The organism is Streptococcus sp. k-402 (assembly GCF_013277515.1).
In the GTDB taxonomy this organism is placed as follows: domain Bacteria; phylum Bacillota; class Bacilli; order Lactobacillales; family Streptococcaceae; genus Streptococcus.
Genome location: NZ_VMNB01000004.1, coordinates 203,741 through 260,668 on the forward strand (window position 1 = coordinate 203,741; position 56,928 = coordinate 260,668).

Below are 56,928 nucleotides of genomic sequence, written 5' to 3' on the forward strand. Positions count from 1 at the left end.
TGACCCAACCAGTTGCCATCGCACCAGTAGAACTCAAGTAGTACCATTTATCCGCTTCCTGATGCCAGCCTTTCACCACTTCACCAGCAGATGTATAAAAATACCACGCACCATTTTCTTGCTTCCAACCAGTCGTTATTGGAACTTTAGTCTCAGTTTTAATAACATCTCCTACATAAGATTGGAGGTAACGAGGAGCAAAAGAAGTAAGAGGAGAGTTTGCTACCATTCTATCTGAAGACCCCAAAGATAATTTATCCTTCTCTGACTTCCTTTCTGTCATCTCCTCAGATACATTTTCTCTTACTGTATTCATGGTCTCGACAGGATTTTCTTTCGCATCTTCAGGAATTCTACTGCCAGCTAGTGTAACTGGTAAATCATGCATACTGTCAATTCTACCGGCCAGTAGACCTGTAATTTCTTGACCTGCATCTTCTTTATTAAAGGTGAAAAGTAGAGTTTTTTGATCTGCTTGGGTCAAGAAGGTAGCTTTGTGTCCATTCGCTAAAGTCAAAGTCGGAATAGAATTTACTAGTACCTCAGAATCAAATTGCATAGCTAAGATACCTTGTTCTGCATCCTCTTCTTCTGTTTCCAATTTACGAACGTCCCTGATAGTTACACTCGTTGGATATACCGGATCTTTTGTTAAAAATTCCCAGTTAAATTTTCTAAATGATAGGGTATAGGCATTCTGTCCTTTTTCAGTATGTTCATACAAGATACCATACTCCCCATTTCCTAATTCTTGGAGCGAATTATAGGCAAACTCTCCTTTTTGAATTGGTCTATGATGTAACCAAGTCAAGTCTCCGTTGTCCTCTACACGAGCCAAATGAGCCATTCCATTCGTCCGTTTAGGTCCCCCTGAATTGGTTAAAATGATGTATTCTTTTCCTTCGTGCATGGTGTGAATAGCAGCCATTTGGACATAAACATCTTTAACCTGATTGTATCTCTTGATTTCCTTGTCCCAAGTTTGCCCACCATCTTTACTTGTGGCAACCTGTAAATCACCCGTTAATCCTCTCATAAAGAGTTTCACATCACCATTATTTAACTGTACAGCAACTGACTCAGTATTTTGGGCAGGACTATTATTCATAGTTGAGGAATGAATTTTCCTTCTGCCTACCGTCCTATCATCATTAACAGCAGCTCCAGCCTGCCATGTTTCTCCATGGTCATCTGAATAAATCAAACGAGAAGACTGGGATCCGCTTAGATGGGAGATAGCATTGGTGGTATAAGTAGGAACTAAGATACGACCCTTGTGCTCTCCTGTTCTAAGCACAATTCCTGTACCTGGACCTGTTCCTAAAAATTTCATCCAATCTTGGCGAATTGATGGTGTAATATCTCTTGGTTGCGACCAAGTTTTCCCATCATCATCACTATAGGAAAGCCATAAATAACTAGTGTAGGCTACACGAAATGGATTTTTAGCAGACTGAGCAAAGTAAATATTCCCAAGAAGCTCTTCTCCTTTATAGAGGTCGCCCTTATCTCTGTAGGCTTCTTCTTTTGGATCCACTACAACGCGATAATCTGTTTTTTGATTATTTGCATCATATACTTCTCCGTTTTCTCGAACAGTATATGCTTGATTTTCCCCTTGTTTATATAGTAATTGATAGTGCTTGTCTCCAACTTGTTGATAAGCTTTTTGAGGTTTGTTTGGCATTCCAAAGACAGCTCGACCCTCTGGAAACATATCGTAGATTGAAAAAATTCTCTTTGTGGTAGGATCTTGAACCAAGACCATATCAATATTAAGTGGAGATGGTGCCTGCGGATCTTTTGCTTCTGGATTGTCTCGCAGGTTGGTCAAGGTTAAGGTTGGCTGCCAAGTAGTTCCCCCATTCTCACTTCTCCTAACGACCATAGCAATATCTCCCCAGTCAGAATGGTGGAGACGACGCTGGTCTGCTCCTGCCAGTAATGTTCCTTTATCCGTACGTAGCAAAGCTGGAATCCGATAACTCTTAATTCCTTCACTATTTGGCTTATCATTGACACCACTCATAAACAACTCTTGCTTTTCTGTCAAGACTGCCCCTTCAGCAAGTGACGGCTCAATATCTGTCACATCAAATAACTGGCTACGTTTTTTGACTTCCTCTGGAGTTAGAGCACGATTGTATACAGTCAGATTACGAATAGAAAGATCTGAGCCCCACTTCAGTTCTCCTGCCCTATTAGTTGCACCTAACTGGAGTTTATCTACGTCCGGCATGTCTGCCAGGAATTTCCCTGACTTTTTATTCGTACGAGATAATACACCATTCACATAAAGACGAACCTGACCATTTGGACTATCCTTTCTTGGTCTTTCAACAGTAAAAGTAACCGAATTATACTTGCCTGGTCTAATCTTCAAAGGCGCATCTGTATAACTTCCATAAAATTGACTACCATCAGCTCCACGTCCCTCTATCAAAGCTGTCCCATTATTGATTGCCATTGTAAAGTACTCATTTACTTTAGTTGTACTGGAAGCAGAAAAGAGATTGTAAAAACTAGGACCATCAGCAGCCGGTTTGAACTCCACATGAACAGTTGCATTTTGGAGTCCCTTTACTTTCTCTAATTCATCAGACAAGTCTACTCTTTTTTCGTTTGAATCATTCGTCTCTAAGTCATCTTTTTCTATCACTGTTTCGACATTTTCTAAATCTCGTGCATAGTAATCTCTTGGAATTTTTTCTTCTTGCTTGTCTTCATGTTCTTGCTCATTACCAGAAAGTTCAGTCTCTGAAACAGACTCTACATGCTCTGCAGGAAGAGTTATATTTTCTCCTTCCTCAGAAGGCTGACTCTTTTCTGTATCAGTTAGGGTTGAGCTCCCCCCCCCCCCGAAAGTTGAGTTTCATTTGCCAGAGGTTGCTCACTTGCCCCTTCTTGAGCTAAAACAGGAGACGTTCCAAATACCACTGCTCCTACAATCATAGAAACCGCTCCTACCGATAGTTTCCTAATGCTATAACGACACTTACGTTCTTGAACACTCCGATTCATACTGATCCTCTCTATATCTATATCCCGATTTCTGAAATAAGACATTTACTCCAGAAAATACACTTAGTTTGTCTTTTCTTAACTTTCTTTTACTACAGTTCATTTAAATGACAAAAATGAACTAAACAAACTATCTCAAATCGGTGTCAATTTTCCCCTCTCCTTTCTCCAATCAGACTCCTGCCAATCTAGTTTATCTACCAGGACACCGCTGCAATTAAACTAAAATATCTCTTTATAAGCAAATTATTGGACATCAGCCTATGCTATTTACACCATACTTTCTGCTCAATCCTTATCGAACACTTTTTCAAATAGCTTTTCGTAGGCATAAATACTTATAGAAATAATGGGAAATATAATCAAGCTTACAATCAGAATCTTATCCAACTTAAAGGGGACAATCCCAAATAAGTGAAGAAATAAATCAATCAGAAAACTGTCGAAAAAAACTGTCAAAAGTAGTTCAACTTGTCTTTTTCTCTGCTTTTTTGTCTTGAATGCCTTAAATATCATATTATTCCCCTTTTCTAAGCTTCAATCCCTTCTCTCTATCTGTCATTTCGCATAGCTGCTACTATTTTTACAGCAATCTATCTTTAAATATACATAAAGATAAGATTCTATCACTTTTTATAAGTGTTAGCAAATTTATTATACCTCATTTTTAAAACGCTTTCAATATAGTGTGATATAATAGATTTTAGTTTCAAGAAACTCTTTTATATAATAATGTCCTTGAAAGTAGTTTCAGCTGAACATTTATAGTCCATAAAAAGAAAACAGAGACTCATCTGTTTTTATACTCAATGAAAATCAAAGACCAAACTAAGAAGCTAGCCGCATGATGCTCAAGACACTGTTTTGAGGTTACAGATGAAAGCTGACGTGGTTTGAAGAGATTTTTGGAAAGTATTAACACCTACAGACAAGCCTGACGATAGCAAGAACTACTCTACTCGATAGGTATCGGCTTTTGCTTTCTGAAAAAAATTATTTTAAGCAATTTGACAAAGCTAGCAACAAAAAATTCTATAAATATTTCCATGATAAAACGCATAGTATCAAGCTTGTTCAATACCTGATACTATGCGTGTTTGTGATTTTTAAGATTTTGTGCTTAGAGTCGACTCCTTATTTTAGATATTTAAAAGGAATCTCACTCCCACAGAGCCAGTTATAAACCTGGTCATTGACAAAAACATTCATGGCTTCGTGGGCATACTCAGGCATGATACGATAGGTTTTATCGCAGGTCAGACGATTATAAATCGCAAACTGGGTAATGGGATAGCAAACATCGTCGTCCAAGCCTGTAATCATCTTAACTTCACCCTTGATACGATGAGCAAGATTTTTCACATCGATATAGGCAAGAGTCGCCATGATTTCCTCCTCTGTTTCATGGAAGGGGTCGTGAAACTTGAAATAACGGAAAAGTTCGTCATAGGCCTCACTGGTATTCCCAATCTCAAGGACTCGTCTGAAGTCTGACAAGAAAGGATAGATCGCAACAGTTTTCTCAATTCTAGGATTGAGCGCTGCTGCAACCAGAGCTAAAGCCCCTCCTTGAGAGGCACCATAGCTGGAAAGTCGCTTCTCATCCACCTGAGGCAGACTAGCAATAATTTCAACCAACTGGTAAATGTCCAGATAAACATCCTTATAAAAGAGATGATCCCGACCTTCCACAGCACCACGGATGATATGCCCCTTAACGGTATTCCCTAGAGGAGAACGCAAGCCGTCTTGCGAGTAACCTGACTGGCCTCGAACGTCCATGGAAACAACACCGTAACCAGCTACTGTGAAGGCCAGCATGTCGGTCCAATCCCAACCACGTCCCATATAACCATGAAAATGGAAGATTAGAGGAACCTTCTCCTCACTCTTTGGAAGAACGACGCATGCATAGATCTTGCCTTCATTGCTTCCTTCAAAAGTTAACTCATAGCACTTGACTTGAGGGATGTGAAAATCTCTTTCCTCCAACTGGTAGGCTGGAAGCGTGGAAACTTTTTTCACTTCCCCATCCCAGAAAACATCAAAGTCTTCTGGGACCCCATCTCTTCCTAGATAGGTCTTCATTTCTTCTAATAAAGCCGGATTTTTCATAGCATGCTCCTTTTATTTTGTAATCACTATCACAACTGTAGCATATCTATGTAATCAATGCAAGAAAGAAGGGTAAATAGAAAGTGAATTTAGATTCTTTACTTTTAGGATGATGGGCTGAAAGTAGTTTTAGAAACGAAAAAAGAGCATTTCGCTCTCTCTTCTGTTTATACTAGTTTTTTGCTTCCTTCTTTTGGAAAGTAGTTTGGTAATTTACTTTAATCGTTACTGTCATGTGAGAGTCCTCGTTTCTTTTTGATGACTCTAGTATAAGAGCCAAACCTGAAAGCTAGCTTAAGTTTTCCTTAGAGAAAGCTTAAGCCAGATGTTCTTTCTTTTCCAGATGAAGGGCAATCATGCACCACTCTGGATCCTCTTGCCAAATTTCTGTGTAACGAAAAAAGAGCATTTCGCTCTCTCTTCTGTTTATACTAGTTTTTTGCTTCTTTCTTCTGGAAAGTGGTTTGGTAATTTACTTTAATCGTTACTGTCATGTGAGAGTCCTCGTTTCTTTTTGATGACTCTAGTATAAGGGTCAAACCTGAAAGCTAGCTTAAGTTTTCCTTAGAGAAAGCTTAATCCAGATGTTCTTTCTTTTCCAAATGAAGGGCAATCATGCGCCATTCCGGATCCTCTTGCCAAGCTTCTATCGAACTAATATAGCTAGCCACTTTTCTGGCTTCTTCTAAAATCGGAAAATCTTCGATAATATCAGCCACTTGAAACTCTGGCAGTCCTGACTGTCTGGTTCCAAAAATCTCACCTGAACCCCGCATTTTCAAATCTTCTTCGGCCAGAACAAATCCATTAGTGGTTTCCGTCATGATGCGCATGCGGTCTTTCCCAGAATCAGTCTTGGGATTGGCAACGAGAACAGCATAAGACTGCTTGTCTCCCCGACCGACACGACCTCTGAGCTGGTGAAGCTGGCTGAGACCGAACCGATCGGCATCCATGATGATCATGACAGTCGCATTTGGAACATTGACCCCGACCTCGATAACTGTCGTAGAAACCAGAATATCCGTCTTTCTCTCCTTGAAATCCTGCATAATCTGGTCTTTTTCGTCACTCTTCATCTTACCATGTAGAAGAGCCACATTTGCCTTACCTGCAAAATGAGCTGTCAATTCCTCTGATAAGGCAATGGCATTTTTCAAATCCAGAGCTTCTGATTCTTCAATCAAGGGAGAGATGACATAGGCTTGAGAACCTTTTTGGATTTCCCCCTCTAACCAAGTCAAGACCTGAGGTAGTTGCTCATGCTTGATCCAGCGTGTCACAATAGGCTTCCGTCCTGCTGGCATCTGGTCAATAATGGAAACATCCATATCGCCAAAGGCTGTAATAGCAAGCGTCCGTGGAATCGGTGTCGCCGTCATCATGAGAACGTCTGGATTGTCGCCTTTTTCCCGTAAAATACTCCTTTGCCTCACACCAAAACGGTGCTGCTCATCGATAATGATCAAGCCAAGACGAGCATAATCTACTCCATCCTGAATCAGAGCGTGGGTTCCGATAATCAAATCAGCCTCACCCTTGGCAATGGTCTCCAAGACTTCTCTCTTTTCTGCAGCTTTCAAGGAACCTGTCAAGAGAGCCAGTTTCAAATTAGGAAAAAGGTTCTGTAAACTCTCAAAGTGTTGCTCTGCGAGGATTTCTGTTGGTACCATGAGGGCTGATTGGTAGCCAGCCGTCACTGCCGCAAACATGGCCAAGCCAGCGACGACTGTTTTTCCACTCCCCACATCTCCTTGCAAGAGACGATTCATGTGATGGTCGGACTTCATGTCTGTCAAAATTTCCTGCAAACTCTTTTCCTGAGCTAGAGTCAGAGAAAAAGGTAGATTTTCTTTAACTGCTGTCACTTTTTTCTGAGACCAATCCAGAACCAGACCACTTCCCTGAACTCTATTTTCAAACTTGAGCGTCTGCAATTGCATTTGAAAGTAAAAGAGTTCCTCAAACTTGATACGGCGAAGAGCCTGCTTGTATTCTGCCAAATCCTTGGGAAAATGCATAGCACGAACTGCCTGACAACGGGACATGAGTTTGTATTTGTCCAGTAAAGACTGGGGAAGATTTTCCTCAATCAAGAGGTCCAGTCCCTGATCAAAAGCCGTCTTGATGACCTTAACCAGACTGGCCTGACTGATTCCCTGAGCCAAGCGATAGACAGGTTGGAGGTCATCTTCCACCTGAGCCAGGACCTTCATTCCAGTCAAACTAGCCTTGGCACGATCCCATTTTCCAAAGACAGCAAGAGTTGCTCCCAACTCTATCTTATCTGCTAGATAGGGCTGGTTAAAGAAATTCACCGCAAAAACAACTTCTCCCTGCTTGAGGCTAAAACGCAGGCGATTGCGCTTGAAACCATAATACTGGACACTAGCAGGAGTCACGACTTGACCAGAAAGAACCGCCTTTTCACCGTCTTCTAGTTCCAATACTTGCTTGGTCTTGAAATCTTCATAACGGAAAGGAAAGTAGAGCAAGAGGTCTTGCAAATTTTCAATTCCTAGTTTGGCGTATTTTTCTGCTGACTTTGGTCCCACACCAGGCAAGACATGCAAGGGTTGATGTAGATTCATGCTCCACTCCTTTCTTTTCTAATCATATTCTCTCGGAATACGGTCGCTGAGGAGGCAAACCACCTCATAGTTAATGGTTTCGCGGTAGGTCGCTACCTGAGTTGCAGTGATTTCCTTGTCACCGTTTGTGCCAATCATGGTTACTTTTGTTCCCAGCGGATAAATCTTAGGCAAACGAATGGTGATTTGGTCCATCGAAACCCTGCCGACGATTGGGCAGGCTTGCCCATCTACCAAGACAGAGAAATTCTGCATGTCACGTGTCCAACCATCCGCATAGCCGATTGGCACGGTCGCGATGACTTGCTCGCTATCCGCCTGATAGGTCGCTCCATAGCCCATGCAAGCTCCAGCTGGAACTGTCTTGACATGAACCAGAGCAGATTCCAAGGTCAAGGCTGGTTTCAAGTCATAGGGCAAGTCCAAGACCTCTCCGCTAGGGTTAAGACCATACATAGCATCTCCCATACGAACCGCATTGAAAATAGTCTCTGCATGCCAAAGGGTCGTTGCAGAGTTACTAGCATGAACTAGCTCTGGCACTTCCTTCATACTAGCCAAAATAGTTTTAAATCTCTCTAACTGGGCATTAAAGTAGGCATCTGATTCCTCATCTGCAGTAGCAAAGTGGGTAAAAATCCCTTCAACACCAGCACCATGTTGTTGGAGCAAGTCTTGAACCTGCTCGGCTTCACTAGCCTCTCGAAAACCAATCCGTCCCATTCCTGAATCAATCTTGAGGTGGACTGTCAAACCAGCTAAATCAGCTTCCTTAACTAAGAGTGCTTGAACCCACTCCAGTCCAGCCACAGTCAAGGTGATGTCGTATTCTTTAGCAATAGCAACTGCTTCGATTTCAGAAACTCCTAAAATGAGGATTCGTTTGCTGAGTCCAGCTTGTCTGAGTTCAATGGCTTCATCGATATTGGAAACGCAAAAGCCATCAACATCATCTTGAATAGCCGTCGCAACGGCAACAGATCCATGACCATAGGCATTGGCCTTGACCACAGCCCACTTGAGCGTTCCTTTAGGGATATGAGCTCCCATTTGCTGAATATTTTGTCGAATAGCTCCCAGATGAATCAGAGCCTTGGTTGGTCTATGTGGACTAGCTTTCATGATTTTCCTCCAAAATGACACTGGCTGTCACAAACTGATCTGTATGGCTGATAGACAGCCAAATCTTTCCTGAAAATGGTGCCTGACTAAAATAAGGTGCTCCGCGTTCATTGTTTAAGACTTCCAAATCCTGAAAACCGAGCTTACCAATACCCGTTCCCATGGCCTTGGAAAATGCCTCCTTAGCCGACCAGCGACCAGCCAAATATTCGATTTGTCTGCGCCCTTTAAGACTGGTGAAGCGTTCCATTTCCTTAGCGGTCAGCACGCGCTTAGCAAATCCTTCATGTCGTGTAACTGCGCTTTCTATCGAAGCTAATTCTTCGATGTCAATTCCGTGTCCAACTATCATTCTCATCAAAAGGAGTTGAGATTCCCCAACTCCATCCTTTTCACTTATTTTGTCAAGGTAGCATAAATCTCTTCTACCAAAGCCTCTGTATTTTCCCAACCTAGGCAAGGGTCAGTAATAGAGCAACCAAAGACCTCTGGTTGGTTTTGACGACCATCTGCTAGGTAAGATTCAATCATAAAGCCTCGAACCGTCTTTTTGATTTTCTCATTCCAATCACGATTTTGCAAGGTCTGGCGAACAATTCGAATCTGCTCCATATATTGCTTGCCGGAGTTATCATGGTTGGTGTCGATGAGGATAAAAGGATTTTCAAGTCCCATGGTCTCATAACGTTCAATGGCTTGGAGTAGATTTTCATAGTAGTAATTCGGCATATAATTGCCATACTCGTTAACTGCCCCACGGAGGATGACATGGGACAAAGGATTACCTGAAGTCTCAACTTCCTGACCATGATAAAGGAAGGTTTGCTTGTTTTGAGCAGCATAGATGGCGTTAAACATAACACCCAAATTTCCAGAGGTTGGATTTTTCATCCCTACTGGTGCATCAATCCCAGAAGCCACAAAGCGGTGCTCTTGGTCTTCCACAGAACGAGCACCAACGGCATGGTAGCTGACCAAGTCATCCACCAAGATCAGATTTGACGGATAAAGCATCTCATCTGCCGTCGTCAAGCCAGTCTCTGTAATCACGCGGTAGTGCAGCTGGCGCACAGCCTGCAAACCGTTAATCAGGCTTGGAGCCTTAGAAGTATCTGGCTGGTGAACCAAACCTTTATAGCCGTCTCCGTTGGTACGAGGTTTAGCTGTATAAACACGCATAACCATGAAAATCTTGTCCGCTACCCTCTTTTGCAAGGCGGATAAACGGCGAGCATATTCCAAGACAGCCTCTTCATTATCAGAAGAGCAAGGACCAATCACCAAGAGAATACGGTCATCTTCCCCTGAAATAATATCTGCCAATTCCCTGTCACGGCTTTCCTTGAGTCTCAAGGCTTCCGCAGACAATTGGGTTTCAGCCTTGATGACTTCCATATCGATTTCTTGACCTTTTTCAATAAATGCCATCTTATTCTCCTAACGTTTTGTAAATTTCTCTGACAAGAGCTTCTGTGTTATCCCAGCCCAGGCAAGGGTCTGTGATAGACTTACCAAATACTTCTGGCTCATTTTGTCGACCATCTTCCAGATAAGACTCAATCATAAAACCACGAACGTACTGCTTGATCTTTTCATTCCAATCACGGTTAATCAAGGTCTGGCGGACAATTCGGATCTGTTCCATATACTGCTTACCAGAATTGTCATGATTGGTATCAATGATGATAAAAGGATTTTCCAAGCCCATTTTCTCATACTGGGCAATGGTATCAATTAAATTGTCATAATAGTAGTTGGGAATATTTTTTCCATATTCATTAAGAGCACCACGAAGAATGGCGTGCGAAAGCGGGTTCCCAGTTGTTTCCACTTCTTTTCCTAGGAAAAGGAAACTTTGTTTGTTTTGAGCAGCATAAATCCCATTAAACATAACATTGAGATTTCCAGAGGTTGGATTTTTAAAACCAGTAGAAAATCCTGCCCCACTTGCCACAAAGCGGTGTTGCTGGTCTTCAACTGAACGGGCACCAACAGCCATGTAAGAAATCAAATCATCTACAAGCGGCAGATTTTCAGGATAAAGCATTTCATCAGCTGTTGTCATACCAGTTTCCGTGATGACACGATAGTGAAGATGGCGAACTGCTTTGATTCCATTGATAAGACTAGGCGCTTCTGTCGCATTAGGCTGGTGAATCAAGCCCTTATAGCCATCTCCGTTGGTACGAGGTTTGGCTGTATAAACACGCATAACCATAAAGATACGGTCTGCCACTTCTTCTTGTAAGACTGCCAAACGCTTAGCGTACTCAAGAACAGCTTCTTCATTGTCAGATGAGCATGGCCCGATTACCAAGAGAATTCGTTGGTCTTCTCCACATATAATGGCTTCTAGCTCTTGATCACGCTGTGATTTTCTCTCCAAAGCCCGACCTTCTAATTTTGACAAGGCACGAACTTCTTCAATATTGATTTTAGGACTTTTTGCTGTAAATACCATAACTCATCTCCTTATAAAGCAAACGGATACCAAGTAAAAATTTACTTTTCACAAGGTATCCGCCTCTAAACTATCTCATTTTATTGTCTTTTACCGTGACAGTTTTTAAACTTCTTACCAGAACCACATGGGCAAAGTTCATTGCGTCCAATCTGGCTCAAATCCAAATCTTCTGGCATACTTGCTTGGTGGGCAGCGATATTGCGAGTCGCTGTTGTACTGATATGGCGTTCTGCCTGTGGTCTTTCTTGTTCGTGAATTTGTGCTTTCATCATCAAACGTGTCACATCAAACTCAATCGAACCAATCATATCATTAAACATACGGAAACCTTCTGCCTGATACTCAACAACAGGGTTGTTCTGAGCATAGCCACGAAGTCCAACCGCGTTACGCAATTGATCAAGGGCATCGATATGATCTGTCCACTTGTTATCCACCACTCGTAGAATCAAAACTTTTTGGAATTCTTTAACTGCTTCTTCATCACGTAGTTTTGAAACCTGACTATCGTAAACTTGCAAGGCACGTTGGAAAAGCTCTTCCTTAATAGCCTTATCAGACAAACCTGACAAGTCTTCCATCGTAATAGAATCTTCTGGAAGCAAGTTGTACTTAGCAAAGTTCAAAATCGCTTCTAGTTTTTCATCTTGTTTGGCACGCGCATGACCATCAACGACACGTTCAATCGTGCGTTTGATCATAGACTGAATTTCAGGTGCCAAGTCACGGTCTGCAGTAATGACATCGTAACGTTGAGCATAGATAATCTCACGTTGTTCACGCATGACGTCATCGTATTGAAGGACTTGTTTACGGGTATCGTAGTTATTTCCTTCGACACGTTTTTGCGCTGCTTCAACCTGACGCGTCAACATACGAGACTCAATCGCCTCTTCAGACATGTTGAGACGTTCAAAGATTCCCTTCAAGCGTTCAGAACCAAAACGTTTCATCAAGTCATCTTCAAGAGAGAGGTAGAATTGTGACTCACCTGGGTCTCCTTGACGACCTGAACGTCCACGAAGCTGGTTATCGATACGACGACTTTCATGACGTTCTGTACCAATCACACAAAGTCCACCTAATTCGCGAACCCCTTCACCAAGCTTGATGTCGGTACCACGACCGGCCATGTTGGTTGCGATAGTAACAGCACCACGTTGACCAGCATTCATGATGATTTGGGCTTCTCTATAGTGGTTTTTGGCATTCAAGACTTCGTGAGGAACGCCAGCTGCGACTAATTTCTTAGAAATGTAGTCACTAGTTTCAACCGCTACTGTACCAACCAAGACAGGCTGACCTTTTTGGTAACGAGCCTTAACGTCTTCGACAACCGCCTTAAACTTAGCCTCGATACTTGCATAAAGAAGGTCTGAGTGGTCAATACGTTGAACAGGGCGGTTTGTTGGGATTGGAATCACACGAATGTTGTAGATTTCACGGAATTCTTCTTCCTCAGTCTTACCTGTACCCGTCATACCTGACAATTTCTTGTACATACGGAAAAGGTTTTGGTAAGTGATTGAGGCAGATGTCTTGGTTTCATCCTGGATTGGCACACCTTCTTTAGCTTCAATAGCTTGGTGCAATCCATCAGAATAACGACGACCTTCCATGGTACGACCTGTAAATTGGTCGACAATCAAGATTTCTTGCTCTTCGCTCACCACATAGTCAATATCGAGAAGCATGATGTAGTTAGCACGAAGGGCATTATCGATAAAGTGAGTCAGAGCTACGTTTTCGATGTCATAGAGGTTTTCAAGCTTGAAGTAGCTTTCAGCCTTGTCAATCCCTGAATCAGACAAACCAATAGTCTTAGACTGCACATCGATGATGTAGTCGTCTTTGTCCAAAGATTTTACATAGTGGTCTGCCATATGGTAGAGCTGACTAGTTTCAACTGCGTTAGCACCTGATACAATCAATGGTGTACGAGCCTCGTCAATCAAGATAGAGTCAACCTCATCGACCAAGGCATAGTTGAGCGGACGTTGTACCATGTTTTCAGCGCGAACGACCATGTTGTCACGAAGGTAGTCAAATCCGATTTCTGAGTTGGTTGAGTAAGTAATATCACACTCATAGGCTTCTTTTTTCTCCATTGGAGATTTGGCAGCCAAGTTAATCCCTACTGACAAACCAAGCCATGAGTACAATTCACCCATCTCAGTCGCATCACGTTCTGACAAGTATTCATTGACCGTAACTACGTGAACCCCTTTACCTGAAAGGGCATTGAGGTATACGGGCATAGTCGCAGTCAAGGTTTTCCCTTCCCCTGTACGCATTTCTGGCACGTCACCATGGTGAAGAACGATTCCCCCCATGACCTGAACCTTATATGGGAAGAGACCTAGGACACGTTTGGCACCCTCACGGACAACCGCAAATGCTTCATAAAGCAATGAATCCAGCGATTCTCCATTTTGATAACGTTCTTTAAATTCAACTGTTTTTGCTTTTAGTTGGTCATCTGTCAAAGCAGCCATTTGGTCTTCGTATTTGAAAACCTTGTCAGCCATCTTTTCCAGACGACGGATTTCTCCTTTATCATTTTCGATAATTGTTTTTAAAATATTAGCCATGTTTTTCCTTACTTTAAATTCCGAATATTTTAGAATGTTCTTTTAATTTTAGCACAATTACTGATTATTTTCAAGGAAGAATCCCCATTTTGAAAAGGAAAAAGAGGCTAGTTTCCAAGCTAACCTCTCTGACTTTTATGATGCTTTAATTGCCAACAAAAATCGGCAAAATCGCAAATAGGATAAATAGATTTATCCAAAGAGAAAAACAGCAGATCAATCCAAAAACAAAGAGACTGACTTTCTTGGACAGCAAGGCCATCAAAATCGACAGAATTCCAAAAACTAGCAAGACTTTCTGTATGCTGAAGAGGTCAATCTTCCCCCCCAGAATCGGACTGCCCCAAGGAAGAAAGAAGAAAGCAATCCAGATCAACAGAACTAAACCAATATAGACCTTAGAATAGCGTGTAATAAATGATTTTAGATGTGCCATAAGCTACCTCCTAGGATTGTATATCCTTTATATATTGTATATGTCCGTTTTCGACAACTAATACATCTGTACAAAGATCTGAAATATCTTCCGATATGTGTGACGTCAGGATAACCAGACTATTTTCTTTTTTCAGGTAAGATAAAATGACCTGTTTGGTTAACCTCACACTCTTCTCATCTAAAGCATTCATAGGTTCATCGAGAAAGAGTATAGATGGTTCGGCAATAAAGGCTTGAATCAAGGCCATTTTTTGTTTCGTTCCTAAGGATAAATGACGGTACTCAACGTCTTCAAATTCCTGTAAATCATAATATTGGATCCAATCGGCAATTCTTTTTTCCGTAACTTTAGATGAAAAACACCTTAACAATTCCAAATTTTCTCTAAGGGATAAATGAGATAAAAACTCGACTTTTTCAATTAAAACCCCTGCATCCTGAATATAATGATTTTTTATCCCATAGACTTCCCCATCTTGAAGAACTTTTCCTTTATCAAGCTTAATATAACCAGCAAGTATCTTTAAAAGAACTGTCTTACCAGATCCATTATCACCTTTAAGACCATAAATATTTCCTGATTGAAAGACCAGATTCAACTCATTTAAAATAGGTCTTTTCCCATAAATTTTCTGTCCATTTATAATTTCAAGTCTCATCGTTTATCCTTTCTTAAATTTCTCTTCCAAGCGACTAACAATCAACATAACTAATAAACTTAAGAGTACTAAATACACTGTTACAATATGATCCATCATCCATTCTTGTCCCACAAATGCTAAAAAATAGAGAAAAAAGGAAAAACCAGCGCCCGCACTAATAAGTGCTATCAGATAAGACAGTAGTAAGTACAAGATCATTAACTGAGCAAGTAAAAAGAAAAGTGCGACTGTTTTGAAATGAATTCCTAGAGGAAGTAAACCAAGGAACCAGACAAATAAATCTTGAATAAAAAATTTAGAGATGACAACCAATCGTTTCCTTGTATAATCGAAAAAGGAGGTTGATTGATAGCGGATCAAGTGATGGTAATGGTCTGCCAAATCAGTTTCAAGTAAAATGACAGAGAGCCATCCTACCATGAAAAGCGAAAGATTTAACAAGAGTTTGGGGATTTCTAAATTCGCTTCAGAATAGTCATTATAGGAAAAGATTGAAATCAATTCCCTCTTGAAAAAGAGAAAAACATCCTGCTTTTGAACCGCTATTGACAATAGATAGTTAATCAAAATCATCATCAGAACTATACGAAGTAGTAAAACGATCTTTCTCTTTAGCCAAATATTGTTAAAGTTCTTAAACATTATCTTCATATTTTTTAAGTACCATATAGGGGACAATATAAAGGATATAAGGAGTAAAGAGTCTCATCAAACTTACATCCCCATAGCTAGCTTGCATCAAACTCGTCATAGGAACCATATAGTATGGCAAGATACTATAGAGCATCATAGAACCAAGCCAAAGAAACATCAAATAGGCAATTGCCGAACGAGTCACATTCCCTAAATAATCAACTATTTTAAAAAAATAGACTGCATTGATGAAAATACCGATTAGTAGGACACAAGTAAAGAACAAATAGCTTGTTATCTCTCCATCTAGGAGCCTTTGTAAACTACTCCCATCAGAAAATAGAGAATTCCATTCAAGAGGAGAAAAAGTCCCAAAGAAATAAGTTAAAATTGCAATTATCAGCACAGTCACTAAATATATCACACAAGGGATACTTGCAACTTGAAAAGTCAACTTTCTTTTTAACCCTTGATAACTCACTTCTCTTCCAATACTCAATCGTAAAACTTTATTTTTCAGCTCAATATATTGAAAACCTAGCAAAACAATGATGATTGGAATAATAAATGATTGATAAAAACCTAGATTGAACTGGAGAATACGAAAATCTAATGCTGATTTTAATAAGTCATTTTTAATTGCTTGTCCATCGAATTTAGCTAGATCGGGCGCATGAATATCAAAAAAGAAATAAGTCATCAAAACATCACGATAAACCAAAGCAAGAAAAAGCAAAGTAAGCAAGACATAAACAAATTTATGCCTTGCCAAAGTTAAGAGAGGAATCTTCATAAATTATACCTACTTTACGAATTAATTTGGTGACCAACTACCTGAAATGGCAGCTGATAAATCCCACCAATTTTGTCTTGCCATATCTGCTGCATAAACATAGCCAACCGTTGCCCAATTACCATGAGTTGAACGAGTACCACAGGTTGTTAACGATTCTCCACTACGAGCTTCTCCATTAGAATTTACTATACGATGCTTAACAGTCATGGGATGTAAATTTCTACAAGGATTTAAGTTCATGATATATTCCGCACCTTCATTTTCTTTGGTCAAATAACCTGTTCTCTTATAACTGGTAGTAATAACAAAATTACTAAAAGCACCTATCTGATTTGCTTCTACGAAAGTAGTTCCAACAGCACTTATCATTAAAACAGGAATAACCATTTTCAATAATTTTTTAGTTTTCATTTTTTCTGTTTCCTTTCATTTTTTATTCAAGAAGATTCCTTATAACTTCTATTTTAAATATAGACTTATTCTAAACGATGGTATATCATACAAATTCCTCCTTTACTTAATTATGTATGGACTCTAATTTCTTTATCCCCAAAACCACGTTTCAAACCAGATAAGTTGAATCCAACTCCAAATCAAAGATATAATAAATCCAGAGTTTTTCGGTAAATTCTTCAAATATTTTTTAAAGCCCATGACTTTTTCCCTCCTTTTTGATATAATAATACCACCTTTTTCTACGTTTTTTATAAATGTAGAAAATATTCACATTTACCTAGGAGGAACAATATGAGATGGGATTATGGACAAATTTTTAAAGAAATTCGAAAGTCAAAAGGATTGACCCAACAAGATGTATGTGGACAAGTCATACATCGAACAACTCTAACAAATATTGAACACGGTAAAGTTATTCCCAGTTTTGAAAACATGGTATTTCTTCTTGAACAAATTGATATGAGCTTAGCAGAATTCAAGTATATATGCAACGAATACCATCCTAGTGAAAGGCGAGATATTATTGTAGAGAGCCAAAATCCGTCTACTTTTCAAGATACTAGAAAAATGGTTGAACTCACTGAGAAGTGTCAAAAATATCTTAAGACACATCACGATGTTCCTATTCAAAATATCTATCGTCATACAAAAATTGTCACAGAGTTACGAACTAAAGGATTCAAAAACAACCACGTCTTGAAAGATTTGTATGAAGAAATTTGGGACTATCTTGAACCTATGGATACATGGTACATTAGTGATTTGAAATTACTTGGAACCATTCTCTTTTTCTTTCCTTCTGAAAATCTTCCCCTTCTTATTGATAGAATTATGAAAACCATCGAGAAATATAAATACTTCCGAGAAACAAAAGTATTTTTATCATCTTTTTTAGCCAATCTCTCCACTGTATATTTTCAACATCATTTATTCAAAGAATGTGAAACAATCACCCTACAACTTTTGGTATTAGCAGAAGAATTAAAAATATACGATATTCTTGGATTTTCTCAAGTACGCTTGGGAATACTACAACATAACTCCGATTTGATTGATAAAGGAATAACCTTATTACGACTAACCAAAGAAGAGTCATTAGTTAAAATACTCGAAAAAGAAATTAATGATTTTTCAAACCTATAATTTATAATAATTCTTATCGTTTTATTGTAGTAGATTGGAATAGAATGTGAACGAATCAATCAGGGGATCTAAAGCATTTTATACCAATGTTTTATAAGTTGTATTGTATTATTCCATATTCAATCCACTATACAAGACGAACACTTCTCTCAGGTTTCACGATTAAAATAAAAACGACTGTATCTATAGCTCCATAAACAAATCATAGATACAGTCATTTTTTAGTTCCTACACCTTCCTTTATTCACGCCTTTAGACTTCCCTAGTTCTCGTCTCAAGCGAAGCATTTTTTTGAAACAGAAATAAGTTAACCTATTCAGACCAATAGCTAGCAGAATAAAAAGAAACCAAATGCCCCATAACTTGATATCTGTCAAATTTCTCAAGACGATATTGAAAAACAGAACTGAAACAACTGCCCAAGCAAGGCTAAAAAGAGCATAGAGGGGAATGTAAAACCAGTAAAAATAGTAAAAAATTGGGAAAAATTTACTTTCTCTATTATCCTTTTCAATCCAGCTGAAAAAGTAAAACCAGGGAAATAAGATTATAAATTTAAACAAATGTTTCATCGACACCTCCTTTTTGATAGCGTTTTCTATTATTTTATTATATCAAAAAAATCTGGAAATGTCATTCCAGATTCTACTTTTTTATTTACGCTTTCTTGCGATGAGATGGATTGGAGTTCCCTCAAAGACAAAGGCCTTGCGGATTTGATTTTCCAAGAAACGCAGGTAAGAAAAGTGCATAAGCTCTTCTTCGTTGACAAAGATAACAAAGGTTGGTGGTTTGGTTGCCACTTGGGTCGCGTAGAAAATCTTAAGACGTTTTCCTTTGTCTGTCGGTGTTGGGTTGATGGCAATGGCATCCATGATGACATCGTTCAAGACAGCTGATGGAATACGTGTGTTTTGACTTTCACTGATTTGCTTGATCATCTCAGGAAGTTTGTGGAGGCGTTGCTTGGTCAAAGCGGATACAAAGATAATCGGGGCGTAAGGCAAGTATTGGAACTGCTCACGGATATCTTCTTCCCAGTTTTTCATGGTGTGGTTGTCTTTTTCAAGTGTATCCCACTTGTTGACCACGATAATCATCCCTTTACCAGCTTCATGGGCAAAACCTGCGATACGCTTATCGTATTCACGGATGCCTTCTTCCGCATTGATGACCATCAAGACCACATCAGAGCGGTCAATAGCTCGCATGGCACGCATGACAGAGTATTTCTCAGTATTTTCATAAACCTTACCAGACTTACGCATACCAGCCGTATCAATCATAGTAAATTCTTGGCCATCTGTATCTGTAAAGTGGGTATCAATGGCATCACGTGTTGTTCCAGCAACAGGACTAGCAATAACACGGTCTTCTCCCAAGATAGCATTGATCAAGCTTGATTTTCCGACGTTAGGACGACCAATCAAACTAAACTTAATGACATCTGGGTTTTCTTCTTCATATTCATTTGGAAGATTTTCTACAATAGCATCTAGCACATCCCCTGTACCGATACCATGGACAGATGAGATAGGCAATGGTTCACCCAAACCGAGGGCATAGAAATCATAGATATCATTTCGCATCTCAGGGTTGTCCACCTTGTTAACCGCGAGGATAACTGGTTTGTGGGTCTTATAAAGCTTACGGGCTACGTATTCGTCCGCATCGGTAATTCCTTCCTTACCAGACACCACAAAGACGATAACATCAGCTTCTTCCATGGCAATTTCTGCCTGGTGCTTGATTTGTTCCATAAAAGGAGCATCGACATCATCGATTCCTCCTGTATCAATCATGCTAAAGGAACGATTGAGCCACTCACCCGTTGCATAAATACGGTCACGTGTCACTCCTTCGACATCTTCTACAATGGAGATTCGCTCACCAGCGATCCGATTAAATAGGGTTGATTTCCCAACATTGGGACGTCCTACAATGGCAATAGTTGGTAGGGCCATAATTTCTCACTTTCTACAATAACTTCTTCTGTTCAAGATTTTTTCTAGTTGAGCTTGGTTCAGCTTGACCAAACTGTTCTGCTAGGCGCTGACTCCAGCTTGTGGTCGCACGCGCCCCAGCATAGTCCGCCTGTACACGGTCATAAGCCTCAATCACATCAACTGTTTGTTCCTGATATTCTTCCTCAAATACCACTTGAGTCAATGGCAAGCGAGGTTTGACTTCATGTTCTTCATTTGGCACACCTAGTGCCATCCCAAAGACAGGATAGGTGTAGTCAGGCAGGTTAAAGAGCTCTGCCACTTCTTCTGACTTGTATCGAACCAAACCGATAATCACACCACCATAGCCCAAGCTTTCAGCTGCCAACAAGGCGTTTTGTCCAGCAAGAGCTGCATCGACCGAACTAATCAAGAGACCTTCCACACCTTGGGGTTGGAAGGTGTCGGTATGAAGTCGGGCTCCCTTTTCTGCTCGGTTCAAATCTCCGACAAAGAGAAGGAAAACAGCAGACTGGCGAATGGCTTCTTGAGGTACCAATTCATACAAGGCATCTTTCTTCTCTTGACTTCGTACCACAATCACAGAGTAGGATTGGAAATTCTTCCAAGATGATGCCATCTGGGCTGCTGTCAGGATTTTAGTCAAATCTTCCTGAGGAAGGGCTTGCTCCTTAAATCTGCGCACTGAAGTGTGAGCCTTCATCAATTTGATTGTTTCTGTCATCGACGGTTCACTCCTTCTAAACGAGTCTCCTCGGCCAAATAACGAATGCGTTCCATGACCCGTCTGGCTTCCCAGGTTTCGTCATTTCCATGTTTCCCTTTAGCGAAATGCAACTCCAAATCTTCAAAGTTGAAGTTGGAGGTGAAAAAGGTCGGTAAATCTTCCTGCATCCGATATTGGAGAATAACCTGCAGGATTTCATCACGTACCCAAGCTGTTGATTGCTCAGCACCAATATCATCTAAAATCAGGACTTCAGACAGTTTAATCTCATCCACCAAGGTCTTAACATTGCCATCACCGATAGCATTTTTGACATCAATGACAAAGCTAGGATAGTGGAGGAGAGTGGAGGAAACACCACGTTTTTCTGATAAATCATGGGCTAAGGCAGCCACCATAAAACTTTTACCCACACCAAAGTCTCCATATAAGTAAAGACCTTTTCGAATAGTTGGATATTGTTCCACGAAGGCTAATAGCTTTTCAAAAACTGGCAAGCGTCCCAAATCATCCAAGTCAACTTGAGCCAAACTAGCGTTCTTGAGACTGGCTGGCAGATTGATTAACTTGAGGCGGTTCTTAATCGCCGCTTCTTTTTCAGCCGCGATTAGTTCAGGAGTTTCTTCGTAAGAAACGTCCGCATAGCCATGATTCATAACCAAAATCGGCTTGTAGCCTTTGGCAATATAATCTGTATCACCACGGAGAAACTTGTCACGCTCGGTGATGTACTGATTAAACTTGGAGATACTGCGATTTAATTCCTCTGGAGTCAAGGATTCTTGCTGGATAAAGGCCGCAACATCAGAGTCCTTCATGATTTTCTGGACCAAATCTTGATAATGAAAACGGCTAGGCTGACGTTTGAGTACGTCTCCGACACTTTCCATCTAATCTCCTCCTTTTTCTAATCGAGCTAATAGTTCTTGTTTCTTACGTTCTAGTTCCAGACGAGTTTCCTCGCTGGTTTCATTCTTATAATCTGGATTGCTCCACTTGGGTACATTGGACTTGGTAGGACTCGGTTTACTGCCTTTTTGAGCCTGACTCTTCTGCCCTCGCTCACGGATCCGAAGAACTGCCTCTTCTGCCGAATGAATCTTTTGATAGGCATAATCATTAGCCACCTTCATGGCATATTTCTCATTGATATTTGCCGAATCTACCTTATTAAAGGTCAATAAGAGAATAATATTGATGACTTCATCCAGCAAGCCCAAGCCAGCCATCTGTTGCAAGAGTTCTCTTTCTGTTTGGGTAATGGTCCCCTTGCGTGTTTGCTTGATTTCTGCCAAGAACTGCAGGGCAGTCTTACTTTTGGCTTCCTTGATAATGGTTGCTTCCTTAGGACTAAAGTCAGAGGAAATCGGTTTTTGAGCGATTTTTTCCCGCATGCGTTTGGTTGAAATAACCTGGGAAACAGCTGTTGACTTGGCCAATTGATAAGTTTCAAACCAAGTCCATTTCTTCTCCTCAGCAATGGCAAAGAGGTTCAAAACATCGGACTGCTCATCCGCAAAGCGAAGCCCATCTCGAGCCATCAGCTGACGAAAATGGTCTAAGTCAAAATCGTTGGCCACTTTCTTCTTGAGACCAAGGTCTTCTTGACTTCCTAGTTCTGCCAAGTCTGGAAAGACTTGGTTGAGTGAGACAGGTATTTCTTCACCATCAGCACTTTCAACTCCCAAATCCTCCACAGCTGCATCGCCAATCTTTTTCTCCAAAAGTCTGCGATAAACAGGATGTTCCAAGAAGTCCTGACTAGATAGAGGAGCATGGAGGGCTAGCTGATAAACATCCCCCTTTTGATAGAGGGTCAAGAGATTGAAAGCAGATAGGATTTTCAAGGATTTTAAAAGTCTATCCATCCCAAAGTTGAGATGGTTAAGAATGCTTGAAAAGAGGTATTCCTTTCTACCATTATCCCAAAAACTAATCGTATAAAGATAAAGGCTCAGTGCCTCCTGACCGATAATCGGGAGGTAGCACTGTACCAGAGATGAGGTATCTTGCGACACCCGATTATTCTTTAGATAAGAAAAACGGTCAATTGGCTTCATTTATCTTTCCTTTTTCTTTTTAGAGGACTGGGTGATTTGTTGGAGCAAGCTCTCTAACTCACTAACATCCTTAAAACTACGATAGACACTAGCAAAACGTACATAGGTAATCTCATCTAACTCAGCCAACTCCTCCATGACGAGTGAACCAATGTCCTCACTTTGAATTTCATTTTCATTTCGACCACGGAGTTTCTGTTCGATACGATTGACTACCATGTTGATTTCATCACTTGACACAGGACGTTTCTGGGCTGAGCGGATAATCCCATTAAAGATTTTATCTCTGGAGAATTGTTCCCGTGTGCCATCTTTTTTAACAACCACTAAGGTTCTTTCTTCTACCCGTTCGTAGGTTGTAAAACGGTGTTGGCATTCGTCGCACTCACGTCTTCTACGAATGGTGTTCCCTTCTTCTGCTTGGCGACTATCGATAACACTTGACTTGGTAGCCCCACATTTTGGACAACGCATCCTTTCCCTCCTTATCGTTTTCTTTTCATTATACCATTTTTTAAACGATTCCCAAAACAATTCTTCTTTTTGCTTGACAAGTTTTTTGTTTTGTTGTATTATTTAATTAAGACAAAAAGATAAAAGAAAGGAGACCAAGATGTCCTGGACATTTGACAACAAAAAACCCATCTATTTACAGATTATGGAGAAAATCAAGCTTCAGATTGTTTCCCATACACTGGAAGCCAATCAACAACTTCCAACCGTGAGAGAGCTAGCAAGCGAGGCCGGTGTCAATCCAAACACCATCCAAAGAGCCTTGTCAGACCTTGAACGAGAAGGATTTGTCTACAGCAAGCGCACAACTGGACGATTTGTGACTGAAGATAAAGAGCTGATCGCCCAATCGCGCAAACAACTATCCGAAGAAGAATTGGAACACTTCGTTTCCTCCATGACCCATTTTGGCTATGAAAAAGAAGAACTACCAAGCGTAGTCGGCGATTATATTAAAGGAGTTTAAGCCTATGTCATTACTAGCATTTGAAAATGTATCCAAATCATATGGAGCAACACCAGCCCTTGAAAATGTTTCCCTTGAGATCCCAGCTGGAAAAATTGTTGGTCTCCTTGGCCCAAACGGCTCAGGAAAAACAACCCTGATTAAACTAATCAATGGCCTCTTGCAACCAGATCAAGGACGTGTCCTGATCAACGACATGGATCCAAGCCCAGCAACCAAGGCTATCGTAGCTTATTTGCCAGATACGACCTATCTCAATGAGCAAATGAAGGTCAAAGAAGCCCTAACCTACTTCAAGACCTTCTATAAAGATTTCAATCTTGAACGCGCCCATCATCTACTTGCAGACCTGGGCATTGATGAAAATAGTCGTCTCAAGAAACTATCAAAAGGAAACAAGGAAAAGGTTCAACTGATTTTGGTTATGAGCCGTGATGCTCGTCTCTACGTTTTGGACGAACCCATTGGTGGGGTGGATCCAGCAGCCCGTGATTATATCCTCAATACCATTATCAACAACTACTCCCCAACTTCTACCGTTTTGATTTCTACCCACTTGATTTCTGATATCGAGCCAATCTTGGATGAAATTGTCTTCCTCAAAGACGGAAAAGTCGTCCGTCAAGGAAATGTAGATGACATTCGCTATGAGTCAGGTGAATCCATTGACCAACTCTTCCGTCAGGAATTTAAGGCTTAAGCAAAGGAGATTATTTATGTTTTGGAATTTAATTCGCTACGAATTTAAAAATGTTAACAAGTGGTATTTAGCCCTCTACGCAGCCGTGCTAGTCCTTTCTGCCCTTATCGGGATACAAGCACAGACCTATAACAATCTGCCTGTCAAAGAAAGCCAACCTGTTTTACTTACTTTTCTAGCCCTCGTCTTTGGTGGCTTGATGATTACACTTGGAATTTCAACTCTTTTCTTAATCATTAAACGCTTTAAAGGCAGTGTCTATGACCGACAAGGCTATCTGACTTTGACCTTGCCAGTTTCTGAACACCATATCATCACAACCAAACTAGTCGGTGCCTTTATCTGGTCGTTGATTAGCACTGCTGTCCTAGCTCTAAGTGCTGTTATTATTGTGACCATAACGGTTCCAGAATGGATCCCTCTTTCTTATGTGATTACATTTGTAGAAACACATATCCCTCAGATCTTTCTTACAGGTATATCCTTCCTACTAAATACCATTTCCAGCATCCTCTGCATCTACTTGGCTATTTCCATTGGACAGCTTTTCAATGAATACCGTACAGCACTCGCTGTTGCAGCCTACATTGGTATCCAAATCGTCATTGGATTTATTGAACTTTTCTTCAATCTTAGTTCTAATTTCTATGTCAATTCACTTGTAGGACTTAATGACCATTTCTATATGGGAGCAAGTATAAGCATTGTTGAAGAACTCATATTCATAGCTATCTTTTACCTCGGAACCTACTACATCTTGAGAAATAAGGTTAATTTGCAATAAAAAATGCCCAGCTAAAAAGCTGGGTTTTGATTTAACTCAATATCAAACCGGCTACAATAGGGCTGACAAAGACATAGAGAATACCGGTGACACCGATAGCCAAACCACCCATGGCTCCTGCTACAGAGCCGTATCGGAAGGCTGTGCCTGTTCCGACTGCGTGGCCTGTTCCTCCAAGGGAAAGACCAACAGCTACTGGGTCGTCAATTTTCAACCACTTCAAAAGGGTTGGGCCGATGACACTGGTTAAAATTCCAGTCGCCACTACAACCACCAAGGTCACAGTCGTCAGACCTTGCAATTTTTCTGTGATTCCCACTGCCATAGCAGTTGTTACTGACTTGGGAAAGAGAGAAATGGCTAGGAAAAAGTCCATGCCAAAAATTTTCGCCACAAGTGCTGTGAAAGAGGTATTGACCACTACCGCTAACAGACTACCAAAGAGAATACTGCGAGCATGGTGCTTCATCAGATGAAAACTCTTATAAAGCGGAATCCCCAGAGCCACGGTCGACGGAACAATCAAGTTGTTCAGATAAACCCCACCTTGGTAGTAATCTTGGTAAGAAATACCCGTCACTTTTAGAAAGATGATAATGAAAACAGCTGACAAAAGCAAGGGCGTTGTCAATGGATGGGGAAAACGTCTGTAAATCAGCATTCCCACTAGATAAGCTAGGATTGACAGGGCAAGCCCAAACAGGGGATTGGAAACAAATTCACTCATTTGGCATCTCCTTTCTCATAATCTCCCTCAAACCGTCTCTTGATAAACTGAACCACCAAAGCAATGAGGATAATATTGATAACAGCTGCAAAAAAGACAATCAAAACAATGGGCAAAAGATAGGGAGCAATCACATCAAACTTTTCCATGATTCCCACTGCTGGCGGCAAAAAGAGAATGGTCATATTGGCCAGCAAGAAATTCCCCACCATGTTGACATGTCTGGTTCTCAGCCACTTGAATTGTAGGGCTAGAAAGAGAATAATCAAACCGATAATACTGCCTGGGATAGGCAAATGAAAGAAACTGGAAATCCCCTCTCCGATTAGAGAAATCACAAAGAGAATCATTAATTGAACATATAATTTCATCCTAAACTCCACGAAATAGACTTCTTGCATACCAGTTTACTCTTTTTTCAGAAAATTTCAAGGAAATGCACAAGAGTCATTAAAAATTAGAGAGGAAAGGGGATACAAACAATTCTTGACTTGTGAAAACAGTGTAATTTAGGATAAAATATTCCAGCGTCCTTCTTGCCAGTATCCTTGAAAAGTAGTATAATTATTGCATGCGCAATCATCTTGTGATGCAGAGACTGTCCGTGAATGGACTTTCCTCTATTTACAACTCTAAAAAGAAAGGAGATACTATGACCTATTTGGAAAAATGGTTTGACTTCAATCGGCGTCAGAAAGAAATCGAGACTCGCTTGGAAGAGACCATTGCCCAGCAGAGCGAGCAAAGTCTGACCTTGAAAGAGTTCTACCTACTCTACTATCTGGACTTGGCTGAAGAAAAATCTCTACGCCAGATTGACCTGCCAGATAAGCTTCATCTGAGCCCGAGCGCTGTTTCTCGGATGGTGGCTCGCTTGGAAGCTAAAAATTGCGGTCTGCTCAGTCGTATGTGTTGCCATCAAGATCGACGCTCTAGCTTTATCTGCCTGACAAGTGATGGACAAAAGACACTGGCCTCGCTACAAAAGGCTGTCGAAGAAAGCTTGGAAACTGGTTTGGATCTCTTGATTTGAGATGATTTTAGAAAAAAGTTGCGTGCGCAATCATTTTTCTTGACATTCTCTTTTACAAGGAGTAAAATAAAGTCATCATTAAACAAAGGAGTTTTTAAAATGATTGAAATTACCTATCTAGATGCCAGCAAGAACGAAAGAACTGTGACTTTCGAATCTTATGAAGACTTTGATCGTTCGCAACAAGCTTGCCTTATCGGCGTCGCAGACTACTACCCTGTCCAAAAATTAACCTACAATGGTCATGATTTGGACTACCATGGGACTTATGGAGATGTCTTCTTCTATCTCATGAAACAAGATTTAAGCCAATATAACTAAAAAAGGAGAAATACAATGGCAAAAGCAATTACAGATGCAACATTCGAACAAGAAACAAAAGACGGTTTGGTCTTGGTAGACTTCTGGGCAACTTGGTGTGGTCCATGTCGTATGCAAGGTCCAATCTTGGATAAATTGTCTGAAGAACTTTCAGAAGATGTTTTGAAAATCGTTAAAATGGACGTTGATGAAAATCCAAACACAGCTCGTGCCTTTGGAATCATGTCTATCCCAACTCTTCTCTTCAAAAAAGACGGCCAAGTTGTCAAACAAGTTGCAGGTGTTCATACTGCAGAACAAATCAAGGCCATCGTTGCTGAATTGAGCTAATCACATTAGAGACCAAGTACTTTCTTTGGTCTCTTTTTTCTTGCCCTTTGCCATTTTTCAAAAAATATGCTAGACTGTAAGTAGAATATTACGATGTTTGGGACATGCCATCGCTAAAAAAAACCTCTACTTGGTATTTTTTAGCTCCCTAATGGGAGCTTTTTGCGTGCTCTGAACATTTCCCATTTTGGAAGGAGTACTATGAAACGTCAATCAGCCTTGGTCGTCTTTAGTGGCGGTCAAGATTCTACAACCTGCCTCTTTTGGGCTAAAGAACACTATGAAACGGTCGAAGCTGTTACCTTTGCCTACGGCCAACGCCATCATCTCGAAATTCAAGTCGCTAGAGAAATTGCTAAGGAACAGGGGATTCGCCATCACATCCTAGATATGTCTCTACTGGGACAAATCACTGAAAATGCCTTGACCTCTGATATGGAGATTGAGCAAAAAGAGGGAGAGGTTCCCAATACCTTCGTTGATGGTCGCAACCACCTCTTTCTATCCTTTGCGGCAGTTCTTGCTAAGCAACGGGGCATTACAGACATCGTGACAGGTGTCTGCGAGACAGATTTTTCAGGCTACCCTGATTGTCGAGATGTCTTTGTCAAATCCCTCAATGTCACCCTCAACCTTGCCATGGATTACGACTTCGTTATCCAAACACCTCTCATGTGGCTAGACAAGGCTGAAACTTGGGAATTAGCTGACAAACTCGGTGCCTTTGACTATGTTCGTGAAAAGACCTTAACCTGCTACAACGGGATTATCGGAAGTGGCTGTGGAGATTGTCCAGCCTGCCACCTACGTCAGCATGGTCTAGATGTTTATCTCTCACAGAAAGGAGAGGACTAATGTTTTTTGCACCCAAAGAAATCAAACAGGAAACTGGGGAGTCTCTTGTCTACAATCCTCACAGAACCTTGGTATCAAAAGAATTTACCTTCGATGCTGCCCACCACCTCTTTCACTATGAGGGAAAATGCAAATCCCTGCATGGTCATACCTATCATCTGCAGATTGCTGTCAGTGGATTTTTAGATGAACGTGGCATGACCTACGATTTCGGAGACATCAAAGCGATCTACAAGAACTACTTAGAGCCCCACTTGGATCATCGCTATCTAAACGAAACTCTTCCCTATATGAACACGACTGCTGAAAATATGGTTTACTGGATTTTCCAAACCATGAACCAAGAGTTGCCAGACGAGCGCGGTCTCCGTTTGGAATACGTTCGCCTCTATGAGACTCCGACTGCCTTTGCGGAGTTTAGACGGGAGTGGTTAGATGACTAGGGAACGTGTTCTCAAACTACCAGTTCTGGAAATTTTTGGCCCAACCTTTCAAGGCGAAGGTCGTGCTATCGGGCAGAAAACCATGTTTGTCCGCACTGCTGGTTGCGACTACCACTGCGACTGGTGCGATTCTGCCTTTACTTGGGATGGCTCTGAAAAACCAACTCGTATGACAGCTGACGAAGTCATTGCTGCCTTGGATAAATTGGGGAGCTACGACTATGTAACCCTGTCTGGGGGAAATCCTGCTATCCTAGCAGCCAACATGGCTGAACTCGTCACTAAACTCAAGGAACGTGGTGTCACTCTAGCTGTTGAGACCCAAGGCTCCCGCTGGCAAACTTGGTTGAAAGACATCGACCAAGTTACTCTCAGTCCCAAACCTCCTTCATCCAAGATGGAAGTCAACTTTGAGACCTTGGACTTTATCGTTTCCCAACTGGATCCAGACAAGGTCACCTTTAAAATCCCTGTCTTTGACGATGCCGATTTAGCCTTTGCGAAAGGCATTCAAGAACGTTACCAACCAGATGTCCTCTTCTTATCGGCTGGAAATCCTGAGCCCAAGGCCACAGGCAATATTGTCCAAGACCAACTGGACCGCCTCAAAGAACTCTGGGAACGCATCGCTGCCGACGATAGCTGGGGCAATGTCCGCGTCCTTCCTCAACTCCATACACTCCTCTACGATAACCAACGTGGTGTTTAAAATTAGAAAGAAAAAATCATGTCACAACAAGAAGAAATGAAAAACCTAAGCCTCCTCGGCAACAAAGAAACCAACTACATTTTCGAATATCAACCAGAAGTCCTCGAATCCTTTGACAATCGTCATGTGGAAAATGACTATTTTATCAAATTTAACTGCCCTGAATTTACCTCACTTTGCCCAATTACTGCTCAACCAGACTTTGCGACGATTTATATTTCCTACATCCCTGACAAGCTCTGTGTTGAGTCAAAATCCCTCAAACTCTACCTCTTTAGTTACCGAAACCACGGAGATTTCCACGAAAACTGTATCAACACCATCGGGAAAGACTTGGTCAACTTGCTAGACCCTCGCTATTTAGAAGTCTGGGGAAAATTCACTCCGCGCGGTGGCATCTCAATTGACCCCTACTACAATTACGGTAAGCCAGGAACTAAGTATGAAGGCTTGGCAGAACAACGCCTCTTCCAACACGACCTTTATCCAGAGAAAATTGATAACCGCTAATACTCTTCGAAAATCTCTTCAAACCGCGTCAACATCGCCTTGCCGTATGTATGGTTATTGACTTTGTCAGTTTCATCTACAACCTCAAAACAGTGCTTTGAGCAACCTGCGGTTAGTTTCCTAGTTTGCTCTTTGATTTTCATTGAGTATAAACAGATACGAAAAAGCCCTGTTCCTCAAAATGAGGAGCAAGGCTTTTTGAGTTTCAATTATTCTTCTGTTCCAAGGAAGTTTTTTGCAACAAGGGCTGCAAGAACCCCACCAACGATTGGCGCAAGGATGAAAATCCAAACTTGTTGAAGAGCTGCGCCACCTACCAAGACAGCTGGTGCCAAGCTACGAGCTGGGTTTACTGAAAGCCCAGTAATGTTCAATCCCACAAGAATCATCGCCATCAAGGACAAACCGATTACCAAACCAGCAATCGCGCCATTTCCCTTGCTTTCTGAAGTCACAGTCATGATAACCAAGACAAACAAGAAAGTTGCGATAACTTCAAACAAGAAACCACCAAAGACAGTAACACCGTTTGCCAAGGCATTTTCACCAAGACTTGCAGTTGACATACCTGAATTAGACAAGAGGAAGAAGACCGCAGCTGACGCAAGGAAAGCTCCAACTACTTGTCCAAAGATGTAGTTGACAAGCTCCGAAGATGACAAACGTTTATTGACAAACATAGCAATCGAAACAGCTGGGTTCAAGTGGGCACCTGAAACAGTTCCGATTGAGTAGGCTGCAACTACGATTGCCAGACCAAAGGCAAAGGCAATCCCTAGGTGACCAAGGCCATCAAGACCATTTCCAAAAACAACAGCTCCCGTCCCAACGAACACAAGCATGAACGTACCGATTAACTCAGCAACAATTTTTTTCATTTTCTTTCTCCTTTTTTCAAAAACTAGATATTAGTCTATCAAAAGAAAGAAAGGGTTTCAAGAAAATTGATTGGAAATTTTCAGGATAGAATTCTATAAAAACGGTAGCATTTATTTGAAACATTTTTTCCAAAGTTATATAATGTCAATATAGTTCTAATTAGTTATTCATTCCCTAATTTGAACTAATTTTTACAACTTTGCTGTTCTTTTATGAACGTTTGAATGGTATCGTGGATACCAAGGAGGAAGCATATGTCTAAAGTTGCTATTGTCACAGGTGCAGGTCAAGGAATCGGTTTTGCAATCGCAAAACGATTGGTTCAAGATGGCTTTAAGGTAGGAGTCTTAGACTACAATCCCGAAACAGCTGAAAAAGCTGTTGCCGAATTATCAGCTGAAAATGCCTTTGCTGTCGTGGCCGATGTTTCGAAACAGGCCGAAGTTGCACAAGCATTTCAAAAGGTTGTTGACCATTTTGGTGATTTGAATGTTGTCGTAAATAACGCTGGTGTTGCTCCAACTACTCCTCTTGATACAATTACTGAGGAACAATTTACACGCACTTTCGGTATCAACGTTGGTGGTGTCATTTGGGGTTCACAAGCTGCACAAGCGCAATTTAAAGCACTTGGCCACGGAGGTAAAATTATCAACGCAACCTCTCAAGCTGGTGTAGTCGGCAATCCAAATCTAACTGTTTATGGTGGGACAAAATTTGCTGTTCGTGGAATTACGCAAACATTAGCACGTGATTTAGCAGACTCAGGCATCACTGTTAACGCCTACGCACCAGGTATTGTGAAAACACCAATGATGTACGACATCGCTCATGAAGTTGGTAAAAATGCAGGAAAAGATGACGAGTGGGGTATGCAGACATTTGCAAAAGATATTACCCTAAAACGTCTATCTGAACCAGAAGATGTGGCTGCTGCTGTCAGCTTCCTTGCAGGACCGGATTCAAACTACATTACAGGACAAACCATTATCGTTGATGGTGGTATGCAATTCCATTAAGATACAGGAAAAGAGGTTGGAAAATGATTCAACCTCTTTTATTAGTTTTCATTATTAGTTAGGAAGATACAATAGAAACCCTTTCAATAAATAATATTAGCTTATCCCTAGTATTGAAAAGACTGGATAGCTTCTTTCAAGTCATCTTGTAAACTATTTCTCTGGTCAAGTTGGACATAGACTTCCAACAGACAAGATCTAAAGTTGGAAAATTTGTAAAAATCCTCCCTTTCTTCTATCGGAAAGTCAACAGTTTTTATCCAAGAAGCTACTTGCTCTTGCGCTAACTTCCCTTGTAAAATCGGTTCATAGATCACTCTTGCTAAACGCCAATCTTCATCATCTGTAAAGCGAATCGAAATTCTTTTAAATAGTTGGCCAAGTATATCAAATACTTCATGAACTCTGTTTTTAGGAAAGTCTGGATGACAAACCACCTCTGTCAGTAAATCGGCTCCATGTGCAAAAGCATGAACCCAACCATACTGACTTGAAAAACCCCTTGTATCCTTTTCTTTTGAAAGATAATACAAACCCTGATTTAAAAGGACATTACGAATTACTGCATTTAATTCCTGATAAAAAATCGATTGCTGGTTGGCATCTGCCGACAAGAGATTTGCATAAATAAGCGCCCTAAAAGAACGTTCAAGTGTTGGCAGGCCTACCTTATCAATCTCTTTATCGAGTCCTCCATCAGATAAAATTTCCTCAGCAATGAAATGAAATTGTTCCTGTGTAAATAGCTCTTCCTGAATCCCTCTAGCAAAGCTTGTAAAAACAAGATCATCGCGAATTTCTGGAGAAGGATCTCCCAAATGGTCAAGCAACCACTGGATTTCTTCATCATGATAACTTGGTTTTTCTTCTGCCATTTTTATAAGTAACTCTTGATACATGGGCAATACCTCTACATTTCTAGCAACTTGATATAATCTAGACCCCATTTCTCGACAGCATCTAAAACAACTCTGAATTCCTGCCCCATTTCGGTTAAGCTGTACTCAACTCGTGGTGGAACTTCGGCATAGACCTTTCGTTGAACAATCTTATCCTTTTCTAATTGACGGAGATGACGGGTCAAAATAGTTTGAGTAATCCCAGGCAATAATCTCTGCAATTCTTTAAATCGTTTGGTACCCGTACTCAACTGGTAAATGATTACCAGTGCCCATTTCCCCGTTAAAACCCTCTGCGTTGTCGCAAATGGACAAATCCCATACTCACTCACTTTATTTGTCATAAAATATCTTCTTTCTATTTTTTAAAAAATTTATCTTTTAGTATCAATAAAAGTACTACTTTTGATACCAGCTATCAAAAAAGTGTCTACTTGTTTTTTTGTTTGTAACTGTTACAATTATATCATAAAAAAGAAATGGAGAATAGATATGTCAACAAACTTAGAAATTTTCAATGCTTATAACCAAGCTTTAATTGCTGGTGACTTTCCTGGTGTCTTTGAAACGATGGCAGACGATATTGTCTGGCATCAACCTGGTAATCATAGTATATCTGGTACAGTTGTTGGTAAGGACAAGCTAGGAGCTCACCTAGCTACATTTGCTGAGAAAACTAATGGAACCTTTAAGGTGATAACAAATTGGGTTTCTGACAATAAGGATTTAATCGCAGCCAATGTTACTTTTCTTGGAACACGGGCTGATGGTACTGAACTCAATATGAACGGGATTGACCTCTTCCGTATTGAAGACGGAAAAATCAAAGAAGTTTGGCTCTTCTCTTCAGATCAAGCTGAAGAAGATAGCTTTTGGGGATAATTTAAGAGGTAGGGACAAAAAATTTTGATTTTAGGAATTCTTTATTCTAAATTTTTAAAATCGATAGATTAGAAAAAAAGCGAACAAGACAGAATTCTGAGTATCAGATAACTCGTTTTGTTCGCTTTTTATATTTAAGTTAAACTTTTGTCCCCGACTCTTTTAATTTACTCTCCCAACTGGGCACTGTAGGCGATAATCTGGTCAACTGTGTCAGACAAGAACTGGATGGTATCACGGAGTGGTTTATCTGTTGAAATATCGGCTCCGATAATCATGGCTGACTCAAGCGGTGTCTTACTACCACCTGATTTGAGGAGATTGAGCCAGTCTTCAGCTCCGTTCTCAGAATGTTTCAGATGTAGGTAACCAGCTGTCGAGATTACAAGACCTGCAGAATAAGTATAGCTATACAAGCCCATGTAGTAGTGAGCTTGGCGCATCCAAGTCAAAGCTGCATCATCATCAATCTCAATGGCATCACCCCAGAAATCCGTCAAGACTTCCTTCATAATACTGTTGAGTTTGCTTGCCCCGAAGGTTTCTCCTTCTTCAATCAATGTATAAACCTTACGTTGGAAGGCTGCTTCCAAGAGGTGAGTGATAAAGTTATGGAAGTAGGTGTCTGTCAAGCGGTGAGCCAGAGCGAAGCGTTTTTGACGAGGGTCGTCAGATTGATGCTCCAAGTAATCACTGAGAAGCAATTCATTGAAGGTTGACGGCGCTTCAACATAGTAGGTCGACATGTGGGCATTAAAGTAGCTTTGATGATTATCTGAAAAGATGAATTGACCAGAATGCCCGATTTCATGAATCAAGGTATAGACATCGCTCAAACGCCCTGTCCAGCTCATGAGAACATAAGGGTGCACGCGATATGGATCCGCCGCATAGCCACCAGAATCCTTGCCACTATTGGCAGCGAAGTCCACCCAGCGCTCTTCTTGATAGCGAGCAACTTCCTGACAATATTCTTGACCCAAAGGTTCTACCGACTTCATGACCAAATCATAGGCATCGTCAATGGTCACTTGAGGATTGAGGGCGCTATCCAAGTCCAATTTCCAGTCTGCAAAGGTCATCTTTTCAAGACCATTGACCTTGGCAACATGCTTGAGGTATCTCTGTGCAACTGGGGCAAAATCCTTCATGATGAGGTCAATCTGGCGGTCAAACATAGCACGGTCCACTTCTTGTTCAGCCAGAAGATAATCAAAGACGGAGTCATAGCCCTTCATATCAGCTAGTAGTTTTTCAGACTTAACTTGAGCTAGGTAGGCTGCCGCAGCCGTATTTTGGTGCTTACGAAGACCTTCTGAGAAGGAACGGAAGGATTTCTCACGAACCTCAGCGTCCTCATGGTTTTGGTAGAAGTTCTCATAGGTAACAAAGCTATTTTTGTAGGTCTTGCCATGAGCTTCAAAGTCAGCCATTTCAAAATCCCCAGCTCGCATCTTAGTGTAAATATCCTGCGGACTGTAGAAAACCTCTCCTAAATTGGTCAAGGCCTTCTCCACATCAGCCCCTAGATAGTGAGCTTTTTTGATTTTTGCCTGACGAATGGCCGCCGTCAAATGAGGTAATTCACCCAAACGGTCCAAGACTTCCTCGTCTGCTGCCACCAAGGCATCGTCAAAGAAGGCCAAGGCTACGCTGGCGTCTGTTTCAAATTCCATCCCAGCTTGGGCAATATTGGCAAATTCGTCATTGCTATAGTCCGTCGTCTGAGGCATAAAACCATAGTTTCCAATATGGCTCATCTGAATGTAGATTTGCTCTAATTCCGCAAAGGCCTTTTCAAAATCCTCAAAAGTATGAAGATTACCCTTGTAATCACGGCTAAATTGATTGATGTCTTCTCGAGCCTTCTCGATTGCACGTAAGAAATCCTCACGGTCTTGGTATAGGGCTGTTAAATCCCAAAGTTCCTTCTCTGGAAATTCTGAACGGTGTTTTTGTTCCATTTTCTTCCTCTTATTTCTCTAATTCTAATAAAACACTAAGGGCTGATAAAGCGTAAAGTGGTGCTGTTTCTGCTCGCAAAATACGAGGACCAAGTCCTGCAAGAACAGCTCCTTTTGCTTCAAAACTTTCGATTTCCGCAGGTGACAGGCCACCTTCTGGACCAAAGATAAAGAGTAATTTGGCTCCTTTTTCAAGACCAGTGACTGCTTGTAAAAGTGCAGCGGCTTCTCCTTCTTTGGCCGACTCTTCATAAGCTACTACGACGCGGTCAAACTGGTCAAGTTGGGCTAGAAAGTCTGCTTTCCTTTCAAAAAGCTGGATACTTGGAACAACATTACGCTTGCTTTGCTCGGCCGCTCCAAGGGCAATTTTTTCTAGTTTTTCGACCTTTTTACCCAATTTCTTTCCATCCCACTTAGCAACGGACCAATCGGCAGGAAAGGCCCAAATCTGGCTGGCACCCAGTTCGGTTACTTTTTGAGTGATAAACTCCAACTTGTCCCCCTTGGGAAAGCCGGATGCAATGGTCACTTGAACGGGCAGTTCCACATTGTCAGCTAATTCTTGGACCAACTCAAACTGACGTGCTTCTACATCCAGCACGCGCGCCAAGCGCTTAATTCCATCATCAAAAACCAAAGTAACCTCATCATCTTCTTTCAAGCGCATAACCTGAAACATATGCTTGCTGGTTTCCTTGTCCTCAATGGTGACTGGCGAGGTAGCATTACCCTTGACAAAATACTGCTGCATACTAGCCTCCAATCACACCTGAAATATCCTTAGTTTTTTTGAAAACACAGGCATTCCATTCCCCTTGAACCATATGAGTTTCGAGGAAAAATCCAGCTGACTCAGCCGACTCGCGCACCATGCCCCACTTGTCCTTAATAATTCCACTCATGATGAGGTAGCCTTCATCCTTGACCAAACGATAGGCATCGTCTGTCAGATGAATGAGGATATCCGCCAAGATGTTTGCCACGATGACATCTGCCTCAATCTCAACACCCTTAAGCAAGTCTCCAGCAGCAACATGGATATTTTCCATTCCAGGGTTGAGCTCAATATTTTCCTGAGCAACACGAACCGCCACATCATCCAGATCGTAGGCAAAGATTTCCTTAGCACCAAGCAGCGAGCTGGCAATAGAGAGAACCCCTGAACCAGTCCCCACATCTAGCACTGTTTCCCCACCACGAAGAACCTGCTCCAAGGCAAAGAGGCTCATCTTGGTAGTTGGATGCGTTCCAGTACCAAAGGCCATACCAGGGTCCAGCTTGATAATCTTTTCCCCAGCAGTCGCCTCATAGTCTGTCCAAGACGGCACGATAGTCAAATCATGAGTGATACGAGCTGGTTCATAGTATTTCTTCCAGTTGTCTGCCCAGTCTTCCTCAGCCAAGGCAGTCGTCCCCATCTTGATCTCACCCAAATCCATAAAATCTGTCAATTCTGCTAGGCAAGCCTGTAAATCTGCCTCAACCACTTCCACATCTACCGTGTCAGGATAGTAGGCTGTCACTACGATTTCTTCCTGTTGCTCGACCTCTGGGAAAATCTCGCCGAAGCGGTCAACATTTCCCACATAGTCCATACTGTCTTCAATCGCGACACCTTGCGCTCCCAACTCAATCAAGAGATTGGAAACCAATTCCTCCCCCTCACGCTTCACTGTAACTTTTAACTCTTGCCATGTTTCCATATTTAAGATACCAAGCCCGTAAAACACAAAACCAAAATAGGAAATTCTCTGAAGACGCTTGTGTCTAAGAGAAGTTTATCTTTTTAGCACAGTGTTTAGGGCGGGTTCAGTTTAGAAATGTAACTGAACTATCCTTTCTATTTCTCTATGCATTTTTTCATGTAAACCATATCCATACCTTCTTTTTCAGGTTCAATATGGGTTTGATGGTAGCCGTTCTTCTCATAGAAAGCAACCATACCTTCATCCTGTAATACCGTACACAAATCCCACTGTTTAATCATTGGAAATTCCTTTTCCAGCAATTTCAATCCTTCAGAACCATAACCTTTTCCTTGATACTGGGGCAAAATCGCTGCCGTTCCCAGCCAAGCCTCCGTCAACTCTTCATTGGTCTGAACTCGTAAAAATCCGATATTTTCTCCCTTTTCTTTCAAAAAGTAGTAATAGCTATTGGGACGCTCAACCAATTTCCACTTGATTCGTTCACGATCCTCGAGATAAGGATCATACTCATCTTGATATTTTTCATAGACAGCCTTAAAGCTAGCTCTTTGAATCGCAATGATGGTCTCCAAATCCTCTGCTCCTGCTCGTTCAAGTCTTATCATAAACTTTCCTCCAAATAATCCCTCAATCTACCCTGCAACTGAGGTACAACTTGACTGGAAGTAAGAAATTCCTCGACATTCATTAACTGATAGCCCTGTCCTTCATCTCCAAATACAATCTGGTCAAACTGTTCTTGCGTTAACTTGCCGACTAGAAATACAGATTGTTTATCCGCAAAAAGCATACTTGGATAAACCTTACTCCATAGCAGATAATCCTCAGTCAGATGAATTCCCAGTTCTTCATAAACTTCACGCGCCACGCACTCAAAAGGACTTTCATCCCCCTCTCGTCCCCCACCGGGCAGTTCCCACATATTGGGCCAGGGAATGCTTGCCTTATCATCTCGTAAGATGGTCAAGAGCCTATCCCCACAAAACAAAGCAATCTTACAGCCTATGAAATCAGATATTTCTAGTTTCATCTTCAGTTCCTTCTGACATTTCCTTTTCCAGCTCGGCTAACCAGTTTTGATAATAGCTTTTCTCATCCCGTAACAACCGGCTGCTATTCATTTTCTGTCTAGCAATCTTCATAGCCATGTGAGTTTGAACTACATCTTTCTTTACCTTAAATTGATACCAAGCTTGAATGACCTGCATATCTGCTGTTTTTATAGATAAAAAGGATTTGACCCCTCGAATACTTACATATTCTTCCGCTTTCTTATTATCTCCTTCCATCAGAGCAATTTAAAGAAGGTATAATTGAGAACTAGTTTTAGACATTGGATTATCTGTTTTCTCTAACACAGACTGAAACTGTTGCTTTGCAAGCTCTATATTATCATCCAATATGAATACCAACCCCTGAAGAGTCTGAACACTTTCTGCAAAACTCCCTCTCGCCTCCTCATCAACAGACATGATAAAGTCTTTTAAATCATATTCTTGAGGAGCTAGCAAGGTCTGGGCAGAATGCCTCAACATCAGGTAGGCGTATTTCGTATTTTCAGGGTATTGTAGCAATTCCCAAATTTTTGCGCCATCGGTGATGCCGACTGGCAAAATGTTATTTAGGAAGAAAGACAAATTAAGAAAAATCCAAGTGCCTGCAAAATACCAGCTTCTTGTCAAAAAACCAAACACTATCGCCAATAATATCAAGCTGAGATGAACCATCAAGCCTCCTGAAAGCATCAGGATGATTCTTTGATCGCTTTCATCCTCTTTTAAACCAATGTATTGAGCACCAACACTTTTCAGAATGGCTGTTCTACTAAGATGAAACCTGCCTGACTTTTTGGTCAAAATAAAATGTCCTAACCCAAAAGCCACCAGCCGATAGCCTGTCAAGTAGCCACAAAAAGCATGTCCCAGCTCATGAAGAATCAAGATTAAATACATACTTAGAAGAGCGAAGGCATAACCAAAAGTAAAGACTAAAACTGCAGAATACCCCAACTCTGCAAATGCGATTGTTCCACAAGCACAAGCCAGCATAATAAAGACAACAGCTAGCACATAAACCAAATAAATCCCAATTTTCTTCATAAAATCTCCATCCAACTCCTAGTATCTCGGATAAGGGTAAAACTCTCCCTCTTCCAAGCCGACTTTTCCTTCTTCAAAGACTTCTTGGTTCCATTCCATGACAAATTCTTCTGCTTCTGGGTCTTCCAAAAAGTCCATGAGGGCATCTAGTCCAACCTCGGCAGTATCTTTGAGGAATAGCGCAAAATAAGCTAAAAATTCGCGAGAAAATCCTTTTTTAGGTAGGTAAGGAATGACCGTCAAATAGTCTTCTGCATTGACTGTTGATTTGGCAGGATTGTAAAAAAGCACTGCTTCTTCAAAGAGAATGTCATCTGATGAAACCTCTCCATCTTCATCCACCATCTCCACACCTGCAGAGTTTTGTGCTTCCAATAGAAAACTCACTTCAACCGCGTGGTTACGCTTGTCCCAACTAATCTCAAAGTCAAAGGGAAAATTCTTCTCCAACTCTTCCTCTAAAACATCTAAAAATCCATATGTTGCCATTTTGTCCTCTTTCTATGCGACTCTTAAATCGCCCCGATTGCTCGGAAATATGCTAAAATAGATACTACCATCTTACCACATATACATCAGAAAATCCACGTTAGAAAGGACTGCTATGCCAGACAATCTCGCGCTTCGCATGCGCCCTAAAACCATCGACCAGGTAATCGGTCAGGAGCATCTGGTCGGACCTGGAAAAATCATCCGCCGCATGGTGGAGGCCAACCGTCTGTCCTCCATGATTCTCTATGGACCTCCGGGAATAGGCAAGACCAGTATTGCCTCAGCCATCGCTGGAACGACAAAGTATGCCTTTCGAACTTTCAATGCAACAGTTGATAGTAAAAAACGACTGCAAGAAATTGCGGAAGAGGCTAAATTCTCTGGTGGTCTCGTCCTATTACTAGACGAGATTCATAGACTAGATAAAACCAAGCAAGACTTCCTCTTGCCTCTCTTGGAAAGTGGACTAGTCATCATGATTGGCGCTACGACTGAAAATCCTTTCTTTTCTGTCACTCCTGCCATTCGTAGCCGTGTTCAAATTTTTGAGTTGGAACCTCTGTCTAACCAAGACGTCAAAGAGGCCCTGCAGATAGCTCTAAGTAACCCTGAGCGTGGTTTTGATTTTCCAGTAGAACTAGATGAGGATGCGCTGGATTTCATCGCAACCTCTACAAACGGAGACCTGCGTTCTGCCTTTAACTCGCTGGATTTGGCAGTTCTCTCTACCCCTGAAAATGACGAGGGCATCCGCCATATCACCCTCGACATCATGGAAAATAGCCTACAGCGAAGCTACATCACTATGGATAAGGATGGAGATGGCCACTATGATGTTCTCTCAGCCCTGCAAAAGTCTATCCGTGGCTCGGATGTGGATGCTAGTCTCCACTATGCTGCCCGCTTGATTGAGGCTGGTGATTTGCCAAGTCTCGCTCGACGCTTGACCGTTATCGCCTATGAAGATATCGGTTTGGCCAACCCTGAAGCCCAGATTCATACCGTGACTGCTCTGGATGCTGCACAAAGGATTGGTTTCCCAGAAGCCCGCATTCTCATTGCCAATGTCGTGATTGATTTGGCCCTTTCTCCAAAATCCAACTCAGCCTATGTAGCTATGGATAAGGCACTTGCTGACCTCAAAACATCAGGTCATTTGCCCATTCCGCGACACTTGCGTGATGGTCACTACAGTGGAAGCAAGGAACTGGGAAATGCCCAAGACTATCTCTATCCCCACAACTATCCTGGAAATTGGATTAAACAAAACTATCTGCCAGAAAAAATTCGCAATCATCACTATTTCCAAGCAGAAGATACTGGTAAATATGAACGGGCTTTGGCTCAAAGAAAGGAAGCTATCGACCGTTTGCGAAAAATCTGAAATCCTTTTCAAAAAATTGCACTTTCCTCTTGATTTTTTTTGAAAAAGTGGTATCATATAAACATAGAAACGCTGTGGTGTACGACTTCACACTTAAGTGTTGACCGACTATTTTTTGTATTATTAGGGAAACAAAAGTCTTCTAACAGCATGTAGGCCGTCTCACACGGAAACAGCTTCAGTTAGAGCGAGTTGCCCACCTGCTTAATTGCGCGGGTTCAATACAAACCGTGAAGTTTCGGCACCAATACAGCTTTTTTCTTTGCCTCCTTAGCTCAGCTGGCAGAGCAGCGGACTCTTAATCCGTGGGTCACAGGTTCGATCCCTGTAGGGGGCATCTAAATACAACAGGAAAAGCCTTGATTTACAAGGCTTTTTTTGCTTGTCTAAGTCAGATTTGTCCCACATTTGTTTATCAATTTCCTTTCCAGACATCTTTAATCTTAAGACACTCTTCAAAAAATTTTTTTAAATTTAAAACAAAAGTCTTGCTTTTCATTTAATTTTTGTTATACTTGTATTTGTACCTGATACATGTTTATCAAAAAGGAGTTCAGATGGATACAAAATTCTCAGTTGCTTTGCATATCTTAACCATGATTAGTGAAAGCAAGGAAACCTTAAGTTCTCAAGCATTAGCTATTAGTGTTGGGACTAACGCTAGTTACATTCGAAAGGTGATTGCCTTATTGAAAAATGCAGATTTGATTCATTCCCAGCAAGGAAAAACAGGCTATCAACTCAGTAAATCTCCAAAGAAAATGACTTTACTAGAGATCTACTATGCTACTCAAGAAATCAATCACATTAGTTTATTTCCTGTTCATCAAAATAGTAATCCCGATTGTCCCGTTGGAAAACATATCCAAGGAGCAGTTTCACCGCTTTTCGCTAGTGCCGAATCTCAATTAGAGAAGGAATTAGCAAATCAAACTTTAGAAGATGTCATTGACAATCTATATAAACAAGCCAAACAAGTCCGAAACTGATTTGATAGCAAGTCAGTTTTTACTAAAAACAACATGAACTTGTATTAGATACAAGTATATACAATCGTATTAAAAAAGAAAAGAGAAATCACATGAAAGCCGCACAACATACTACTTATAACAAAAACAATATCACACTGAACATCACAGAAATCGCTAAACCAAGTATTACAGACAAACAAGTCTTGGTGAAAGTATCCGCAGCCGGTGTTAATCCTCTCGATAACATGATTTCTCGTGGTGAGGTCAAGATGATTGTTCCTTACAAACTTCCTCAAACTGCAGGTAACGAAGTGGTTGGAATCGTTGAAAGCATTGGCAAGCAAGTTGACAACTTTCAGGTAGGAGACCGTATCTTTGGCCGTCTGCCACTTGATCATATCGGCGCCTTTGCAGAATACCTAGCTGTCGATAGCCAAGCCTTAGCCAAGGTTCCAGACTATCTATCAGACGAGGAAGCTGCTGCTGTTCCGCTTACTGCATTGACTATCATGCAGGCTCTTGACCTCATGGGCTCTCAAGCTGGGAAAACGATCTTTATTTCTGGTGGTACTGGAGGTGTCGGTGGAATGGCCATTCCAATTGCCAAAGCCAAAGGATTGAAAGTCATCACAAATGGAGCTGGAGATAGTGCTGAGCGTGTCTTGAAACTAAGAGCAGATAGATTTATCGATTACAAAACAGAGGATTATACAAAAACTGTTAGCCAGGTGGATTATGTCCTCGATACTCTCGGTGGAGCTGAAACTGAAAAACAAATGTCTATCATGAAAAAAAGTGGACAGCTTGTTTCACTTCGTGCCATGCCAAACGGTACCTTTGCCAAACGTATGAATCTACCAAAATGGAAACAAATTTTACTTGGACTAGCAGGTCACAAATTTGATAAAATGGCAGAAAAATATGGCGTCCACTACCATTTTATCTTTGTAGAAAGCAATGGCACTCAATTACAAGAGGTAGCTGACCTTTTTAGTAAATTAGAAGTCAAACCCTCTATCGATAGAGTTTATCCATTTGAAGAGGTAAATAGCGCCTTAGAAAAGGTAGCTAATGGTCGCTCACGTGGAAAAACAGTTCTCAGCTTTAAGAAATAAAAAGGAAAACACAATGTCATATATTACAACAAAAAATCAATACATCACTGTCCAAGGAAACCAAATTGCCTATCGCGAACTCAGTAAAGGCAAATCAAAACTGCCTCTTCTGATGCTAGTCCATTTGGCAGCAACTCTAGATAACTGGGATCCTAAACTCTTAGACCTGATTGCTGAAAAACACCATGTCATTGTAGTCGATCTTCCTGGTGTTGGAGCCAGTCAAGGAAAAGTTGCTTCGACGATTCCTGGAATGGCTGAGCAGACAACTGACTTTGTAAAAGCGCTTGGTTACGATAAAATCAATCTTCTCGGTCTTTCTATGGGAGGTATGATTGCCCAAGAAATCATCAGAATCAATCCTACTCTAGTCAATCGTTTAATCTTGGCTGGAACAGGACCTCGAGGCGGAAAAGAGGTCGATAAGGTCACAGGGAAAACCTTTAACTATATGTTTAAAGCTGGACTCGAGCGCATCGATCCTAAACGCTATATCTTCTATAATCATGATGAACAAGGGAAAATTGAAGCTTTGAAAGTCCTCGGACGAATGGGGATGAGAACAAAGGAATTTGCGGATAAAGACATGAATCTATCAGGATTCCTAACTCAACTCAAAGCTATTAAACGTTGGGGGAAAGATCCTCAAGACGACCTAAAATTTATCACTCAACCAACCTTAATCGTCAACGGGGATAAGGATATGCAGGTTCCAACGGAAAATTCTTACGATATGCATGCAAAAATCGAAAATAGTAAGCTGATCATCTATCCAAATGCTGGGCACGGTTCAATCTTCCAATATGCAGATGAATTTTCAAAAGAACTACTGGCTTTCTTGGAGGACTAAGATGGTCAAAACGATTCTGATTACAGGTGCTACTGACGGTATCGGTAAACATTTGGCAAAGAAATTGGCCAGTAAAGGGCATCATGTCATCCTCCATGGTCGAAATCCTCAAAAACTTGAGCTGGCGCTTCAAGAGGTTCGGGCAGTTTCCTTGAGAGGCAGAGTTTCTAGCTACCTTGCAGATTTTTCAAAATTAAATGATGTTTATCGATTTATAGAGGAAATCAAGAGAGACTTTTCAAGGATCGATGTCTTGTTTAACAATGCAGGCCTGTATGCTGTAAAAGAACGAAAAGCGAGTACTGAAAATGTCGAGTTGACTTTTATGTTATCCGTTCTGGTTCCTTATATTTTAACAACTGAGCTAAGCCCCTTGTTAGAAAAAGCGGCTGACGGCCGTGTCATTAATACTTCTTCCTATATGCATCATTTTGCCAAGGTCAAGGATTTAGACTTTGGATTTGTGAACAACTATAATCCCGAATTGGCCTATAACAACTCCAAACTCTACACTATTTGGATGACACGCTATTTAGCCAGAGAATTCTTTCTAAAAGGTTCAAGCATCACCATCAATTCTTACCATCCTGGCTTAATTTCAACCAACTTAGGGAATGATTCCAGTGATGAAAAGACGAAAAAGTCTCTCTTCGGACGCTTGATGAAGTCATTTTCCAAAAATCTAGACGAGGGAATTGAAACAGGCTACTATCTTACATTATCAGAAGAAATCACTGGTTTGACTGGCTACTACTTTGATGAGAAGAAAGTAAAATCTGTATCTGAAAAAGGATATACACTTGAAAAAGCTCAAGATTTAATCAATTACTGTAATGATAAAATTAAGTTGTTCAAACAGAAACATGTTGAGTTTGATTAAAAATTTAATACAAGAGGAAGACTGGACAGGAACTCAATTTCAGGAGAAAACGAAGTAAATCTTCCCACAATAAAACGCATAGTATCAAAGTTTTCAACACCTGATATTATACGTTTTTTAATTTTAAAGACTTTTTTCCCAGCCTCAAGAAATCACATCCCACCTAAATCCCTTGGATACCAAACACCTCATCAGGTATTTTCTGAGTTGGTAAGACTGTCTAGCTTAATTTGACAAATGGAGGGCGTTAAATCCAGTTTTTACAGGAAGTCTATTTAAATATTTTCACACTGACCTTACAAAATATGAAATAAATTATATAAAGTCATTCCCATGACAAAGAATAACATCCCTTTAAAACAGTATCTTACCCAATTTTCAGGTAAGACTTTTGATACAATCGTCCCCAATACCCCTCCGCATATAGAAGCAAGAAAAATAACTGGAACAGGTGCTAAATGATACTGATTTAAACCTGTAACCACAACAATTGTAGCCAAATGAGACAGCTGAGAAAAGAAAATAATTGCAAGAGAATACATCGTTGCTTCTTTTATCGAAATAGAGAAAAACACCATCAATAAAGATACATTGAGCGGACCACCACCAATCCCTAAAAAACTAGAAATCAAGCCCAATAGAAGACCACAAATCATATAGAATCCTATCTTATCAAATTGATAAGTTTTTTTAAAATCTGTTAAAACAAATGATACAAGTAGCATCACAAATAGTAAAATCATTTGAACAATGGATACTAGCCGTACTGATAATTGAGATAACAAAACTTGAAAAATAAGATGACCCAGAAATCCTCCTAAAACAGAAGAAAAGGATACCGTAAAAATCAATCTCCATTTTATCTCTTTACTTTGTGAAAATCTTTTGATTGTTGAAATAATCGCCATTATAAAAACAGAGAAACTAGAATAAAAAGCAATATCACTGACCGAATGGTATCCAAAACTATCCATAAGTGGCTTAATTATAATTCCACCACCCATGCCTGATATAGAACCCAATCCACTAGCTATTATAATGATTAGAAAATAAATAATCTCAACCACTTTTTAAGTCCATCCTATTCTTTCAAACATCTAAAACCTAGATGGCTACTAGTGGAAGTAGAAATACATCCATTTCTAGCAGCTACTCGGTATCGATTACAATAAGAACAATGACATAAAAAGGAACCTCCTCTGATAGCATACTCCTCCTCTTGTATCCCATATTTTGGCAACTCATAGTCATCTTCATTAAAACTAGCTAATAAGGTATATCTCGGATTGCGACACCATTCCCAAACATTCCCAATCATTTGATATAGACCAAAATCATTAGGTAAAAATTCATAGACAGGAGCCGTTCCTATAAATCCATCTAAGCCAGTATTTTCATAAGGAAATCTTCCTTGCCAAGTATTGGCATGATAATATCCACCTTCTAAAAGAGTGTCTCCCCAAGGATATTCAGATTGTTTTCCACCTCTAGCAGCATATTCCCACTGTGCTTCAGTCGGTAAAGACATTCCGCTCCAATTACAGAAAGCCAATGCATCTTCTAAAGCAACATGAACTACTGGATGGTCTTCTAAACCCACTAGATTACTGTTCTCACCGTAGGGATGTTTCCAGCAAGCGTTCGGAACTTGTAACCACCACGGAGCCCCAGCAGGATGAGGATATCCCTCCCTTTCTGCCTCTGGAACGAATAATATAAAAACAAAAGACCACTCTTGTCGCTCAGCTAGTGTTTTATAGCCTGTTTCTTTCACAAATTGAGCAAATTCTTGATTCGTAACTGGAGTATCCGCAATGGAGAAATCCTTTACACTAATAGCAACTTGAGGACCTTCAAAATCATCTAAAAAGCCCTCTTCAGAATTTGTTCCCATCATAAATGTCCCACCCTTGATTTTTTTCATCTTCATGATTAAGTATCCCCCGTTTTCGTTAGAGTGGGTGTTATTTTAGACAGTTCAACAGGAACTAACTCTTCATCCACAACAAAACCTTCTTCTCTATATCTAAGAAAGTCTACTAATTTTTTCTTCATCTGACGAACAATAGGTTGGTATTTTTCACTTGGATACAAATCATTCATTTCATGCGGATCTTTTTTCATATCAAATAACTGATAATGATTTAAAACAGGAAACCAGATAAATTTCCACTGGTCTGTCAAGATATATTGACTAGAATCTTTTCCTAAAGCATGTTCACCATGAAATTCTGTTCGCCATCCCTCGTACTGTCCAAATAATAAATTCTTAACACTCTGTCCATCTAGTTCATCTGTAGTAGTTCCTCCTGCCAAATCCACGAGTGAAGGAAAAATATCTTGGATTTTCACTAATTGCTTGATTGTTCCCCTATTACCAGCTATCAATCCAGCCGGATCGTAAATGAACGAAGGAATGTGGATACTTCCTTGATAAGGATATCCCTTTCTAAACAGATAATGTTCACCAAGCTGATCCCCATGATCCGAAACGAACCAGATAATCGTATCTTTATCATGACGAAATTCTTTTAGGGCAGTCAAAAAGCGACTAATTTGATGGTCTATATGAGTAATCAATCCAAAATAAGCAGCAACCATTCTTCTTTGATCATCTTCCTTTAATTTCCCTCTTAAAGCATAAATAGACGGAATTTGCTTTTCTAATACTTCCCAATTCCCGATATGCAAATCGAGAAATTGAGGCAAGCGTTCCATATACATATCAAAATAGTATTTTGGGGGATTTAATGGAGCATGTGGTTTTTCAAAAGACATTTTGAGAAAGAAAGGAACCGTTGGATCTCTTCTTTGTAAAAATGAAATGGACTCACTCACAACCCAGTTTGTTGGATGTAACTTCTCATCTTTATCCCAAGGTCTAGCTTCCCAAGAATTACAATCCATTCCGTCATCAATCAAATCAACATCATAACCAACTTTACCCTTTAAAAAGGCTAGATAGTCACTAGCATAATCAAATTGACTTCCATAAGCCTTGTCATACTTTCTATCAACATGTAGATACCCATCGTGAAGCAAGACATGATCAAACCCAAGTCTCTGTCTGGAAGGAAAAACATGCATCTTACCAATACATTCTGTCTGATATCCCATGTCTTTAAAGACTTTTGGAAGAGTATTAGTAAAATTCCAAGGCACTTCATCTTGATAACCAACACGTCCACTTTTATCTTGATCTAAACCAGTCAATAAAGCTGCCCTAGCAGGAACGCAAGAAGGAACTGGAGAATAGGCATTTTCAAAATTATAACCTACACTAGCCATCATATCTAATGTTGGAGTGCTAACTAGCTTATCCTTACTATTCAAGGATAAGGCGTCTGCTCTCATTTGATCTACAACAATCAAAATAATATTTGGCTGTTTTGTCTGAACCATAAAATCTCCTTTCTAATATGGCAAAAGAGGCACAAGAAGATATCTATCTTTACTGCACCCCTTTCTATATCAATCTCTCTATATAAAGCAATAACATTCTTGTTATGTTTTATAGAAAAATGAACTAAAATATAACTAAATCGATTAGGAAATTCAAATCATTTTCTAGCACTGTTTTAGAAGTTACAGTGTACTATTCTAACTTCAACAGACTATAAACCTTTGTCTAATAACAATTTTAGTGGAGATAAGAAATCCTACACCTAACTCATCTTACACGTAATCTATTTCTATTTTATCACAAAAAACGCAAGTAAGACCATTAACTCAATTCAGTTTTATCTGCCATTTTCACAAATGGGAAATAAGTCAAGACACTAATAATCAAACAAACAACTGATAAGATGATAGCACGCCAATCAAATGCTGTAGAGAAGAAACCATATAAAATTGGTGGCATTACCCAAGTAACATTTTGCGTAACAGGTGAAACAAGACCCCAGCTTGTTGCCCAGTAAGCTACCGTTGCCATGAAAACTGGGCTAAGTACAAATGGTATAAATAGCAAAGGATTCAAGACAACTGGTAAACCATAATTGACCGGTTCACCAATATTAAACAGAACTGGTGCTAGACCAAGTTTGGCAACTTTTCGATAATGACTGTTTCTTGAAAAAATTAAAATAGCAAGTACTAATCCTAATCCTCCAAACCAGACAAACGCCCCAAAAGATCCACTTGTCCATATATAAGGAATCGGTTCACCTTTTTGGAAAGCATCCAAGTTCGCTAACATAGCAACTCCAAATAGCCCTTCCATGATGGGAGCCAATACATTTCCTCCATGGAGACCAAAAAACCAGAATAACTTATTCAAAAAGATCATCAGAATAACTGCAAAGAAACTTTGAGACAAACCTAGTAATGGCGTTTGTAACACCTTGTAAACCCAATCAATCAATAAGTCATTGCTAAGTAAATGGAAAACATAAGTCAAGATGGCTACTATATACATCGCCATAAATCCTGGAATGATAGAAGTGAACGGCTTAGCAATCGCAGGGGGAACTGAATCTGGTAACTTGATTACCCAGTTCTTTTTCATTACTTTACAGAAAATAATAGAGGCTAAAAATCCAATCATCATGGCTGTAAAGTAGCCTCTGGCATTGATATGGTTTCCTGGAATCACATTCCCAATAGTTACCATCAGATTTTTACCATCAAATGCTAGATTATCAATTCCTTGTAAGATTTGATCTAATTTCACATCTCCTACATTTGCCAAAGGGAAACTCTTTGTAACTGTACTTCCAATCGAAATGACAAACGAGGCAAGTGATACCAAACCAGCAGAAACTGTATCAACCTTGTAAATCTTAGCGATATTCACTCCCAAGCAATAGATGAACAACAAGGAAACAATTGGTATACTTCCCTTGAATACCAAATTATTGATGTCAACAAGCCACTGAAAGGTTTTCGTAATACTTTCTAGGTGAAATTGTTGTGGTAAATCCACTAGAAAAGCATTTAATAACAAAGCAATGGAACCTGTCATAATAACAGGCATAGTCCCCACAAATGAATCACGTAAAGCAACTAAAAACTTCTGATTCCCAACTTTCATTGCAATTGGAGAAAGTTTTTCTTGCATTTTATCCAACATTGTATTCATACCAAACTCCTAATTTTTTTCAAATCGTTTGTACACTTCTACCACTTCTTTTGCTAAGTCAACAAAGGTCAGACTCGTCATTAAATGATCTTGCGCGTGTACCATCAAGAGGCTAATTGAAGTTTCTTCCCCCTGTGCCTCTCTTGTCAACATTTCTGTTTGAGCTTTATGCGCCTGTAATAAGGCAGCATTCGCATCAGCTAATCTTTGATTGGCTTTTGAGAAATCACCTTTTTTTGCTGCCTGAATAGCCTCCATAGCATTACTTTTGGCTTCCCCACCATACATAATTAACCCCATTACAGATTCTAAATTACTTTCATTCATAGCATTCTCCTCAATCTTAGTCTAATAAACTTTCAGCTAAATCTAAGACCTTAGAACCATTCATCATTCCGTAATCTGTCATCGGAATAACCGCCACAGGAATCTGTCTATCTTTTAGTTTTTCTTGAAAGTCCCCTAGTAAATAGCGAACTTGAGGGCCTAAAAGCAACACATTTACTTCTTTTGTTGCTACAATTTCTTCTGCTTCAGGAGCTGGAACTGCAAAAATTTCTGCATCCAACCCCTTATCTTCTGCTGCCTTTTGCATCTTTGTCACTAGCAGACTTGTACTCATACCTGCTGCACATGCTAACATAATTGTCACTTTAGCCATAGCTTACTCCTTTATCACCTATTTACTGACCTAGCCAAGCGAGATACTGTATGTCTCACTCCTCTAATTGCCTTGCTCAAGGCATAAATATTATCGACTGTTGCCAGTCCCCCATATCCTGCGTCACCTATATGTTGAATATCAACTCCACAAATTTTATTTCTCAGCGCTATTTCCCTAATTGTCTCCGTATCAGATGTTTCTTGGCTAGTACCAATAGCACTCAATACGAGACCACCTTTACTGTGAACTAAATCTACCACTGCGCGTAATTCTTCATCGTTAAAAGAAGGAACTGTCCCAACAGCTGGAACCAAAATCACATCTGCACCTGCTTCAAGCAACTGCTCCGCAACGGAAATATCCGCGACAGGTTCCTTCACACCAGCGCCGTGCATTTTACCAGCTATAATCAAACCTGAGAAATTCTCTTTAGCAGATTGAACTGCTTTGATAATCTCTTGATTGCTAACTCCTGTTCCAGGATTTCCAGTCAGACAAACAAAATCAAACCCAAGTTCTTCAATCCTCTTAAAGGTATCTCTGTTTGCAACACGACCTGCAACAATTTCCTGTGTTTCCTCTAGCATCTTTGCAGATGGGTCAATCGGTTCCAAATTTACACCAATTGGGCAAGCAACGAGCTGGTGTAAGCGATGAATAACATCATCACCTGAACTATCCAAAGCATAAATTTTAGGCTCAAAAACATCAACACAATTCAATAAAATCATGTCAGCTCCAAAAGCTCTAGCAATTTCAGAATTAGTGATATCTCCAACAAATGTCTCACGAGTGGCTACATTTTCAGATAGAACAACTCTACCTTCACTTGCTAAAATACTTTGTTTTAATTCTTCAGCATTCATCTCTAATATCTCAGATGGATTTGCACTAATTAAACGTTTCATTCTCAATCCTCCAACTGATTGAAATATTTTCGTAACAACTAGGCTCTATATCATTGTTAGCAAGAACCCCTATCATCACATACTACTCTATTTTCTATCTTGTGAATTACTTTCCATTATTTTCCGTTGCACTTCCTCTTAAATATATTTTATTATCAAAAGTTATCAATTAGCTTTATTTTTTGACGTCAAGTTGTTATTTGATTATCTTTTGTTATTTATATTTTACAACTATAAGAAAGCCTTGTCAAGGATTTGTGTAAATATTTGATTATTTTTTATTATCAATATATAATAAAAAGAGACCAGTAAGTAATGAAAAGTTTAAAAAGATTAACATCTACATTTATCCATAGCAAAAAATCATAGGATTTTAAAAATCTGACAACTAGGAAGAAAACTAATATGACCTTATCTAAGAAACAATTACAACTAAGAGCTAAAATACTGGAGACAGTTTACACATTAGGACCCATTTCACGAATTGAAATTGCTACCAAAACAGGAATAACACCTGCAACAACTAGCAGTATCACAAATGACCTGATTAAAGAAAACATTCTCTTAGAACTTGGTGAAGACGAACACGATACAAGTGTAGGAAGAAAAAAAATCCTGCTAGATATTCAAGCTAAACGATTTTACTACATCGGTTGTGAACTATCTGAAAAACACTTTACTTTTTCTTTAGGAGATAATCTAGGAAATATCTTAAAAGAAGAGAAAGAAATTGTCACTAAACAGTTAATCCAAGAAAAGGGAAATCAACTTATTAGCCAGACACTAAAGCAATTCTTAAATAACTGCTCTGATTATGAAATAGAAGCAATTGGAATCGCGCTACCTGGTCGCTATTTAGATGATTATAAAATAACAACAAACAATCCTTTATGGCAACATATCGACTTAGAAATGATTCAATCTCACTTTGATAAGCCTTTGTTTTTCTCTAACAATGTTAACTGTATGGCTATAGGTAAACGCCTATTTAGTCGCCAACAGAATGACTCTAATTTTGCTTATTTTCATTTTGCTAGAGGTATGCACTGTTCTTATATCTACGACGGGAACATTTATGGGAAAGGAAATCTAATGATTGGAGAAATAGGGCATACAGTGGTTTCATCTGAGGGAGAAGAATGTGGTTGTGGACGTAAGGGGTGCTTACAAACTTTTGCTGGAGAATCTTGGTTAATCAAAAAATCAAAAATTCTATACCATCAATCTCCCTATTCTCTACTTCCTAGTTTAGTCAAAAATGCCGATGATATTGATATCCAAGTTATTTTAACCGCTTATCAATTAGGTGACACTGGAATAATCACACTTATCCATCAAGCCTTACTCTATCTTAGTCAAACCATTTTAAATATCAGTATGATGATTGACTCTCAAAAAATCTACCTACATAGTCCTTTACTAACAAATCAACACATCATCCAAAAACTATATAGTGAAATGAACTACAAACCCAAATTGCTCTATAATCGCCTACCTGAAGTCATTATTGAACCTTATAATGATTTTACAGCTGCACACTCAGCTATTGCACTTTGTTTGTATCATACAATTCTACATTCCTAATTTTCTATTACATTTAATAAATAGGTTAAAAAGAGGGAGTATATCATAAAAAGCGAACAAACCTGTTTTCTGAAAATCAGAATTCTGTTTTGTTCGCTTTCTTTATATTTGTAATTAAACTCCTATCTCCCCTTTTTCATGATGTATTTTCGTTCAGGTGCTTCAATCATTTGAACGATTTCAAATCCTTCTTTTTGGTAAAGATTTTGAGCTCTTTGATTTGCCTCGAAGACATTTAGAGAAATACTATCTATATCTTCATTTGCAAAGGCCAAACTAACAAATTTCTTTAAAGCCTGACTACCTAAGCCTTGCCCCTGTTTCTGGGGGTTGATAAAAAATCTTCCAATATGAAGATTACTGTCTTCTAGCCTGATTTTCTGGATAAGCCCGACAAACTCTTGTCCATCAAAGATTGAAAAGATTCCTTCCAAATCTTGCAAGACTTGAATTGTCAAGGGAAAAGAAATCATTGGTCCCATCCATTGTTCTTGAAAGACTTTGCCAAGGGAATTGGACCATTGACATACGCGTTGAGCGTTTTCTATACTCACCTTTTCTTCAAAACGAATTGTCATCTTTTCCTCACCATCTTATCTATATTTCTCCATTATACTACTTCTCCTATTTTTTACGAATAGATAAGTATGATTGATTTTTATTTTTTTCTTGTCGGGAGCATTCTCGCTTCCTTTCTTGGTTTGGTCATTGACCGTTTTCCTGAGCAATCCATTATCCAACCTGCTAGTCACTGCGATTCCTGTCAGACTCGCTTGCATCCCTTAGATTTGATTCCGATTCTCTCACAGGTTTTTAATCACTTTTGCTGTCGCTACTGCAAGGCTACTTATCCTATCTGGTATGCACTCTTTGAATTAGTCTTAGGGCTCATTTTTCTGCTTTACTATTGGGGATTACTTTCCTTGGGACAAGTCATTCTAATCACTACTGGTTTGACCTTGGGCATCTACGACTTTCGCCATCAGGAATATCCCTTACTGGTCTGGATGACTTTCCACCTAATCCTCATGGCTTCCTCTGGCTGGAATCTAGTCATGGTCTTCTTCCTTGCTCTTGGAATTGTGGCTCATTTTATCGATATCCGCATGGGTGCAGGGGATTTTCTCTTTTTAGCTTCTTGTGCTATCGTCTTTAGCGCAACAGAATTACTCATCTTGATTCAGTTTGCTTCTGCTACAGGGATTCTAGCCTTTCTCCTGCAAAAGAAAAAGGAAAGACTTCCTTTTGTGCCTTTCCTCTTTCTTGCTGCTTGCGTGATTATTTTTGGTAAGCTACTGCTTGTTTGATAAAGTCCTGAATCGGCTCTCCTTGATGGAGAGCTTTTACGATTTTTGAACCGACGATAACGCCATCTGACACCGCATTGAAGCGTTCTACATCGGCTTGACTAGATACGCCAAAACCTGTCAAGACTGGGATATCGGCCACTTGATGCAATTGTGCCAAGTGCTTGTCCAAATCTGCGCGGTAATTGCCTGATTTCCCTGTCACCCCATTGATGGCAACCGCATAGACAAATCCTTCTGCCCCTTCAATCAACTCTTTCTGGCGCTCAATTCCTGTTGTCAAACTAACTAGGGGAATCAAAGCTATATCTGTACCCACCAAAAATGGCTCTACAAAGTTGGCATGTTCATGAGGCAGGTCTGGGATAATCAAGCCCTTAACCGCTGTATCTGCCAAATCTTTGACAAAATTCTCCACACCGTACTGAAAGAGGGGGTTAAAGTAGGTCATGATGACAAGTGGTACTTCTGTTTCAATGGTTTTCAAGGTTTCAACCAAAGCCTGGGTAGAAGTTCTGTGAGCTAGACTGCGCAAGCCAGCTTCTTCGATAACAGGTCCATCTGCAACAGGGTCTGAAAAGGGAATGCCCACTTCAATTGCAGAGACACCCAAATCTTCTAAAAAGTGGATTGTTTCTCCGAGTCCATCCAAACCTTTCTCATGGTCTCCAGCCATGATATAGGGAACAAAAATTCCTTTTCCAGCTGCTTTTATAGCATTCAATTTTTCTGTTAGTGTCTTAGGCATGAGCTTCTCCCTTCTTTGCTGCATCTGCTTCCAAGCGGTCTTTGACTTGAACCACATCCTTGTCCCCACGACCTGATAGACAGACTATCATGGATTTGTCTGGTCCAAGCTCTTTGGCCAATTTCATCGCAAAGGCGATAGCATGGCTAGATTCCAAGGCTGGGATAATCCCTTCTACGCGAGACAAGAGTTGGAATCCTTCCAAGGCTTCTTCGTCTGTCACAGGGACATAGCTGGCACGTTTAATATCGTGGTAGTGAGAATGTTCTGGACCGATACCAGGATAGTCCAAACCTGCTGAGATAGAGAAGGCTTCAAGAATTTGACCATGGGCATCTTGGAGCACATCCATGAGAGAACCGTGAAGGATACCAGGACGACCCTTGGTCAAGGTAGCTGCGTGGTGTTCTGTATCCACACCAAATCCTGCTGCTTCAGCTCCATACATAGCTACAGACTCATCTTCCACAAATGGATGGAAGAGCCCGATAGCATTAGAACCACCACCAACACAGGCTACTAGGGCATCTGGCAGATCTTGACCTGTCAAGTCACGGTACTGTTGTTTAGCTTCTCGACCAATGACACTTTGGAAGTCACGAACGATTTCTGGGAAAGGATGAGGCCCCAAGGCAGAACCAAGGATATAGTGGGTATCATCGATATTAGCCACCCATGAACGAAGAGCTGCATTGACCGCATCCTTGAGCACGCGCGAACCGTCTGTCACTGCCTCAACCTTGGCTCCCAAAAGCTCCATACGGAAGACATTGAGGGCTTGGCGTTTGACATCTTCCTCACCCATGTAGATAGTACATTCCATGTTAAAGAGGGCTGCAGCAGTTGCAGTTGCCACACCGTGCTGACCAGCACCTGTTTCAGCAATAATTTTCTTTTTACCCATGCGTTTAGCCAGAAGAACTTGTCCCAAGGCATTGTTAATCTTGTGGGCCCCTGTATGGTTAAGGTCTTCACGTTTGAGATAAATCTTGGCTCCGCCGATATGCTGGGTCAAGTTTTTTGCGTAGTAAAGAGGAGTTTCACGTCCCACATACTGGCGCAAAAGTTGGTTTAATTCCTCTTGGAAACTTGGGTCTGCCTGACTTTCACGGTAGGCCTTCTCCAACTCCAAAACTGCTGTCATCAATGTTTCTGGGACGAAACGTCCGCCGAATTTTCCGTAAAATCCATCTTTATTTGGTTCTTGATATGCCATTCTTTACCCTCTCTATAAATCTTCTAATCTTTTCATGATCTTTTTGTCCGTCTGTCTCCACTCCACTTGATACATCTACTGCATAGGGAGTAAAGTGT

62 protein-coding genes, 1 tRNA gene and 2 pseudogenes (1 of these 65 running past the window's edge) are annotated in these 56,928 nt (G+C 40.4%); 21 read left to right on the top strand and 44 right to left on the bottom strand.

Annotated features, from left to right (window positions below):
- The 15 genes and pseudogenes from HT724_RS03735 to HT724_RS03805 all read right to left on the bottom strand — a co-directional run.
- Window positions 1–2,704, bottom strand: a pseudogene (locus HT724_RS03735) (sialidase domain-containing protein); the annotation flags it as partial.
- Between the two features lie 131 nt (window positions 2,705–2,835).
- Window positions 2,836–3,021, bottom strand: a complete 186-nt coding sequence (locus HT724_RS10465) for a YSIRK-type signal peptide-containing protein (RefSeq protein ID WP_057526992.1) — start codon at window positions 3,019–3,021, stop codon at window positions 2,836–2,838.
- Window positions 3,022–3,309: 288 nt separating this feature from the next.
- The gene (locus HT724_RS03745) at window positions 3,310–3,537 is read right to left on the bottom strand and encodes a hypothetical protein (RefSeq protein ID WP_050234264.1); all 228 of its coding nucleotides are present in this window, start codon (window positions 3,535–3,537) and stop codon (window positions 3,310–3,312) included.
- A gap of 618 nt (window positions 3,538–4,155) precedes the next feature.
- Window positions 4,156–5,136, bottom strand: coding sequence for an acetylxylan esterase (locus tag HT724_RS03750; protein ID WP_173276530.1), 981 nt, complete (start codon window positions 5,134–5,136; stop codon window positions 4,156–4,158).
- A gap of 575 nt (window positions 5,137–5,711) precedes the next feature.
- The gene (recG, locus tag HT724_RS03755; RefSeq protein WP_173276529.1) at window positions 5,712–7,727 is read right to left on the bottom strand and encodes an ATP-dependent DNA helicase RecG; all 2,016 of its coding nucleotides are present in this window, start codon (window positions 7,725–7,727) and stop codon (window positions 5,712–5,714) included.
- 18 nt (window positions 7,728–7,745) lie between these two features.
- Window positions 7,746–8,849 carry an alanine racemase gene (alr, locus tag HT724_RS03760; RefSeq protein WP_173276528.1) on the bottom strand — a complete coding sequence of 368 codons (1,104 nt, stop codon included), beginning with the start codon at window positions 8,847–8,849 and terminating at the stop codon, window positions 7,746–7,748.
- Window positions 8,839–9,201 (bottom strand): holo-ACP synthase, encoded by a 363-nt coding sequence (acpS, locus tag HT724_RS03765; protein ID WP_000635005.1) that lies wholly within the window; start codon window positions 9,199–9,201, stop codon window positions 8,839–8,841. Before acpS ends, alr begins: the two co-directional genes overlap by 11 nt.
- A gap of 44 nt (window positions 9,202–9,245) precedes the next feature.
- Window positions 9,246–10,277 (bottom strand): 3-deoxy-7-phosphoheptulonate synthase, encoded by a 1,032-nt coding sequence (locus HT724_RS03770; protein WP_050222442.1) that lies wholly within the window; start codon window positions 10,275–10,277, stop codon window positions 9,246–9,248.
- A gap of 1 nt (window position 10,278) precedes the next feature.
- The gene (locus HT724_RS03775) at window positions 10,279–11,310 is read right to left on the bottom strand and encodes a 3-deoxy-7-phosphoheptulonate synthase (RefSeq protein WP_173276527.1); all 1,032 of its coding nucleotides are present in this window, start codon (window positions 11,308–11,310) and stop codon (window positions 10,279–10,281) included.
- 80 nt (window positions 11,311–11,390) lie between these two features.
- On the bottom strand, window positions 11,391–13,904 hold the full coding sequence (gene secA, locus HT724_RS03780; protein WP_050251536.1) for a preprotein translocase subunit SecA: 2,514 nt from the start codon (window positions 13,902–13,904) through the stop codon (window positions 11,391–11,393).
- 145 nt (window positions 13,905–14,049) lie between these two features.
- Complete coding sequence (locus HT724_RS03785) at window positions 14,050–14,340, bottom strand: hypothetical protein (protein WP_000940698.1); 291 nt, start codon at window positions 14,338–14,340, stop codon at window positions 14,050–14,052.
- 10 nt (window positions 14,341–14,350) lie between these two features.
- Complete coding sequence (locus tag HT724_RS03790; RefSeq protein WP_001235271.1) at window positions 14,351–15,001, bottom strand: ABC transporter ATP-binding protein; 651 nt, start codon at window positions 14,999–15,001, stop codon at window positions 14,351–14,353.
- A 3-nt stretch (window positions 15,002–15,004) separates the two neighbouring features.
- Entirely contained in the window at window positions 15,005–15,646 is a 642-nt protein-coding gene (locus HT724_RS03795) for a hypothetical protein (RefSeq protein WP_000475785.1), read from the bottom strand.
- Window positions 15,639–16,430 carry a hypothetical protein gene (locus HT724_RS03800; protein ID WP_173276526.1) on the bottom strand — a complete coding sequence of 264 codons (792 nt, stop codon included), beginning with the start codon at window positions 16,428–16,430 and terminating at the stop codon, window positions 15,639–15,641. The genes HT724_RS03795 and HT724_RS03800 overlap by 8 nt, the downstream gene beginning before the upstream one ends.
- A gap of 21 nt (window positions 16,431–16,451) precedes the next feature.
- Window positions 16,452–16,844, bottom strand: coding sequence for a hypothetical protein (locus tag HT724_RS03805; RefSeq protein ID WP_000850412.1), 393 nt, complete (start codon window positions 16,842–16,844; stop codon window positions 16,452–16,454).
- A gap of 336 nt (window positions 16,845–17,180) precedes the next feature.
- Between HT724_RS03805 and rgg1518 the strand changes: the two genes are divergently transcribed.
- Window positions 17,181–18,032 (top strand): Rgg/GadR/MutR family transcriptional regulator Rgg1518, encoded by an 852-nt coding sequence (gene rgg1518, locus HT724_RS03810; protein WP_050973728.1) that lies wholly within the window; start codon window positions 17,181–17,183, stop codon window positions 18,030–18,032.
- A gap of 221 nt (window positions 18,033–18,253) precedes the next feature.
- Here the strand turns inward: rgg1518 and HT724_RS03815 are convergent, their stop codons facing one another.
- The 6 genes from HT724_RS03815 to nrdR form a co-directional block, all read right to left on the bottom strand.
- Entirely contained in the window at window positions 18,254–18,604 is a 351-nt protein-coding gene (locus tag HT724_RS03815) for a hypothetical protein (RefSeq protein ID WP_054367326.1), read from the bottom strand.
- A gap of 81 nt (window positions 18,605–18,685) precedes the next feature.
- Window positions 18,686–19,996 (bottom strand): ribosome biogenesis GTPase Der, encoded by a 1,311-nt coding sequence (der, locus tag HT724_RS03820; RefSeq protein WP_001207696.1) that lies wholly within the window; start codon window positions 19,994–19,996, stop codon window positions 18,686–18,688.
- Window positions 19,997–20,009: 13 nt separating this feature from the next.
- A complete protein-coding gene (locus HT724_RS03825; protein ID WP_173276525.1) occupies window positions 20,010–20,723 on the bottom strand; it encodes an NADPH-dependent oxidoreductase in 714 nt (237 codons plus the stop codon).
- Window positions 20,720–21,616: a primosomal protein DnaI gene (dnaI, locus tag HT724_RS03830; protein ID WP_173276524.1), complete on the bottom strand. Its 897-nt coding sequence runs from the start codon at window positions 21,614–21,616 to the stop codon at window positions 20,720–20,722. The genes HT724_RS03825 and dnaI overlap by 4 nt, the downstream gene beginning before the upstream one ends.
- On the bottom strand, window positions 21,617–22,786 hold the full coding sequence (locus tag HT724_RS03835; RefSeq protein ID WP_173276523.1) for a replication initiation and membrane attachment family protein: 1,170 nt from the start codon (window positions 22,784–22,786) through the stop codon (window positions 21,617–21,619). It abuts the gene before it with no gap.
- Window positions 22,787–23,260 carry a transcriptional regulator NrdR gene (gene nrdR / locus HT724_RS03840; RefSeq protein ID WP_001203672.1) on the bottom strand — a complete coding sequence of 158 codons (474 nt, stop codon included), beginning with the start codon at window positions 23,258–23,260 and terminating at the stop codon, window positions 22,787–22,789.
- Between the two features lie 139 nt (window positions 23,261–23,399).
- Here nrdR and HT724_RS03845 point away from each other — a divergent pair, with 139 nt between their 5' ends.
- The 3 genes from HT724_RS03845 to HT724_RS03855 are packed head-to-tail and all read left to right on the top strand — an operon-like array spanning window position 23,400 to window position 25,249.
- On the top strand, window positions 23,400–23,765 hold the full coding sequence (locus tag HT724_RS03845) for a GntR family transcriptional regulator (RefSeq protein WP_000119148.1): 366 nt from the start codon (window positions 23,400–23,402) through the stop codon (window positions 23,763–23,765).
- Between the two features lie 4 nt (window positions 23,766–23,769).
- On the top strand, window positions 23,770–24,465 hold the full coding sequence (locus tag HT724_RS03850) for an ABC transporter ATP-binding protein (RefSeq protein WP_050073389.1): 696 nt from the start codon (window positions 23,770–23,772) through the stop codon (window positions 24,463–24,465).
- Between the two features lie 16 nt (window positions 24,466–24,481).
- Window positions 24,482–25,249 (top strand): hypothetical protein, encoded by a 768-nt coding sequence (locus HT724_RS03855; protein ID WP_173276522.1) that lies wholly within the window; start codon window positions 24,482–24,484, stop codon window positions 25,247–25,249.
- Window positions 25,250–25,280: 31 nt separating this feature from the next.
- On the opposite strand, the gene HT724_RS03860 is transcribed toward HT724_RS03855, so the two are convergent.
- Window positions 25,281–25,976, bottom strand: coding sequence for an LrgB family protein (locus HT724_RS03860; RefSeq protein WP_173225627.1), 696 nt, complete (start codon window positions 25,974–25,976; stop codon window positions 25,281–25,283).
- The gene (locus HT724_RS03865) at window positions 25,973–26,347 is read right to left on the bottom strand and encodes a CidA/LrgA family protein (protein WP_000781325.1); all 375 of its coding nucleotides are present in this window, start codon (window positions 26,345–26,347) and stop codon (window positions 25,973–25,975) included. The genes HT724_RS03860 and HT724_RS03865 overlap by 4 nt, the downstream gene beginning before the upstream one ends.
- Before the next feature lie 281 nt (window positions 26,348–26,628).
- Here HT724_RS03865 and HT724_RS03870 point away from each other — a divergent pair, with 281 nt between their 5' ends.
- The 7 genes from HT724_RS03870 to queF all read left to right on the top strand — a co-directional run bounded on the left by HT724_RS03870 (window position 26,629) and on the right by queF (window position 30,177).
- Window positions 26,629–27,009: a MarR family transcriptional regulator gene (locus tag HT724_RS03870; protein WP_173276521.1), complete on the top strand. Its 381-nt coding sequence runs from the start codon at window positions 26,629–26,631 to the stop codon at window positions 27,007–27,009.
- A gap of 99 nt (window positions 27,010–27,108) precedes the next feature.
- Window positions 27,109–27,330, top strand: a complete 222-nt coding sequence (locus HT724_RS03875; protein ID WP_000570256.1) for a DUF4649 family protein — start codon at window positions 27,109–27,111, stop codon at window positions 27,328–27,330.
- 15 nt (window positions 27,331–27,345) lie between these two features.
- Window positions 27,346–27,660: a thioredoxin gene (gene trxA, locus HT724_RS03880; RefSeq protein ID WP_001029581.1), complete on the top strand. Its 315-nt coding sequence runs from the start codon at window positions 27,346–27,348 to the stop codon at window positions 27,658–27,660.
- Between the two features lie 201 nt (window positions 27,661–27,861).
- Window positions 27,862–28,515, top strand: coding sequence for a 7-cyano-7-deazaguanine synthase QueC (queC, locus tag HT724_RS03885; RefSeq protein ID WP_173276520.1), 654 nt, complete (start codon window positions 27,862–27,864; stop codon window positions 28,513–28,515).
- Entirely contained in the window at window positions 28,515–28,958 is a 444-nt protein-coding gene (gene queD, locus HT724_RS03890; protein WP_000464573.1) for a 6-carboxytetrahydropterin synthase QueD, read from the top strand. Before queC ends, queD begins: the two co-directional genes overlap by 1 nt.
- Window positions 28,951–29,667 (top strand): 7-carboxy-7-deazaguanine synthase QueE, encoded by a 717-nt coding sequence (queE, locus tag HT724_RS03895; protein ID WP_033687235.1) that lies wholly within the window; start codon window positions 28,951–28,953, stop codon window positions 29,665–29,667. The genes queD and queE overlap by 8 nt, the downstream gene beginning before the upstream one ends.
- Window positions 29,668–29,685: 18 nt before the next feature.
- Window positions 29,686–30,177 (top strand): preQ(1) synthase, encoded by a 492-nt coding sequence (queF, locus tag HT724_RS03900; RefSeq protein WP_000082587.1) that lies wholly within the window; start codon window positions 29,686–29,688, stop codon window positions 30,175–30,177.
- Between the two features lie 209 nt (window positions 30,178–30,386).
- On the opposite strand, the gene HT724_RS03905 is transcribed toward queF, so the two are convergent.
- Window positions 30,387–31,055: an MIP/aquaporin family protein gene (locus HT724_RS03905; RefSeq protein WP_173276519.1), complete on the bottom strand. Its 669-nt coding sequence runs from the start codon at window positions 31,053–31,055 to the stop codon at window positions 30,387–30,389.
- Between the two features lie 255 nt (window positions 31,056–31,310).
- Here HT724_RS03905 and HT724_RS03910 point away from each other — a divergent pair, with 255 nt between their 5' ends.
- Window positions 31,311–32,075, top strand: a complete 765-nt coding sequence (locus HT724_RS03910) for a (S)-acetoin forming diacetyl reductase (protein WP_000048147.1) — start codon at window positions 31,311–31,313, stop codon at window positions 32,073–32,075.
- 107 nt (window positions 32,076–32,182) lie between these two features.
- Here HT724_RS03910 and HT724_RS03915 read toward each other — a convergent pair whose 3' ends face one another.
- Together HT724_RS03915 and HT724_RS03920 are read right to left on the bottom strand one after the other, a co-directional pair.
- Window positions 32,183–32,974: a DUF2785 domain-containing protein gene (locus HT724_RS03915; protein WP_173276532.1), complete on the bottom strand. Its 792-nt coding sequence runs from the start codon at window positions 32,972–32,974 to the stop codon at window positions 32,183–32,185.
- Between the two features lie 11 nt (window positions 32,975–32,985).
- Window positions 32,986–33,318 carry a helix-turn-helix domain-containing protein gene (locus HT724_RS03920; RefSeq protein ID WP_000182730.1) on the bottom strand — a complete coding sequence of 111 codons (333 nt, stop codon included), beginning with the start codon at window positions 33,316–33,318 and terminating at the stop codon, window positions 32,986–32,988.
- A 148-nt stretch (window positions 33,319–33,466) separates the two neighbouring features.
- Between HT724_RS03920 and HT724_RS03925 the strand changes: the two genes are divergently transcribed.
- A complete protein-coding gene (locus HT724_RS03925) occupies window positions 33,467–33,856 on the top strand; it encodes a nuclear transport factor 2 family protein (protein ID WP_173276518.1) in 390 nt (129 codons plus the stop codon).
- 167 nt (window positions 33,857–34,023) lie between these two features.
- Here the strand turns inward: HT724_RS03925 and pepF are convergent, their stop codons facing one another.
- The 7 genes and pseudogenes from pepF to HT724_RS03960 all read right to left on the bottom strand — a co-directional run bounded on the left by pepF (window position 34,024) and on the right by HT724_RS03960 (window position 40,120).
- A complete protein-coding gene (pepF, locus tag HT724_RS03930) occupies window positions 34,024–35,820 on the bottom strand; it encodes an oligoendopeptidase F (RefSeq protein WP_173276517.1) in 1,797 nt (598 codons plus the stop codon).
- A gap of 10 nt (window positions 35,821–35,830) precedes the next feature.
- A complete protein-coding gene (locus HT724_RS03935; RefSeq protein WP_173276516.1) occupies window positions 35,831–36,574 on the bottom strand; it encodes a 16S rRNA (uracil(1498)-N(3))-methyltransferase in 744 nt (247 codons plus the stop codon).
- Window position 36,575: 1 nt separating this feature from the next.
- Window positions 36,576–37,526, bottom strand: a complete 951-nt coding sequence (prmA, locus tag HT724_RS03940; protein WP_173276515.1) for a 50S ribosomal protein L11 methyltransferase — start codon at window positions 37,524–37,526, stop codon at window positions 36,576–36,578.
- 137 nt (window positions 37,527–37,663) lie between these two features.
- Window positions 37,664–38,137, bottom strand: coding sequence for a GNAT family N-acetyltransferase (locus HT724_RS03945; RefSeq protein ID WP_050241890.1), 474 nt, complete (start codon window positions 38,135–38,137; stop codon window positions 37,664–37,666).
- Window positions 38,134–38,562: an NUDIX hydrolase gene (locus tag HT724_RS03950; RefSeq protein ID WP_173276514.1), complete on the bottom strand. Its 429-nt coding sequence runs from the start codon at window positions 38,560–38,562 to the stop codon at window positions 38,134–38,136. Before HT724_RS03950 ends, HT724_RS03945 begins: the two co-directional genes overlap by 4 nt.
- A pseudogene (locus HT724_RS03955) lies at window positions 38,543–39,631 on the bottom strand (M50 family metallopeptidase). Before HT724_RS03955 ends, HT724_RS03950 begins: the two are co-directional and overlap by 20 nt.
- Window positions 39,632–39,649: 18 nt before the next feature.
- The gene (locus tag HT724_RS03960) at window positions 39,650–40,120 is read right to left on the bottom strand and encodes a DUF3013 family protein (protein ID WP_173276513.1); all 471 of its coding nucleotides are present in this window, start codon (window positions 40,118–40,120) and stop codon (window positions 39,650–39,652) included.
- A 115-nt stretch (window positions 40,121–40,235) separates the two neighbouring features.
- On the opposite strand from HT724_RS03960, the gene HT724_RS03965 reads away from it, so the two are divergent.
- From HT724_RS03965 to HT724_RS03990, 6 genes are all read left to right on the top strand, one after another.
- Window positions 40,236–41,507, top strand: a complete 1,272-nt coding sequence (locus tag HT724_RS03965; protein WP_173276512.1) for a replication-associated recombination protein A — start codon at window positions 40,236–40,238, stop codon at window positions 41,505–41,507.
- 264 nt (window positions 41,508–41,771) lie between these two features.
- A tRNA-Lys gene (locus HT724_RS03970) sits at window positions 41,772–41,844 on the top strand.
- Window positions 41,845–42,064: 220 nt separating this feature from the next.
- Window positions 42,065–42,496: an Rrf2 family transcriptional regulator gene (locus tag HT724_RS03975; RefSeq protein WP_000379854.1), complete on the top strand. Its 432-nt coding sequence runs from the start codon at window positions 42,065–42,067 to the stop codon at window positions 42,494–42,496.
- A gap of 92 nt (window positions 42,497–42,588) precedes the next feature.
- The gene (locus HT724_RS03980; protein WP_173276511.1) at window positions 42,589–43,593 is read left to right on the top strand and encodes an NADP-dependent oxidoreductase; all 1,005 of its coding nucleotides are present in this window, start codon (window positions 42,589–42,591) and stop codon (window positions 43,591–43,593) included.
- Window positions 43,594–43,606: 13 nt separating this feature from the next.
- Window positions 43,607–44,443, top strand: coding sequence for an alpha/beta hydrolase (locus HT724_RS03985; RefSeq protein ID WP_173276510.1), 837 nt, complete (start codon window positions 43,607–43,609; stop codon window positions 44,441–44,443).
- 1 nt (window position 44,444) lies between these two features.
- A complete protein-coding gene (locus tag HT724_RS03990) occupies window positions 44,445–45,323 on the top strand; it encodes an SDR family NAD(P)-dependent oxidoreductase (protein ID WP_173276509.1) in 879 nt (292 codons plus the stop codon).
- A 296-nt stretch (window positions 45,324–45,619) separates the two neighbouring features.
- Here the strand turns inward: HT724_RS03990 and HT724_RS03995 are convergent, their stop codons facing one another.
- The 7 genes from HT724_RS03995 to HT724_RS04025 form a co-directional block, all read right to left on the bottom strand.
- A complete protein-coding gene (locus HT724_RS03995; RefSeq protein ID WP_173276508.1) occupies window positions 45,620–46,390 on the bottom strand; it encodes a TSUP family transporter in 771 nt (256 codons plus the stop codon).
- 14 nt (window positions 46,391–46,404) lie between these two features.
- The gene (locus HT724_RS04000; RefSeq protein WP_173276507.1) at window positions 46,405–47,253 is read right to left on the bottom strand and encodes a formylglycine-generating enzyme family protein; all 849 of its coding nucleotides are present in this window, start codon (window positions 47,251–47,253) and stop codon (window positions 46,405–46,407) included.
- Between the two features lie 2 nt (window positions 47,254–47,255).
- On the bottom strand, window positions 47,256–48,725 hold the full coding sequence (locus HT724_RS04005; protein WP_173276506.1) for an arylsulfatase: 1,470 nt from the start codon (window positions 48,723–48,725) through the stop codon (window positions 47,256–47,258).
- A gap of 322 nt (window positions 48,726–49,047) precedes the next feature.
- On the bottom strand, window positions 49,048–50,403 hold the full coding sequence (locus tag HT724_RS04010; RefSeq protein ID WP_001094994.1) for a PTS sugar transporter subunit IIC: 1,356 nt from the start codon (window positions 50,401–50,403) through the stop codon (window positions 49,048–49,050).
- A 9-nt stretch (window positions 50,404–50,412) separates the two neighbouring features.
- On the bottom strand, window positions 50,413–50,730 hold the full coding sequence (locus HT724_RS04015) for a PTS lactose/cellobiose transporter subunit IIA (RefSeq protein WP_050239156.1): 318 nt from the start codon (window positions 50,728–50,730) through the stop codon (window positions 50,413–50,415).
- A gap of 16 nt (window positions 50,731–50,746) precedes the next feature.
- Complete coding sequence (locus HT724_RS04020; RefSeq protein ID WP_001151646.1) at window positions 50,747–51,064, bottom strand: PTS sugar transporter subunit IIB; 318 nt, start codon at window positions 51,062–51,064, stop codon at window positions 50,747–50,749.
- A gap of 14 nt (window positions 51,065–51,078) precedes the next feature.
- The gene (locus HT724_RS04025; protein ID WP_050252731.1) at window positions 51,079–51,975 is read right to left on the bottom strand and encodes a PEP phosphonomutase; all 897 of its coding nucleotides are present in this window, start codon (window positions 51,973–51,975) and stop codon (window positions 51,079–51,081) included.
- Window positions 51,976–52,380: 405 nt separating this feature from the next.
- Between HT724_RS04025 and HT724_RS04030 the strand changes: the two genes are divergently transcribed.
- Window positions 52,381–53,559: an ROK family transcriptional regulator gene (locus tag HT724_RS04030; protein ID WP_173276505.1), complete on the top strand. Its 1,179-nt coding sequence runs from the start codon at window positions 52,381–52,383 to the stop codon at window positions 53,557–53,559.
- A gap of 122 nt (window positions 53,560–53,681) precedes the next feature.
- Here the strand turns inward: HT724_RS04030 and HT724_RS04035 are convergent, their stop codons facing one another.
- Window positions 53,682–54,137, bottom strand: a complete 456-nt coding sequence (locus HT724_RS04035) for a GNAT family N-acetyltransferase (protein ID WP_173276504.1) — start codon at window positions 54,135–54,137, stop codon at window positions 53,682–53,684.
- Between the two features lie 69 nt (window positions 54,138–54,206).
- Between HT724_RS04035 and HT724_RS04040 the strand changes: the two genes are divergently transcribed.
- Window positions 54,207–54,866, top strand: a complete 660-nt coding sequence (locus HT724_RS04040; RefSeq protein WP_173276503.1) for an A24 family peptidase — start codon at window positions 54,207–54,209, stop codon at window positions 54,864–54,866.
- Here HT724_RS04040 and trpA read toward each other — a convergent pair.
- The 3 genes in view from trpA to HT724_RS04055 are tightly spaced (each overlapping or abutting the next) and all read right to left on the bottom strand, a layout consistent with a single transcriptional unit that may run on beyond the window.
- A complete protein-coding gene (gene trpA / locus HT724_RS04045; RefSeq protein WP_173276502.1) occupies window positions 54,838–55,614 on the bottom strand; it encodes a tryptophan synthase subunit alpha in 777 nt (258 codons plus the stop codon). The genes HT724_RS04040 and trpA overlap by 29 nt on opposite strands.
- Complete coding sequence (trpB, locus tag HT724_RS04050) at window positions 55,607–56,830, bottom strand: tryptophan synthase subunit beta (RefSeq protein WP_173276501.1); 1,224 nt, start codon at window positions 56,828–56,830, stop codon at window positions 55,607–55,609. The genes trpA and trpB overlap by 8 nt, the downstream gene beginning before the upstream one ends.
- On the bottom strand, window positions 56,808–56,928 hold the end of the coding sequence (locus HT724_RS04055) for a phosphoribosylanthranilate isomerase (protein ID WP_138701960.1). It continues 479 nt past the right edge of the window; the window shows 121 of its 600 coding nt (coding positions 480–600); its start codon lies beyond the right edge, outside the window; the stop codon is at window positions 56,808–56,810. Before HT724_RS04055 ends, trpB begins: the two co-directional genes overlap by 23 nt.

Coding starts and splice junctions, on each gene's coding strand:
- HT724_RS10465 (WP_057526992.1), bottom strand. CDS start 3,021: ATGAATCGGAGTGTTCAAGAACGTAAGTGTCGTTATAGCATTAGGAAA.
- HT724_RS03745 (WP_050234264.1), bottom strand. CDS start 3,537: ATGATATTTAAGGCATTCAAGACAAAAAAGCAGAGAAAAAGACAAGTT.
- HT724_RS03750 (WP_173276530.1), bottom strand. CDS start 5,136: ATGAAAAATCCGGCTTTATTAGAAGAAATGAAGACCTATCTAGGAAGA.
- recG (WP_173276529.1), bottom strand. CDS start 7,727: ATGAATCTACATCAACCCTTGCATGTCTTGCCTGGTGTGGGACCAAAG.
- alr (WP_173276528.1), bottom strand. CDS start 8,849: ATGAAAGCTAGTCCACATAGACCAACCAAGGCTCTGATTCATCTGGGA.
- acpS (WP_000635005.1), bottom strand. CDS start 9,201: ATGATAGTTGGACACGGAATTGACATCGAAGAATTAGCTTCGATAGAA.
- HT724_RS03770 (WP_050222442.1), bottom strand. CDS start 10,277: ATGGCATTTATTGAAAAAGGTCAAGAAATCGATATGGAAGTCATCAAG.
- HT724_RS03775 (WP_173276527.1), bottom strand. CDS start 11,310: ATGGTATTTACAGCAAAAAGTCCTAAAATCAATATTGAAGAAGTTCGT.
- secA (WP_050251536.1), bottom strand. CDS start 13,904: ATGGCTAATATTTTAAAAACAATTATCGAAAATGATAAAGGAGAAATC.
- HT724_RS03785 (WP_000940698.1), bottom strand. CDS start 14,340: ATGGCACATCTAAAATCATTTATTACACGCTATTCTAAGGTCTATATT.
- HT724_RS03790 (WP_001235271.1), bottom strand. CDS start 15,001: ATGAGACTTGAAATTATAAATGGACAGAAAATTTATGGGAAAAGACCT.
- HT724_RS03795 (WP_000475785.1), bottom strand. CDS start 15,646: ATGTTTAAGAACTTTAACAATATTTGGCTAAAGAGAAAGATCGTTTTA.
- HT724_RS03800 (WP_173276526.1), bottom strand. CDS start 16,430: ATGAAGATTCCTCTCTTAACTTTGGCAAGGCATAAATTTGTTTATGTC.
- HT724_RS03805 (WP_000850412.1), bottom strand. CDS start 16,844: ATGAAAACTAAAAAATTATTGAAAATGGTTATTCCTGTTTTAATGATA.
- rgg1518 (WP_050973728.1), top strand. CDS start 17,181: ATGAGATGGGATTATGGACAAATTTTTAAAGAAATTCGAAAGTCAAAA.
- HT724_RS03815 (WP_054367326.1), bottom strand. CDS start 18,604: ATGAAACATTTGTTTAAATTTATAATCTTATTTCCCTGGTTTTACTTT.
- der (WP_001207696.1), bottom strand. CDS start 19,996: ATGGCCCTACCAACTATTGCCATTGTAGGACGTCCCAATGTTGGGAAA.
- HT724_RS03825 (WP_173276525.1), bottom strand. CDS start 20,723: ATGACAGAAACAATCAAATTGATGAAGGCTCACACTTCAGTGCGCAGA.
- dnaI (WP_173276524.1), bottom strand. CDS start 21,616: ATGGAAAGTGTCGGAGACGTACTCAAACGTCAGCCTAGCCGTTTTCAT.
- HT724_RS03835 (WP_173276523.1), bottom strand. CDS start 22,786: ATGAAGCCAATTGACCGTTTTTCTTATCTAAAGAATAATCGGGTGTCG.
- nrdR (WP_001203672.1), bottom strand. CDS start 23,260: ATGCGTTGTCCAAAATGTGGGGCTACCAAGTCAAGTGTTATCGATAGT.
- HT724_RS03845 (WP_000119148.1), top strand. CDS start 23,400: ATGTCCTGGACATTTGACAACAAAAAACCCATCTATTTACAGATTATG.
- HT724_RS03850 (WP_050073389.1), top strand. CDS start 23,770: ATGTCATTACTAGCATTTGAAAATGTATCCAAATCATATGGAGCAACA.
- HT724_RS03855 (WP_173276522.1), top strand. CDS start 24,482: ATGTTTTGGAATTTAATTCGCTACGAATTTAAAAATGTTAACAAGTGG.
- HT724_RS03860 (WP_173225627.1), bottom strand. CDS start 25,976: ATGAGTGAATTTGTTTCCAATCCCCTGTTTGGGCTTGCCCTGTCAATC.
- HT724_RS03865 (WP_000781325.1), bottom strand. CDS start 26,347: ATGAAATTATATGTTCAATTAATGATTCTCTTTGTGATTTCTCTAATC.
- HT724_RS03870 (WP_173276521.1), top strand. CDS start 26,629: ATGACCTATTTGGAAAAATGGTTTGACTTCAATCGGCGTCAGAAAGAA.
- HT724_RS03875 (WP_000570256.1), top strand. CDS start 27,109: ATGATTGAAATTACCTATCTAGATGCCAGCAAGAACGAAAGAACTGTG.
- trxA (WP_001029581.1), top strand. CDS start 27,346: ATGGCAAAAGCAATTACAGATGCAACATTCGAACAAGAAACAAAAGAC.
- queC (WP_173276520.1), top strand. CDS start 27,862: ATGAAACGTCAATCAGCCTTGGTCGTCTTTAGTGGCGGTCAAGATTCT.
- queD (WP_000464573.1), top strand. CDS start 28,515: ATGTTTTTTGCACCCAAAGAAATCAAACAGGAAACTGGGGAGTCTCTT.
- queE (WP_033687235.1), top strand. CDS start 28,951: ATGACTAGGGAACGTGTTCTCAAACTACCAGTTCTGGAAATTTTTGGC.
- queF (WP_000082587.1), top strand. CDS start 29,686: ATGTCACAACAAGAAGAAATGAAAAACCTAAGCCTCCTCGGCAACAAA.
- HT724_RS03905 (WP_173276519.1), bottom strand. CDS start 31,055: ATGAAAAAAATTGTTGCTGAGTTAATCGGTACGTTCATGCTTGTGTTC.
- HT724_RS03910 (WP_000048147.1), top strand. CDS start 31,311: ATGTCTAAAGTTGCTATTGTCACAGGTGCAGGTCAAGGAATCGGTTTT.
- HT724_RS03915 (WP_173276532.1), bottom strand. CDS start 32,974: ATGTATCAAGAGTTACTTATAAAAATGGCAGAAGAAAAACCAAGTTAT.
- HT724_RS03920 (WP_000182730.1), bottom strand. CDS start 33,318: ATGACAAATAAAGTGAGTGAGTATGGGATTTGTCCATTTGCGACAACG.
- HT724_RS03925 (WP_173276518.1), top strand. CDS start 33,467: ATGTCAACAAACTTAGAAATTTTCAATGCTTATAACCAAGCTTTAATT.
- pepF (WP_173276517.1), bottom strand. CDS start 35,820: ATGGAACAAAAACACCGTTCAGAATTTCCAGAGAAGGAACTTTGGGAT.
- HT724_RS03935 (WP_173276516.1), bottom strand. CDS start 36,574: ATGCAGCAGTATTTTGTCAAGGGTAATGCTACCTCGCCAGTCACCATT.
- prmA (WP_173276515.1), bottom strand. CDS start 37,526: ATGGAAACATGGCAAGAGTTAAAAGTTACAGTGAAGCGTGAGGGGGAG.
- HT724_RS03945 (WP_050241890.1), bottom strand. CDS start 38,137: ATGATAAGACTTGAACGAGCAGGAGCAGAGGATTTGGAGACCATCATT.
- HT724_RS03950 (WP_173276514.1), bottom strand. CDS start 38,562: ATGAAACTAGAAATATCTGATTTCATAGGCTGTAAGATTGCTTTGTTT.
- HT724_RS03960 (WP_173276513.1), bottom strand. CDS start 40,120: ATGGCAACATATGGATTTTTAGATGTTTTAGAGGAAGAGTTGGAGAAG.
- HT724_RS03965 (WP_173276512.1), top strand. CDS start 40,236: ATGCCAGACAATCTCGCGCTTCGCATGCGCCCTAAAACCATCGACCAG.
- HT724_RS03975 (WP_000379854.1), top strand. CDS start 42,065: ATGGATACAAAATTCTCAGTTGCTTTGCATATCTTAACCATGATTAGT.
- HT724_RS03980 (WP_173276511.1), top strand. CDS start 42,589: ATGAAAGCCGCACAACATACTACTTATAACAAAAACAATATCACACTG.
- HT724_RS03985 (WP_173276510.1), top strand. CDS start 43,607: ATGTCATATATTACAACAAAAAATCAATACATCACTGTCCAAGGAAAC.
- HT724_RS03990 (WP_173276509.1), top strand. CDS start 44,445: ATGGTCAAAACGATTCTGATTACAGGTGCTACTGACGGTATCGGTAAA.
- HT724_RS04000 (WP_173276507.1), bottom strand. CDS start 47,253: ATGAAGATGAAAAAAATCAAGGGTGGGACATTTATGATGGGAACAAAT.
- HT724_RS04005 (WP_173276506.1), bottom strand. CDS start 48,725: ATGGTTCAGACAAAACAGCCAAATATTATTTTGATTGTTGTAGATCAA.
- HT724_RS04010 (WP_001094994.1), bottom strand. CDS start 50,403: ATGAATACAATGTTGGATAAAATGCAAGAAAAACTTTCTCCAATTGCA.
- HT724_RS04015 (WP_050239156.1), bottom strand. CDS start 50,730: ATGAATGAAAGTAATTTAGAATCTGTAATGGGGTTAATTATGTATGGT.
- HT724_RS04020 (WP_001151646.1), bottom strand. CDS start 51,064: ATGGCTAAAGTGACAATTATGTTAGCATGTGCAGCAGGTATGAGTACA.
- HT724_RS04025 (WP_050252731.1), bottom strand. CDS start 51,975: ATGAAACGTTTAATTAGTGCAAATCCATCTGAGATATTAGAGATGAAT.
- HT724_RS04030 (WP_173276505.1), top strand. CDS start 52,381: ATGACCTTATCTAAGAAACAATTACAACTAAGAGCTAAAATACTGGAG.
- HT724_RS04035 (WP_173276504.1), bottom strand. CDS start 54,137: ATGACAATTCGTTTTGAAGAAAAGGTGAGTATAGAAAACGCTCAACGC.
- HT724_RS04040 (WP_173276503.1), top strand. CDS start 54,207: ATGATTGATTTTTATTTTTTTCTTGTCGGGAGCATTCTCGCTTCCTTT.
- trpA (WP_173276502.1), bottom strand. CDS start 55,614: ATGCCTAAGACACTAACAGAAAAATTGAATGCTATAAAAGCAGCTGGA.
- trpB (WP_173276501.1), bottom strand. CDS start 56,830: ATGGCATATCAAGAACCAAATAAAGATGGATTTTACGGAAAATTCGGC.